This window comes from Geodermatophilus sp. SYSU D00779 (genome assembly GCF_054050595.1).
The window spans coordinates 1-55,817 of the sequence record NZ_JBJGZQ010000020.1; the positions used below are offsets into that span (position 1 = coordinate 1).

Genomic DNA, 55,817 nt, shown 5'->3' on the forward strand with positions numbered 1-55,817 from the left:
CTGACCGGCGGCGCGGGGCGCTGCCGGTCAGGGCGGACGGGTGTGACAGGTGGTGCGGGAGGGGCTCCCCGAGCGGGCGCCCCCGGTGGTCACTGGGTGACGTACTCGGTGAGGTAGACGTGCATGACCATCGGGACGCCGTCCTCGGTGTAGGCCTCGATGATCTTCTGCTCCAGGGCCTCCTTGAGCGCGTCGCGGGCGCCCACGACGTCGGCCGGCTGGGCCTGGGAGTAGGTCGAGATCAGCAGGTCGAGCGCCTTGGACCCGTCGACCCCGCCGCCGCCGTGCCCGCCGGCGGCGGCTTCCGCGGTGTACTCCAGGGTGATGCCGATCTTGAGGTAGCCGCCGCCGGCGAGGTTCACGGCGACCGGCTCCAGCGCGGTGTACCCGCCGTGCACGGGCTCCGCGGCGGCCTCGGCCTCGCCGCTGCCGGCGAACAGGAAGAAGTACGCCGCACCGGCGACCGCGAGCACCGCGACCAGGCCGATGACCAGCAGCTTCTTCCTGCCGCCGCCCGTGGCCTCGCCGTCCTCGGGCGTCTCGTCCTTCTTGCTCTTCTTGTCAGCCATGGGTGTCCTCCTGGGGGGTGCCGGCGTCGGTCGTCCCGGCGTCAGTGGTCCCGGTGTCGAGGCCGGGGAGCAGTTCCTTGGCCTCGGCCGAGGCGTCGGACAGGACCACCACGTCGACGCGGCGGTTCACGGAGACGGAGTTGGGGTCCGTCGGCGGGACGAGGGGCCGGGTGTCGGAGTAGCCGTTGGCGACCATCCGGGCGCCCGGGACTCCGTCGGTCGTCAGGTACCGGACGACGGTGGTGGCGCGGTAGGCCGACAGCTCCCAGTTCGACGGCCACGGCCCGCCCGGGGTGACCGGCAGGTGGTTGGCGTGGCCCTCGACGCCGAGGGAGTTGGGCAGGTCGCGCAGGGTGGGGGCGATCGCGTCGAGCAGCTGCCGGCCCTCGGGTCGCAGCACCGCCTCCTCGGCGTCGAACAGCACCTGGTCGGCCACGATGTGCACGACCAGCCCCCGCTCGTCGATCTCGAAGCGGGCCGCACCGGCGTGGCCGGCGGCGGCCAGCGCGGCCTCGATCCGCTCCCGCACCTCGGACAGGTCCTGGTACTCGGCCTGCGCCTCGGCCGCGACCTGCTGGGCCTCGGCGAGCGCGGCCTGTGCCGCGGCGGCGTCGACCTCCGCCTGCTCGACCGTCTGGTCAGGGGCGATCGCCGAGGCGATGTCGATCGCGCCCGGCAGGCCGTCGAGCACCGAGCCCTCCGGCGTCGCCCCGGGCTGCGCGGTGATGGGGCCGCCGAGGCTCGCGGACAGGCCCTGGGCGAGGGCGGCGAACTTCTCCTTGTCCACCTGGCTCATCGCGAAGAGCACCACGAACAGCACGAAGAGCAGCGTCATCATGTCCGCGTAGGACACCATCCACCGCTCGTGGTTCTCGTGCTCCTCCTCCTCGTGCTTCTTGCCGCGGCGGCGGCCGCCGTGCCCGCCGGAACTCACGCGGCCTCCTTGGCCAGCTCACTGGGCGGGATGAGGGAGTTGAGCTTGAGCCGGACGGCGCGCGGGCTGGTGCCGGCCTGGATCTCGGTGATGCCCTCGACCAGCAGCTCCATCTGCGCGGCCTGCAGCTCGCTGACCCGCAGGATCTTGGCGCCCATCGGCAGGAACCAGAAGTTGGCGGCCATGACACCCCAGAGAGTGGCGACGAACGCGGAGGCGATCATGGGGCCCAGGGACGACGGGTCGTTGAGGTTGGCCATCACGTTCATCAGGCCGACGATGCAGCCGACGATGCCGATGGTCGGGGCGTAGCCGCCCATCGTGTTCATGAACTTGGCGGCGACCTTGTCCTCGGCCTTCTTGGCGGAGATCTCGCTCTCGAGGACGGCGCGCAGCTCCTCCGGGTCGGTGCCGTCGATGCCCATCTGCAGGCCGCGCTTGAGGAACGGGTCCTCGATGGCCTTGACCTGCGCCTCGAGGGCGAGCAGGCCCTCCTTGCGGGCCCTCTCGGCGAGGCTGACCAGGGTCTGGATCTGGTCGGTGGCCGGTGGCACCTTGGCCGGCATCACGGCCAGCTTGAACCAGCCGGGCAGCTTCTTGAGGTCGTCCATCGTCTGGCCGGACATCGCCGCGCCGAAGGTGGCGACGATGACCAGCACGATGGCCGGGAGGAACAGCAGCGACGACGGGTCGGAGCCCTCCATGACCATGAACACCAGGAGGGCGACCAGCGAGACGACGAACCCGATCAGGGTGGCGGGGTCCACGGGTCAGCGCTCCTCGCGGGCCGGGAAGGGGACGACGGCGGCGCGCGCCTCGACCTCCTCCGCGCGGGACGGCGAGCAGTAGGTGCCGCGGTCCATCTCGTAGGCGGTGGCCAGGATGCTGGCGCGGTACTCGCGGATCTCCACGAGGACCTCCTCCACGCTCTCCGAGACGACGTACTTGGTGCCGTCGACCAGGAACAGGACGGTGTCGGGGTGGCCCTCGACCCGCTCGACGAGGTCGGGGTTGAGCGCGAACCGCTCTCCGTTCAGGCGCGTCACACGGATCACGGGAGGTCCTCTTGCTCGATCGGGGAGGGGGAGGCGGCGACCGCTCGGGCAGGCTGCCGGTCTGCAGTTGTCTTCGGCGTGGCGCGGGCGCGCCTTGAGCCGAACGGGGCGCCTCACCCCCGTGGGTGAGGCGGGTGACCTGCGGGGATCCCGGGACGCACGGACGACGGCGGCCCGGCCCCTCGCGGAGGAGGGACCGGGCCACCGGGACGTGCTGGAACGGCCTCTCTGCCCCCGCGCTGAGCTCGCGAAGCGCGGGGGCAGAGAGGTCCTTACCGCTTCAGGTTCACCAGGTCTTGCAGCACCTCGTCGGAGCTGGTGATGACGCGGCTGTTCGCCTGGAAGCCGCGCTGGGCGACGATCAGCCCGGTGAACTCCTCGGCCAGGTCGACGTTGGACATCTCCAGCGCGCCGGCGATGAGGGAACCGCGGCCGCCACCGGCGGGCTCGCCGATGGCCGGCTGCCCGGAGTTGTCGCCGACCCGGAAGGAGCTGTTGCCGGCCTTCGCCAGGCCGGCCGGGTTGGCGAAGGTGGCCAGGGCCAGCTTGCCGATCGGCTCGCGCAGGTTGTTGGAGTAGACGCCCATGATCGTGCCGTCGCCGCTGAGCGAGATCGACTGCAGGCTGCCCATCGCGTTGCCGTCCACCCGCGCCGGCGTCAGCCCGGACGGTCCGCCGAACTGGCGCAGGTCGGCCAGGTCGATGGTGATCTGGCCGGGCCAGCTGCCGGCCATGGAGGCGTGCGGGGTGATCTGGAAGGTCCGCGAGGCGGGCGGCAGGGTGCCCGCGACCGGGTCGAACGCCAGCGGGCCGGCGGTGCTGGCGAGGACGTTGTCGTTCTCGTCCCGGGCGACGACGTTCCAGGCGTTGTCGCCGGTCTTGGTGAACGACAGGCTGATCTGGTGCGCCGTCCCCAGGGCGTCGTACATGGTCATCTGGGTCTGCACGCCGGTGCCGGTGGCCGTCCCGCTGGACAGGTTGCCCACCACCGCGCCGGTGTCGGTCTCGGTGGGCTGCATGACGTCGCCGAACGGGACGGTCAGCTGCCGGATCGGGCCGTTGGTGTCGACCACGCCGTCGGTCGCCATCCAGCCCTGCAGCAGGGCGCCGTCGGGGGTGACCAGGTTGCCTGCGCCGTCGTAGCTGAACGAGCCGGCGCGGGTGTAGAGCTGCTCGTTGCCGGCCTGGGTGATGAAGAAGCCGTCGCCGCTGATCATGAAGTCGGTCGAGCGGCCGGTGTTCTGGGCCGAGCCCTGCTCGAAGTTCGTGGTGATGCCGGCGACCTTCACGCCGAGGCCGACCTGGGCCGGGTTGGTGCCACCGGCCTGCGCCGTCGGCGCCGAGCCGTTGCGGATGACCTGGGACAGCGTGTCCTCGAAGACCGTCGTGCTGCTCTTGTAGCCGACGGTGTTGACGTTGGCGATGTTGTTGCCGGTGACGTCGAGCTTGGTCTGGTGGGCGCGCAGACCGGCGATCGCGGAGTTCATGGAACGCAGCACGGGGTGCTCCTCTCAACAGGGTGATCAGGGGTGGCCCCCTTGCAGGGCCCCGCCGTGAGCGTGCGAACGGTGGGGGGCAAGGGGGTCCTTACTCAGCGCGTACCGGGCAGCGAGACCTCGGTGAGCCGGCCGAGCGGGACGTCGACGCCGTCGACGACCGCGCTGGGCTCGTCGCCGGTGATCTTCACCGAGCCGACGGTGCCGGTGACCGTGGCGCCGTCCTCGCCGGTGTAGCTCACCGTGTGGCCGACGAGGGCGCCGGCGGACAGCGAGCGCTGCAGCGCCACCAGCGAGGCGTTCTGCGCGGCGATCTCCTCGAGCTTCTCCACCTGGGTGAACGTCGCGGTCTGGGACATGAACTCGGTGGTGCTCGCCGGGCTGTTCGGGTCCTGGTAGCGCATCTGGGCGACCAGCAGCTGCAGGAACACGTCCTTGCCCATCTGGTCGGTGCGGGTCACCGTGCTGGTGGCGGGTGTGCCGGCGGCGCCGCCCACCCCACCGAGGGGACTGGTCATCGGTCGGTCGCTCCTCTCAGACCCGGACGTCCAGGCCGGACGACGGGATGGCGGTGGTCCCGGGGGCGGGACGGCCCGGGTCTGCCTCGGCGCCGCGCAGCCACGGCCGGCCGCGGCCGTCGGGCTGCCCCTGCTGGCCGGCCCGGTCACCGGCGGCGTGCTGCTGGGCCGAGGCCCACGACGCCCCGGCGTCCCGGTCGACCGAGGCGTTGGTGCAGGTCAGACCGGCGCCGGCCAGGTCGCGGCGCAGGTCGGGCAGGGCGTCGAGCAGCGCGGCGCGGCCGGCCTCGGTCGCGCTCTTGAGCGCGAGGTCGACCGAGCCCTGGCTCAGGGTCACCTGGACCTCGACCGGCCCGAGGGTCTCGGGGGTGAGCACCAGGGTCATGGTGTGCGTGCCGTCCGGGGCGGAGCGCAGGACGGCGACGTGCTGCGCGACCTGACCGGCGACCGGCGGCGCCGCGGGGGCGGCCGGCTCGGCGGTCGCGACCGGGGTCGCCGCCGGGACGGCGGGAGCGGGCACCGCGGCGGTCGGCGCGGCGGTGGCGGCCGGGGCGGGCGCCGGGGCGTCCTGGTCGGGGGTCGCGCCGGGGTCGGTGCCCGCGCCCTCGGCCGCAGCCGGGGCGGCGGCCGGCTGGGGGAGCGGGACGACGCTGTCCGGGGCCACGAGCTCCGGCGCCGTCGGGGTCCCGGGCACGTCCGCAGCGGCGAGCACGACGGTGACCCCGGGGAGCGGGTCGGCCGTGGCGGTCGCCGGGGTCGGCCCGGGGGTGGCGGGCAGGACGGCGTCGGCTGCCGGCGCGTCCGGGACGGGGACCGCACCCGCCGGGAGGCCGGCCGGGGTGGGCGCGGGGACGTCGGCGGGCGGTGCCGCCGCGGGGACGCCGTCCGGGACGCCGCCGGGGACGACGGGCGGCGGGACCACGGTGCCGACCGCGACGGCGTCGGTCACCGGGACGGCCGCGGAGCCGGCGGTCGCGTGGTCGGCGGCGTCCGCCGGTCCGGAGGCGCCCGGTCCGATGCCGGTGAGCAGCGCCCACAGGCTCGGCGGCATGCCGGCGCCGGCCACGGGCGGCTCGGTGGCGGGCACCTCGCCGTCCGGGATCTCGGCGACCGGGGTCCCGGCGACCGGGGTCTCGGCGACCGGTTCGGCGGCGGTGTCCTCGGCCTCCGCGGCGCGCTCGCGGCCGCGGGGGCCGTCCTGCCCGCGCGACACCGCGTCGTCGAGGGCGGTCGCGAAGCGCTCGGCCCGGCCGGGGGCGTCGGTCGCGGCCGTGGGGTGGGTGGGGGAGGACGGAGCGGCCGACGCGGGCGCCGGTGCGGCCATCACCAGGGGTGTCGTCATCGGAGGGCCTCTGCCTTGCTCATCACGCTGCGCACGTAGTCCTGGGTCTCGGAGTAGGGCGGGATGCCGCCGTGGCGGCGGACGGTGCCGGGCCCGGCGTTGTAGGCGGCCAGGCCCAGCTCGGTGGAGCCGAACTGCCGCGTCAGGTCGGCGAGGTAGCGGGCCGCGCCGTCGACGGCCGAGGCCGGGTCGAACGGGTCGACGCCGAGACCCCGGGCGGTCGCGGGCATGAACTGCATGAGGCCCTGCGCACCGGCGGGGGAGACCGCCGAGGCGTCGAAGCCGGACTCCTGCTGCGCCACCGCGGCGAGCAGCGCCGGGTCGACGCCGTGCCGGCTGCCGGCCCGGGTGAACAGGTCGGCGTACGGCACGCCGGACAGCGACGCGCCGCCCGCCGTCCCGGACACCGCGGACGCCGACTCCGCGGGCAGCACCCGCCGGATGACCGCCGGGTTGCCGACGTCCTGGACCTTGACGACCTCGCCGGCCTGCGGGGCGGCGATCATCTTGCCGTCGCCGACGTAGATGCCGACGTGGTCGATCCCGGGCCTCCCGGGGGAGTGGTCGAAGAACACCAGGTCGCCGGGGCGGGCGTCGGCCAGCGAGGCGACCGCGGTGCCGGCGGTGGCCTGCTGCGAGGACGTGCGCGGCAGGTCGATGCCGAGGTTGCCGTACACGAGCTTGGTGAAGCCGGAGCAGTCCAGGCCCTTGGCCGGGTCGGTGCCACCCCACAGGTAGGGGACGCCGAGGTACCTGCGCGCCTCGGTGACGACCCTGTCCTCGAGGGCACTGCCCGACGAGGCGCTGCCGGCGCCGGCGGTGGCCGTCACCGCGGAGGTCGCGCCGGTGCCGGTGAGCCCGGCGGCGGTGGCGGCCGCGGTCCAGTCGGCGGAGGCCGCCGGGCGGGGCGCGACGAGGAAGCGGGCCTGGATCTCGCTGATCCGGGACTGCACCGCGGTCAGTCCGTCCACGCCGCCTCCCCGTCGGTGCGGGTGCGGCGGCCGGAGCGGCCGGTGACGAGGTCGTCCACGGTCCTCTCCTCGGCAGCCTGCTCGGCCAGTCGCACCGCCTGGAGGTGTCGTTCTCGCAGTCGTTCGAGGCCCTTGGTGCGCTGGGCGGCCGACGTCCAGGCCGCGCGGACCAGCTCGGCCTGCTCGGCGGACGCGGTGGCGAGGGCCCGCGCCGCGGCGGCGTCCTCGGCGGCCAGCCGGCCGAGCACCATGGCGGCGGCGAAGGCGCCGGGGGAGACCGGGCCCGTGGGCAGCACCGCGGCCACCGCGGCCTCGGCCTCGGTGGCGCGGCGGTCGGCGTCGGCGGCGGCACGCGCGGCCTCGGCCGCGGCCAGGGCGGCCGCCCGCTCCTCGGTGCGGCGCAGCTCGAGGACCGGCTGCAGCCGGAAGGCGGCCCGCTTCACGAGCGGACGATGCGGTTCAGCCAGGCCCACGAGTCGCCGGCCGGCGTGAGCTCACCGGTGGGCTGCTGCAGGAACGCCTCGATGGCCGGCGCCAGCTGGCGGGCGCGGTCGACCAGCGGGTCGGACCCGGCCTGGTAGGCGCCGATCTCGATGAGCTCCTTGACGTCGCGCAGCGCGCCCATGAGGCGGCGCACCTCGCGCGCGTCGGCCATCTGCGCCGGCGGGACGACGGCGGTGGCCACGCGGGAGATCGACTCGAGCACGTCGATCGCCGGGAAGTGGCCGGCGGTCGCGAGCTTGCGGGTGAGGACGACGTGCCCGTCGAGGATGGAGCGGGCGGTGTCGGCGATCGGCTCGTTGTGGTCGTCGCCGTCCACGAGCACGGTGTAGAGGCCGGTGATCGAGCCGACCGACGCCGTCCCGGCCTTCTCCAGCAGCTTGGGCATCATCGCGAAGACGCTCGGCGGGTAGCCGCGGGTCGCCGGGGGCTCGCCCGCTGACAGGCCGACCTCGCGCTGGGCCATCGCGGTGCGGGTGATCGAGTCCATCATCAGCAGCACGTCGCGGCCCTGGTCGCGGAAGCCCTCGGCGATGCGGGTGGCGACGAACGCCGCCTTCAGCCGCACCAGCGGCGGCTCGTCGGAGGTCGCGACGACGACGACGGTGCGCGCCATGCCGTCGGCGCCGAGGTTCTCCTCGAGGAACTCGCGCACCTCGCGGCCACGCTCCCCGATCAGGCCGATGACCCGGACGTCGGCGTCGGTGCCGCGGGTGATCTGGGCCAGCAGGGTCGACTTGCCCACGCCGGAGCCGGCGAAGATGCCCAGCCGCTGGCCCTTGCCCAGGGGCACCATCGTGTCCAGCACCCGGACGCCGGAGGTCAGCGGCTCCTCGACGCGGGTGCGCGCCAGCGCGTGCGGGGTCTCGCTGGCCAGGTCGACCCACTCCAGGGACCGGTCCAGCGGCGGGCCGCCGTCCACCGGCCGGCCGAGGCCGTCGAGCACCCGGCCCAGCAGCGCCTCACCGACCGGCACCTGCAGCGGCATGCCCGTGGCGCGCACCCGCGCGCCGGCGTGCACGCCGGAGAGCTCACCGAGCGGCATGCAGGTCAGCCGCTCCCGGGAGACGGCGACCACCTCGGCCAGCAGGCCGCCGCGCGGCGACGGGTTGATCTCCACCAGGTCACCGACGGCGGCGACGACGCCCTCGACGGAGAGGGTCAGGCCCATCGCGCCGACGACCGAGCCGGTCACCTGCGGGCGGGCCGCCGCACGGGCGCGGTCGAGCAGGCCCAGTGTCACGGCGCCAGCACCGCCCGCACCCGCTCCAGCGCGGCGCCCAGCTGGGCGTCGACGCGGGTGGGACCGGTCTCGGCGACGGCGCCCGCCCGCTCGACGGAGAGGTCGCCGACCACCCGCACCGTGTCCGGCAGCTCGGCCAGCGCCTCGGCGGGCAGCTCGGCGAGGTCGTCGGGGTGCAGCCGGACGACGGTGGGCGCGTCGGCCGGGCACAGCGTCAGCGCCCGGCGGACGGCGTCCACCACGGGGGAGTCGGCGAGCGCGAGCTCGCGGCACAGCACGTCCTCGACCAGGGTCAGCACGATGGTGATCACCGAGTCGCGCACGTCCTCGGCGACCGGCACGGCGGCCTGCTCGAGCTGGGTGACCGCCGCGCCGAGCGCCGCGGTGACCGAGACCATCCGCCGCTCCCAGCGGGCCTGGACCTCGGCCAGCCGCGCCTCGGCGGCCCGCTCGGCCTCGACGACCACGGTCTCCGCGGCCGCGCAGCCCTCGGCGTGGCCGGCGGCGTACCCCTCCTGGCGGGCGTGCTCGCGCAGCCGGGCCAGCTCCTCGGCGTAGACGTCGCCGAGCCGGAACGACGTCCGGTCGGGGGTGACCGGCACGTCCGCGGCGCGGCGCACCGAGCCCCGCCGGTCCCCGGTGCGCCGGTCGGTGGTACGCCGCTCGTCGGTGGTCTGTCCCGGCCGGACCCAGGGCGCGGCCCGCTCGGCGGACTCCCCGCGCAGGAGCGCGGACTCAGGCGACGAACTCATCGTCACCGCCGCGCGAGATGGTCAGCACGCCCTGCTCCTCGAGGGTGCGGATGACACCGACGACCTTGGCCTGCGCCTCCTCGACCGTGCGGGTGCGGACCGGGCCGAGCAGCTCGATCTCCTCGGCGAGGTTCTCCGCGGCACGCTCGGAGAGGTTCCGGACGACCTTGTCGCGGACGTCGGGGCGCACGCCCTTGAGCGCGGTGGCCAGGTCGTTGGCCTCCACCTCGCGCAGCACCAGCTGCAGCGAGCGGTCGTCGATGGTGACGATGTCCTCGAAGACGAACATCTGCGCGCGGACCTGCTCGGCCAGCTCCGGGTCGGTGCTGTCGAGCCACTCGAGGATCGAGCGCTCGGTCGGCCGCGGCGAGCGGTTGATGATCTCGACGAGGGTCTCGACGCCGCCGACGGTGCTCATGTCCTGGTGGGCGAGCAGCGACCCCATCCGGCGGCCGAGCTCCTCCTCCACCAGGCGGACCATCTCCGGGGAGGTGCGGTCCATGGTCGCGATCCGGTGCGCGACGGCGGCCTGCTGCTCCGGCGCGAACCCGGAGAGGACCTCGGCCGACTGCGCGGCGGTCAGGTGGGCGAGCACCAGCGCGATGACCTGCGGGTGCTCGTCCTTGAGGAAGGTGACCAGCTGACGGACGTCGGCGTTGCGCAGCGAGGCGAAGGGCACCTCGGTGTAGACGACGTTGAGCCGGGACAGGATGCCGTCGGCCTTGTCCTCGCCGAGGCCGGCCGCGAGGATCTCGCGGGCGAACTCGACGCCGCCGCGCCCCACGAACCGCTGGGCGGTCATGAGGTGGTGGAACTCCTCGAGGACGCCGTCGACGTCGTCCGGCTCGACCGAGCCGAGCTTCATCAGCTCGCGGGTCAGCATCTCGACCTCGCGCGGGCGCATCTTGGCCAGCAGCGCGCCGGCCTCCTCCTTGGACAGCTGGGCGATGAAGACCGCGGCCTTGCGCAGGCCCGGCAGTTCCTTGCGCTCCCGCACCGCGGGGAGGACGGCGGTCTGCGCGGCCGCGGGGGCCATGCCGACCATCTGCTCGACGGACGCCAGGGTCACGACTTCACACCGCTCTCGCTCAGCCAGCCGCGCAGCATGGCGGCCACCTCGTCCGGCTTCTCGCTGACCATCGTGGAGATCTCGCCGCGGACCCGGGCCCGCTCGGCGGCCTCCAGCTCCCGGGTGGCGTCGTCGACGACCGGCACGGCCCGCGTGCTCTCGATGCGGATCCGGTCGAGCTCGGCCATCACGTCGTCGGCGAGCTCCAGCGCCTCGTAGTCCTCCTCCTCGTCGTCGTCCTGCTTGCGCCGCGAGCGCAGCCAGACGACGAGGACGAGCAGGGCGATGCCGAGGGCGATGCCGCCGGTGCGGATCAGCGACCACATCTGGGCCTGCTTCTCGGCCTCCTGGGCGGCCTCGAGCTCGGCTGCCGCGGCGTCGGCGGCGGTCGTGTCGAACTGCATGGCGGCGACGGTGATGTCGTCGCCGCGCGCGACGTCGAGGCCGACGGCGTTGCCGACGAGCTGCTGGATCTGCGCCTGGTTGAGGTTGCCTGCGACGGCGTCGTCCATGACGACGGAGACGGTGAGCCGGTTGATCCGCCCGGGCGCGCCCTCGACGGTCTCGACGGTCGTGCCGACGGCGTTGTTCGCGGTCGTCGACTCCTTGTTGTACGTGGAGTTCCCGGTGCCGGCTCCGGCGTCGGCCTGGTTCTCGGGCCCGAGGATGCCGCCGACGGCGGCGCCGTTGCCGGTGTACTCCTCGGTCGTCGTGCTCTCCGAGATGGGCGGGGTGCCCTGCTCGTAGGTGTGCGTCTCCGAGGTGGTGCTGCGCTGGTCGAGGTCCACGTCGGCCCGGACCGACACCTTGGCGCGGCCGGGGCCGAGGATGGGGTCGAGGACGGCCTGCGCGTTGGCGGCCAGCCGGTCCTCGTAGTCCTGCTCCAGCTGCGAGCGGGCGTCGCCGGCCGCGGTGGTCACGCCCTGGCCGGGCGCCGAGAGCACCGTGCCGGTGGCGTCGGCGACGGTGACCTGGTCGGGGTCCATGCCCTCGATGCTCGAGGAGACCAGGTTGGTCACCGCCTGCACCTGGCCGCTGTCCAGCGTGGTGCCCGGCGCCAGGTCGAGCAGCACCGAGGCGGTGGGCTCGGCCTCGTCGGAGGCGAACACCTCCTCCTCGGGCAGGGCGACGTGGACGACGGCGGTGCGCACGCCCTCCAGCGACTCCAGGGTCGCCGACAGCTCGTCCTGCAGGGCCCGCTGGTAGGTGACCTGCTGCTGGAACTCGCTGGTGGTGATGCCCTGCTCGTCGAGCAGCGCGTACCCGGTGTCGTTGCCCGCGGGCAGGCCCTTGCCGCTCATCGACAGCCGCAGGTCGTAGACCTGCTCGTTCGGGACCATGATCGTCCCGCCGCCGTCGGCCAGCTCGTAGGAGACGCCGGCCGCGTTGAGCTCGTCGACGATCGCCGACGCGTCGGTCGAGGCCAGGTTCGAGAACAGCGGGGCGTAGGTGGGGGCCGTGATCCACCGGTAGAAGAAGAACCCGCCGAGGACCAGCCCGAGACCGAGCAGGCCGATGACGACCTTCTGGCCGAGGCTGATCGTGGAGAGCGCGGAGCGGATCCGCTCCAGCGGCCCGGCGAGGGCAGCAGGCATCAGACCGGCATCCTCATGATCTCGTTGAAGGCCTCGACGGCCTTGTTCTTGATGGTCACGACCATGTCGGTGGCGAGCTTGGACTCGTTGGCCGCGATCATGTAGTCGTGCACGTCACGCAGGTCGCCGGTGGCGGCCTGGACGGCGAGGCCGTCGGAGGTCGACTGCTTGGCCTGCAACTCCTCCAGCGAGGACACCAGGGCCGAGGCGAAGCCGTCGCCGCCGGCCGCGGTGGTCTGCGGAACGTCCGGCGTGGCCACCGCCCCGGTGACCCCGGACAGGCCGGTGATCGCCGTGGGGAACGAGATGCCGCCGATGGGGGACGTCATGGTCAGCCCTTCCCGAGCTGGAGTGCGGCCTGGTAGGCGGTGGTGGCCCGCTCGACGACGGCGAGGTTCGCCTGGTAGCCGCGCTGCGCCATGATCAGCTGGGTCATCTGGTCGCCCAGGTCGATGTCCGGGTACCTCACGTAGCCGTTGGCGTCGGCGAGCGGGTGGTCCGGCTCGTGGACCATCCGGCCCTCCGCGCTGCCGTACTCGGCCCGGGCCACGCGGACGCCGCCCTCGCCGGAGCCGTAGTCGACGGCCTGCGCCACGATCAGCCGCTCCTGGAACGCGTCCTGGTCGGTCGAGGTGACGTTGTTGATGTTGGCGATGTTGTCCGAGACGGCGTCCAGCCACTTGCGGTGGACGAGCAGCCCGGACCCGGAGATGCCCAACGAGTCGAAGGTGCTCATCACGCGGTCCGCAGGGCGGTGCGCAGCACGTCGTACTTGCCGCCGAGGGCGTTGAGCGCCAGCTGGTAGCGCAGCCCCGTCTCGGTGGCGATGACGGTCTCGGCGTCGAGGTTCACGTTGTTCCCGTCCATCCGGGTCGGCTCCAGGGAGCGGCGGACCGTGCCGGTCGTGGCGGTCGGCGTCTGACCGCTCGCGAGAGCGCCGCGCAGGCCGCTCTCGAAGTCGACGCGGCCGGCCAGGAAGCCAGGGGTCTGCAGGTTCGCGATGTTGTCGGCGGTGACCCGCTGCCGCTGGGCGAGCCCGGACAGGGCGGAGTGCAGGGCCGACGAGGTGACGTCGCCGATCACCGGGCGGTTCCTCGGGCAGGGCAGCAGGACACGATCGGCCTCCGGGTACGCAGGAGACACTCGCGAGCGAGTGAGTGGTTCGCCGATCCGTGGCGAGAGGTGCGCTTTCCGTGCTCTGCAGTCATCGGCACGGCCCGGCGGGCCCCTGACCGACGGGGTCCCACGGGAGGGGTGCGAGTACGCCGGTGGGGTGGACGTGCCGACTGTGACTCGCGGTGCGTCACGGGGCGGACGGGTCACGACAGCGCCGTCCCGTCCCAGCAACGACGACGCCCCCCGGAGCGCCGGGTGCCGGCGCCACGGGGGGCGTGGGAAGAGGACCCCGTCCTCCTCACCCCTCGCACGCTCGGGGTGAGCCTCGGGACGGGGCCGGGGGTCAGAGGGCCCGGTCGATGTAGGAGGCGACCGGGCGGGGCGGGCCGTAGGACATCCGGGCGGCGACGTCGCGCTGCCGCCGGGACTGGATGATCCGCTCGACCAGCTCCTCGGCGACGGCCAGCTGGTGCTGCAGCAGCCGCGCCGCGCGCTCGCGGAGGTCCTCGGGCACCGGGCCCAGGGACGACGAGGGCGGGACCCAGTCCGCGGCCCGGCGTCCCCAGGCGGCGATCTCGTCCTCGCGGTCGGCCCTGAGGGTGGACTCGGCGGCCAGCACCTCGCCCTCGAGCTCGTCGAGGACGGTCGCCCAGTCGCGGGACGCGTCCCCGCCGCCGGCCGCCGCGGGGCGACCGGGGGTCATGCGCTGGAGGTGGCGAGGGTGGCGGCGGCCTGCCGCCACGCGTCGCGGAGCGGCTCGGCGATCTGCCGGCAGGCGGCGACCCGGTTGCGGTCGCGCTTGACGCCGGCCTGCACCAGCTCGGTGATCATCCAGCTGTAGAGCGCGGCCAGCCGCGGTCCGCCCTCCCAGGCGTCGACCCGCAGGCTCTCGCGGAGCTCGAAGACGATGTCCTGCGCGTGCTGGATCTGCGCGGCGGCCTCGGTGCGGTCCCCGGTGTCGAGAGCCATCTCGGCGCGCTCCAGGTCGAGCACGAGCCGGTCGTAGAGCATCACGAGGATCCGCTGGGGGGACGCCGTCGCGACCGAGTCGCCGAGGTAGCGGGAACGGAGGGAGGCGGTGCTCATCAGGTGCGTCTCCTGGGGGAAGCGGGGGAGTACTAGGAGGATCGGCCGGGCGGGCCTCGTCTTCAGCCGGACAGCCCACCGAGCTGGCCGGCCAGCCAGCTGGACTGGTTCTTCAGCGAGCTCAGCGCCGTCTCCATGGCGGTGAACTGGCGGGTCAGCGTCTCCCTGCGGGTGGCCAGGCGCAGGTCCCAGTCGGCGATCCGCGTCTTGAAGTCGTTGACCAGGGTGTCCCGGCCCTGCGCGAGCAGGGTCAGCGTGCCGGTGGTCGAGTTCGTCGTCTGCGTGGTCAGCGCCTCCAGGCGCTGGCTGATCCCGTCGACGGCCGCTTGGGCGTCGACGGCCGGGGTGGTGGCGGTGGCCGGCTGGGCGTCGACGGCCGGCGCGCCGGCGAACATCCGTTGCACGGTGTCGGGGTCCGAGGCGAGCTTGGCGAGGAACGTCGCCTCGGTGAACTTCACCGTGCCGTCGCGGGTCAGCTGGATGCCGACGGCTCCGGGGGAGCCCGCCCCGCTCACGGCGTCGGACATGGTCTGCAACAGCTGGCTGGTGAGGGTGCGTAGCGTGAAGTCGCCTTTGAGGGCGGCGGTGCTGCCCTTGTCGGAGTTGCCGTGCTGCTTGATGGTGGCCAGCGCGGTGTTGACCGCGTCGACCAGCGTCTTGACCTTGGCCGCGACGGACTTCGGGTCCTCGCCCACCTCGACGACAGCGGCCCCCTTCTCGGCGACGGTGACCGACACGCCGGTCATCAGGTCAGTGAAGGTGTTGGTGGACGACACGACCTGGACGCCTCCCAGGTCCAGCGCCGCGTTCGTGGCCAGCGAGGTCTGGGTGAAGGCAGCCCCCGCCGTGGTCGCCACCTCGAAGTCGCCGTCCGCGCCGGAGGTGGTGCTGGTCAGCTGGAGGCGGTACCCGTTGCCGGTGTTCACCGCGGTGGCACGGACGCCGGCGTCCGGCAGGCCGTTGATGTACGCGACCGTCTGCGCCAGTGTCGCGCCGGCGGGCGGGGTCAGGTCCGTCTCGGTGCCGTCCGGTCGGCTGATCGTCAGCGGCCACGGCGAGGGCGCGGGGGTGGCGGCGTCGGCGCCGGTCGGCTTGCGGACGTCGGTGTTCGTGGAGGCCCAGCCGGCGCCGCTGAGGTAGCTGGCGGTCGAGGCCAGGGACGTGACCGTGAAGCTCAGCCGGCTGCCGGGAACGGCGGTCGTCGTGGCGCTTGCGGTCACCGACGTGGTGCTGCTGGTCGCGGTCCGGGCCGCAGCGAGGCCCTGGGTGCTGAGGGCCGCGGCGGCGGTGCGCACGGCGTCGACCTTGGTGTTGACCTCGCGGTAGGCATCGGCCGCGTCCTGCGCCGCGGTCATCTGGGTCTTGAGCCGGGTCTGCGGCAGGGCCTCAGCCGCGACGAGCTGGGAGACGAGGGACGTCGTGTCCAGGCCGGAGATCAGGCCGTCGACGCTCAGGCTGACCATGGGTTCCTCCAGGCGGGGTCAGGGGTGGGTACGCCAGTGAGGGGGGAGGCTGAGCCTCCCCCCTCACCGGGTGGTGCTAGACGTCCAGGCGCTCGGGGACCGAGGTCACCGGAGGAGCTGCAGGACGCCCTGCGAGCTCTGGTTGGCCTGGGCCAACATCGCCGTACCGGCCTGCGACAGGATCTGCGACCGGGTGAAGGACACCATCTCCTCGGCCATGTCGGTGTCGCGGATGCGGCTCTCCGACGCGGTGAGGTTCTCGACGGTGGCGTTCAGGTTGTTGATCTTGTGCTCGAGCCGGTTCTGCACCGCACCGAGCTTGGCGCGCTGCTCCGAGACGACGCCAATGGCCGCGTTGACGGAGGAGATCGCCGCCGAGGCGTTGGCGTACGTGTCGATGGTGCTCGAGTTGATGGACAGTGCCGACGTGGCCATGCTCGAGACGCTCAGCGACAGGGTCTCGCCGGCGTTCGACCCCACCTGGAAGAGCTTGCCGCCCGCGGCCGAGCCGTAGGACCCGTCGAGCAGCTTGGTGCCGTTGAAGGTGGTGAGCTTGGCGATGTCGTCCAGCTCGGACTTCAGCGCCTTGAACTCCTCGTTGGCCTTGGCCTTGTCGGTGTCCGTGAGGGCACCGTCGTTGGACGCCTGCACCGCGAGGTCACGCATGCGCTGCAGGATGGAGTGCGTCTCGGTGAGCGCACCCTCAGCGGTCTGGACGACGGAGATGCCGTCCTGCGCGTTGCGGACGGCGACCTTGAGGCCACCGATCTGCGAGCGCAGGCCCTCCGAGATGGCCAGGCCGGCGGCGTCGTCGGCGGCCCGGTTGATGCGCAGACCGCTGGAGAGCTTCTCCAGCGACTTGCCCATCGCGTTGTCCGTCACGTTCAGGTTGCGGTAGGCGTTGAACGCGGCGATGTTGTTGTTGACGCGCAGACCCATGGTGTTCCTCCTTGGAATCGGGTCGTATCCGGGAAACCGCTGCATCCGTGCTGCGGCCTTGCACGAGTGGTTTCGGCGCGGCGGCGGAGGATCTTGAGGCGAACCGGGATTTTTTCGCGCACCGCTCTGCGGTCCGCGGGGCGGGATGGACGGGTGTGGCGTCCGGGGGTGGCGGCGCGGCGTGTCACCGCTGGTCGGCCTGGCGCCGCGGTCAGGGTGGCCCGGCTGAGGAGTCGCCTCCTGCGACGTCCTCGCTCGACCAGATCCCCGTCCGGCGCCTGTGGCCCCGGCGATGTAGCTGGCGCTCGACGCCCGAGCGCCGTGAGGACGTCTGCTGCCATGAACGTGCTCTTGTCCCACACGATGTTCACCGGGTCGCTCTTCCACCGCATGGCCGAGCCGGCGCGGGCGGTCGCCGAGGCCGACCTCGGTATCGAGGTGACCGTCCAGCGGGGTCTCAGGACGGTCATGGGACCCGACCCGGACGACCCCGCGGGTCCGCTCGTCGTCCGCGAGGTCGACGCCCAGGGCGCCGACGTCGTCGTCCTCCAGCTGCCCAAGACCCGGGAGATGCTCGACTGCCTGCGGCTGCTGCAGGCCCAGGGCGTCGCCGTCGTCGTCGAGATGGACGACCACCTGTCCGCCCTGCCACCGGGCCACCAAGCGCACGAACTCCTCATCCGCAGGGGCGTGGGGCGCATCGCCGAGGCCTGCGCCAGGGAGGCCGACTTCGTGACGGTGTCCACCCCCAACCTGCTCAAGGAGTACGGGCACCGCGGGCACGCCATGGTGGTGCCCAATGCGATCCCCCGCAGGCTGGCGGAGCTGCCACCGGCCTATGAGCGCGGGCCCGAGGTCCTGACGATGGGCTGGACCGGGACCGTGGGGACGCACCCCTACGACCTGCAGGAGATGGGATCCGGGCTGCAGCAGGCGCTGGACCGGACCCGCGGCCGGAGCCGGTTCGCGATCATGGGGCAGGCCGGGAACGCGCGCGAGATGCTGCGGCTGTCCGAGGACCCGGTCGAGATCCCGTGGGTCGAGGACGTCGACGACTACGCCGCCGCGGTCGGCGAGCGCTTCGACATCGGTGTCGCACCGCTGCGGATCGACACCTTCAACAACTGCAAGAGCTGGCTCAAGGTCCTGGAGTACTCGGCGCGCGGCGTCTTCGCCGTCCGGGCGCCGAGTGCCGAGTACGAGCGACTGGGTCTGGGTTACCGCGCCAAGCGCCCTCGCGACTGGGCCGCGGGGCTCACCAGGGCGATCGAGGACGCCGACTGGCGCCGGGAGCAGGCCGCGGCCAACCGCGAGCGGGTGCTGGCGTCCCACCTGACCGAGCACACCGCAGAGCTGTGGGCCACCGCCTGGCGCACCGCGCGGGAGAAGCGCTCCCGCGCCGACCGCATCGGGGCGTGACGCAGGGCCCCGCCCGGGGCCACCCCCCCGGACGCAGAGCGCCCCGGGTCCTCGACGAGGACCCGGGGCGCTCCGGCGTTCCGGTGGGACCGGGCTCAGGCGCTCCAGCCGGTCGCCGTCACCCACGGGTTTCGGCGCGGCGGGACGGCCGCGGGACGGGAGGTGGGCAGCGGAGGGGCCGCGGCCGGCGGTGCGTTGCGGCCGGCGACCCGGTCGACGTAGGAGCGCTGCTGGTTGCGGGCGCGCACCCCGCCGTCCGCCGGCACGGCCCTGCCCTCCCACACCTCGCTCATCGCCGCGTGCAGCAGAGTCAGCGCGCGGGCGCGCATCTGCGAGACGCGGGAGAGCGTGACGCCCAGGTCGGCGGCGATGTCAGTGAGCGACTCGCCACCGAAGAAGTTGCGCTCCACGACCTCGTCGAGCCGGTCGGGCAGCTGACGGATCGCCTCGTGCAGGTACCGGGACCGCTCGCTGCGCAGCAGGGCCCGCTCCGGCGACTCCCCGGTGTCGGGGAGGTCCAGGGAGGTGCCGTCCGGGCCGGTCTCCGCGTCGATGCTCACCATGACGGCGCGGTGGACGTCGACCTGCAGCGAGTCCAGCTCGCTGGTGGCCATGCCGAGACTGGCGGCGAGCTCCTCGCGCGTCGGCGGGCGGCCCAGCTGGATGGCCAGCGCGTCGGCCGCCGCGTCGGTGCGCCGGGCGGCGGCCCGCACCGAGCGGCTGGCCCAGTCGCCGGAGCGCAGCTCGTCCAGGACAGCGCCCTGCAGCCGGGCCAGCGCGTAGGTCGCGAACGAGGCGCCCGCGGACGGGTCGAACCGCCGCGCCACCTCGACCAGCGCCACCCGCGCGCAGGACAGCAGGTCCTCGCGGCTGACGTGCGCGGGCAGCGAGATGCGTGAGGCGACCGCGTTGACCGCGAAGGCGGCCAGCGGGAGGTGCTCGGTCACCAGGGAGTCGACGTCCCTCGGGGGGACGGCGCTCGGGGTGGTGTCCCGCGTCGCCACCGGCCGGGCGGGGACGCCGGCGACCGGGGCGACGGGGTGGCGCGAGGCAGAGGCACGGGACCGCACGGTCGCCTGGGCACGCGATGGGCTCACACACCCCTTCTCGGCAGGCCCGGGCCCGGTCGGCACCCCCTGGTCGGCACGGACCCGTCCGGACTCGATCGCTCGGCTCAAGGCGCCCCGGGGGATGCCGAAGGTGCTCCTGAGAACCCGCCGGCAGCACCGACGCCTGCCGCGGGGAGATGCGGAAGGACGGTGGGGGCGTGGACTACCAGCACCTGTCGACGTTGCTGTGGCGCGAGCAGGAGCTGCTGGACCTGCTGCTGTTCAAGGCGGAGGAGAAGCAGTACCTGATCGTCACGGGCAAGACCCGCTGGCTGTCGCGGATCGCGCACGAGATCGAGGTCGTGCTCGACCAGCTGCGCACCCTCGAGGTCGAGCGGGCGGCTGCCACCGAGGTGATGGCCGAGCGGCTGGGCGTGGGCGTCAACCCCTCGCTGCGCAAGCTCGCCGATGTGGCGCCGGCCCCGTGGAACGACCTGTACGCCAAGCACCACGAGACGCTGTTGGTGCTCGTGACGGAACTGCGCGGGCTGGCCGACAGCAACCGCGAGCTGATCGAGGGCGGGCTGTCCGCCATCGGCGACGCCCTGCTGTCGGTCCGGGCGCCGTCGGCCGGCACCTACGGCTCGACCGGCCGCAGCGACGAGCGCGCGCACCGCGCGGTCACCCTGGACGGTGCACTGTGAGCTCCACCTTCGGCGGGCTGAACACGGCCCGGACGGCGCTGTGGGCCTCGCAGCGCGGCCTGGACGTCACCGGACAGAACATCGCCAACGTCAACACCGACGGCTACTCGCGGCAGCGCGTCGAGCTGCGCGCCATGGGCGGCACCGCCGTCCCGGCGATCCACTCGGTGAGCAGCCCGGTCGGCAACGGCGTGGACGCCAGTCAGGTCAACCGCATCCGCGACGTGTTCCTGGAACGGCGCGGCCAGGTCGAGACGGCGCGCGCCGCGCAGCTGACCGTCGCCACCGAGGCGCTGACCCAGGTCGAGGCGGCGTTTCGGGAGCCGGGCGACACCGGGATCCGCAGCATGCTCGACGACGTCTGGAAGAGCTTCAGCGCGCTGGCCAACTCCACGGACCCCACCGAGCCGGCCGCCCGCAGCCAGGTGCTCGAGTCGCTGGACGTCCTGGCCTCAGGGATGCGGACCACCCGCGCCGCCCTCGACGAGCAGTGGCAGCAGACCCGCGACAACGTCGTGGCGCTGGCCACCGAGGTGAACACGACGGCGTCCTCCATCGCCGACCTCAACAACCAGATCCGCCAGGCCACCCGGTCGGGGCTGCCCACGAACGAGCTCTCCGACCGTCGCGACCAGCTGGTGATGCAGCTGGCCGAGAAGGTCGGTGCCACCTCGGTGGCCGCGGACGACGGCACGGTCGACGTCCTCGTGGGGGGCACGACGCTGGTCGCGGGCTCGTCGGCCCTCGGCCTGCGCGTGGCCGGGGTCGACGACCCCGGCACGGTCGGCACCGGGAACGACCCGCGGCTGGTCACGGCCCCGGGGGGCACGACGCTCGCGGTCGGCGGCACCGCCGGCGGTCAGCTGAGCGTGCTGACGACGACCCTCCCGAACTACCGCCGGGCGCTCGACGACCTGGCCCGCGACCTGGTGGGCAAGGTCAACGCCGTCCAGGCCCAGGGCTACGACGTCTCCGGCGCGTCGGGGGCGGCCGAGCCGCTGATGGACGACGGCTCGGGCAACCCCGTCGTCGACCTGACCAACGTCAACGCCGGCACCATCAACCTTCGCGTCACCCGGCCCGAGCTCATCGCCGCGGCCACGACCCCTCCCGGCGCCCTCGGGCAGCCCTCGGCGGACGGCGGGAACGCCGACGCGTTCTTCGACCTGAGCCTGGAGGACGGCGGCGTGGACGCCACCTACCGGGCGCTCGTCGTCACCCTCGGCGTCGAGGCCTCGGTCGCCAGCCGGGACCTGACGGTGCAGAAGGTGATCTCCACCCAGGTGGACGCCGCCCGCGAGTCCGTGTCCGGCGTCAACCTCGACGAGGAGATGACCAACATGCTGTCCTTCCAGCACGCCTACAGTGCGGCCGCCCGCATGGTGACCGCGATCGACGAGGCACTGGACACCCTGATCAACCGCACCGGCGTCGTGGGGCGGTGACCTGATGCGCATCACCCACCGAGCCGTCACCCAGACCGCGCTCCTCGGCCTGAACGACAACCTCTCGTCGGTGGCGAAGCTGCAGCAGCAGCTGACCTCCGGGAAGCTGATCAGCGCCCCGTCGGACTCGCCGACCGGGACGAACAAGGCGCTGCAGATCCGCCAGGACCAGAGGGCCGTCGAGCAGTTCGCCAAGAACATCTCCGACGGGCAGAGCTGGCTCGACGCGACCGACACCGCGCTGAACGAGGCCATCGGCCAGGTGCAGCGGGTCCGGGCGCTGACCGTGCAGGCCATGAACGAGGGCGGGGTGTCGACCAGCTCGCAGAAGGCGATCGCCGTCGAGGTCGGTGCCCTGCGGGAGAGCCTCCTCGGCGTGGCCAACTCCAGCATCAACGACCGCGCCCTCTTCGGTGGTGTGACCCAGGGCTCGACGGCATACGCCGGCGACGGCACCTACGTCGGCGCGCCGCCCGTGGGGGAGGGGATCACCCGGCGGGTGTCCAACGCCGACCGGATCCGCATCGACGTCACCGGGCACGAGGCCTTCGGTGTGCCGAGCGCCGGTGAGCCCGACCTGTTCGGCCTCGTCGGGAAGATCGCCGCCGACGTCCAGAGCGCCCCGGACGCGCTGGCGGCCGACCTCGAGAAGCTCGACGTGGCGCTCGAGCGGCTGCTCGGGGCGGCCGCCTCCGTCGGTGCCCGTTCGGCCCGGATGGAGGCCGCCGGCCAGGTCAACACCGACCTGCAGCTGACCCTGGCCTCGCAGCTCGTGGACGTCGAGGACATCGACCTGGCCAAGACGATCATGGAGCTCAACCAGACCGAGGTCGGGTACAAGGCGGCGCTGCAGGCCACCGCCCAGGTGATCCAGCCGACGCTCGTGGACTTCCTGCGATGACGCTCTCCGCCGTCGCGACCCTGCCCCTGCTGTCGATGACCGAGGCGCTGCCCGGTTTCCCGGGCCACCGCGACTACGTGCTGGTGACCGCCGACGGCGACGGCCGGCTGTTCTGGCTGCAGTCGATGGCACCGGAGGGCCCGCGCTTCCTCGCCGTCGACCCGGGCAGGTACTTCCCGGACTACGCCCCGGCCCTGCCCCCGGCCGTGTGCGCGGACCTGGCGCTCGACGACCCGGCGCAGGCGCGGCTGTACTGCCTGGTGACGGTGCCGGCCGAGGGCCCGGCCGCGGCCACGGCCAACCTGCGGGCCCCGCTGGTGGTCAACCCGGCCACCTGGCGTTCCGCGCAGGTCGTGCTGCTCGACGGATCGCATCCCATCCGGCGTCCCCTGCGCCGATAACCACCCAGGCGGCCCGATCAGGACCGCCCAGCCACGGACGGCCACCACACACCCATGGAGGGGTTCCTCGTGCTCACACTCACCCGCAGCGTCGGCGAGACCATCCGCATCGGCGACGACATCGAGGTCCACGTCGTCGAGGTCCGCGGCGGCACCGTCCGCCTCGGCTTCAAGGCCCCGCGGGAGGTGACCATCCACCGCGAGGAGGTCTACCGGCAGATCGCCGAGGCCAACCTGCTGGCGGCGCAGGTCACCGCCGACACCCTCGGCGCGCTGGCCGCCTTCGCCCACGCGGCGGCTCCCGCCGACACGGCGGAGCCGGTCGCCCAGGACGGTCGCGACGCCGAGCCGACCGCCTCGCCCGCCGCGGCTGCCCCGGCCGGTCACGGGCAGGTCACGGAGGGCTCCGCCGGCTGACAGAACTGGCCGGGGTACGGCCCCTCGCCTTTGTGGACTCCTGCTGACCACTGCATCAGGGAGGTCGGGCGGTCCATCGACACGGGCAAGACCTGCCGAAGAGATGCCCTGACATTGCGTATGGCACAGCGAGAGTTGTGCCGGTCGCCGGCTCGTGGATGCGCGAGAGTTGCCCCAAGCACGTCACAGGGGGCGATCACGATGCAGCACAGCGTTATCACTGAGTCCGGCGACCAGGTCGCCGCGGTCGTCGGCTCCGGCACGGAGTCCGACACCGTCGTCGTGCACGTGCAGCTGCGGCCGCGTCGCGGGTCCGCTCGCCGGTGCCTCGCGGCGCTGGCCGAGCTGGCCGGCGCGCACCCCGAGGTGTCCTTCACGCTGACCGGCCTGAGCAAGGACGACCGCGTCGTGCGCGTGACCGTCGGTGTCGAGCTCGGCCCGCGGGCCGCCGTCGCGCGCTTCTCGCCGCAGGCGCAGGCGGCCTACGCGTTCGTCAGCTCGGTCTTCACCACGCTGTACGACCACATGCCGGTCTACACCGTGGAGCCGGGCGAGGCCGAGCGCGCCGCCGCGGCCGACCTCGTGGCCCGTCTCGCGGCCGGCCCGACGGCCGAGGCCGCCGTCCCCGCGCCCCGTCAGCCCGCCGTCGAGACGATCCCGGCCTAGCGCACTCCCGGGCGCCGTCCTCCGGCGCCTGGAAAAGGACCCCCTGCCCCCACCGCTCCCAGGCTCGCGGCGGGCCCCTGCAGGGCGGCCGCCGTCTTCCCCACAGCGCCGAGGAGTCCCGGTGAACCACCTCCCTGCCAGCCCCGCCGCCGACACCGCCCCCGCCCGCCCGCGCGAGCCGCTGGTCTTCGGCGGCATCCCCGAGGCCGAGGGCTGGGCGCTGGCGCCCATCACGGCCCGCGACCGGGTGCACTTCCGGACCGACCGCGAACTGCCCCTCGAGGAGTTCCGCCGCGAGCTGCCCGACGGCGCAACGGTCAGCTACGACCAGGGCGAGGGGCTGTACCGCGTCGACGGCGCGTGCGGCACCGCCTCCGTGCTCGCCGAGTGGGTCAAGGCCTGGTGCGCCGGGCGGGGGACGGCGACCGTGGGGCTGCGCGCGGAGACCGACGTCCGCCGCCGCGCGCCGCGCGACCTGCCGCCGGCCTTCCTCGACGAGCTGTGCCGGCACTACCTCCCGGTCAGCCTCAAGCGGCTGCAGCGCAACTCCAGCACGCTGCGGCTGCACGTGCCCGACCCCGACGACCTCACCCAGCAGGTGAGCGAGTGGATCCTCAAGGCGGTCGGCCAGTTCGACGAGGGCAAGGGCGTGCCCTTCGGCGCCTTCCTCGCCACCCAGCTGTCGAAGTGGGTGCACGACCTGGGCCGCAACGCCCACGGCCGCACCGCCGCCGACACCGAGAACAAGCAGCAGAAGGCGCTCGCCGCCTTCCTGGCCGAGCACCAGCGGCGGCCCAGCGAGAAGGAGCTGGCCGCGTACATGGGGCAGAGCGTGGCGACGCTGCGCCGCAACTCGCAGACGGTGGCGACCCTCAACGGGCTGCGCAACCTGCAGTCCCTGGACGGCGTCGGCCCGGACGGCACCGAGATCATGCTGCCGGACACGCACGAGGCGCCGGACGAGATCATGGGCGAGGCCGAGCAGACCCTGCTGTCGCACGCGCTGACCGCGGCGTGCGCGCCGGACCCCGACGCGCGGCCCGACCAGCGGGCCGGGCAGCCCAACGTCCTGGGCTGGGCGACGTGGTACCTGACCACCTGGGGCGGCCGGACGAAGACGCAGCTGTCGGCCGACCTCGGGACCTCGGTGCGCAACATGAACGTGCACGCCGACCGCGTCGAGCGGGCGCTCAGGACGCACCTGGCCGAGCTCGCGGACTGATCCGTCCATCCACGGGAAATCAGGTGGATCCGGGTCGAACGCCGCGCCCGCCTGCCGATACCTCCGGTGTGAGAGAGCGCAGGGGAGCCCGCCGCCACCGTGGTGCAGCGCTCGCCCGGGCCGCGGCGGGTACGCGGTGAGCGCGCTCGCCGCGGGCGGCCCCGCGCCCGACGTCCTGGTCCCGCACTGGCTGACCGCCGCCCAGCGCGAGCAGCTGGCCGCCGTCGTGCGCACCGCCCTCGCGGACGAGTCGCTGCACCCGGTGGCCGCCATCCACCTCACCGACGTGCTGACCGAGCTGCACGTGGCCGCGGCGCGCGACGCCGTGTGGCCCGCGTCCGCGGCCCGCGTGCGCCGCGTGACCGGCTGGGGCGCCGACGTCCTGCCGGTGCGGCTGTCCAACCGGGAGCTCTCCAGCGTGCTGACCCTGCCCGAGCTCGCACCGGCGCTGCGCACGGCGCTGTGCCAGGACCGCCCGTGAGCGGGGGCCTGTTCGCCGGCTCCGGGCTCCTGCAGCGGCTGCGCTCGGTCCCGGTGGCGGTCGCCGACCTGCGGCGGACGGCCGACGAGGTGCTGCCCGCACTGGCCACCGGCCGGCTGCGCATCACGCTCACCGACGACCGCGTCGACGGCCCGGTCGTGGTCCTGGAGGAGGACGAGCGCCGGGTGCGCACGCCGCTGCGCGACCTGGCCGAGGACATGACCGACGCCCGCGTCGGCTCGACGCCCGAGGAGCTCGCCGCAGCGCTGACGGCGTGGGTGCACGACCGGCCGGTCCCCGACGCGGTGGCCGCCGAGACCGGCGTCGCGGTGCTCGACTGGACCGACCGCACCGAGACCGCGGTCGGCTGGCGGGTCGTCGTCCGCCGGGGGGACCGCGCACTGCCGTGGACGCCGTCGTCCGGCCTGGACCGGCGCGCCGTCGAGCGGGTGCGCCTCGGCGCCGGTGAGCGCTCCGCCACCGTCGGCGGGCAGCTGCGGGTGGAGGGCCCGGTGGCCCTGTGGTCGCACCCCGAGGTGCCGGCGTTCGCCTCCGCGGTGCTGGCCGCGCCGCAGCTGCTCCTCGACCGGATCGCCGAGGCCGGCCTGGACGTGCACGACCCGCACGTCGTCGTCACGCCGCACTCGCCGCTGGCCTGTGCCGGTGCCCCCGTCGCCGCACGCCTCGCGGGGGAGACCGGCGAGGCCTGCCAGCGCCTGCCCTGGCGGCAGGTCGCCCGCCTGCGCTGGATCTGAGCCGCTCAGCTCGCTCCCGCTGGGCACGTGCCCGGTGTGGCGAGGCGCTCCTGGACCCAGGCGCCAGCCGTCACCGGTCGGTCCTCCACGTGCGCTGCCCGCTCCAGCCGGCGGTGGACGCCCGACTCGCTGGTCCCGGCCTGGAGACCCATCTGGAACAGGGTGAGACCCCTGCTCCGCATCTCGGTCATCTGTTCGGTGGTGAGGGTCGCCTTCGTCCTGCGACCTGGGGGGCGCGTGATGCCCTGCAGCACTCCCAGCACCACCGTCCGGCCCACACCGGGGCCGCCGCCACGGTGTCCACGGACGGGCTCTCGTCACTCGGGTACAGGTGGCGTGCTCCTGCCTTCTCGGGACCACTCGGGCGACTCGGCATCGTGACCGTCCTCCGCTCGGTTCGAGCGGCTGCGGGGTCTCCGGGCCGCTCAGGTCAGGTGGCCGAACTCCCAGTGCCACGGCTCCGGCTTCTCGCCGCCCTGCCGCGCCCAGTCCGGCTGCACGAACCCGAACCTGCCGGCGTTGGCCGCCATCCAGGCCGACTGCGCGGTGCCGGCGACGTTGATCCCGCCGCACAGGTCCACCGCCAGCGCCCAGCCGTGGTTCGACGTCCCGGGCACCGCGGCGAGCCCCGGCTTGGCGCGGAAGGCGGTGACCTGAGCACCCAGCGACCGGTACGAGTCGGTGATGCACAGCGGGCTGCCGAAGGCCGCGCGGTAGGCGTCGGCCAGGGCCGCGTAGCCGGCCGCGGCGTCGCAGCGCAGCGCGTGGCCGCGGGCGATCGGGCACAGGGCGGTGGTCGGGATCCGGCCGTTCGCCCAGCCACCCCAGGCGGGGCTCACCGGACCGACCGGCGCGGGGGGTGCACCGCACGCGCCACGTCCGGCGGTGCCGGCGGGCAGCGCGGCGTTCGGCTGCGCCGGGGCGGGCAGCGTCACCCGCACCGCGGCGACGCCGTCGGCGACCGGGCGGACGCCGACCTGGTAGCCGGCGGCCGACGCGGCCACGACCTGGCCCTCGCCGAGGTAGATGCCCACGTCGCTGCCGCCGTCGGCGAAGACGAGGTCGCCGACCTGCAGGTGCGCGAGCGGGACGGCGGCGCCGTGCGTCCACTGGTCGCCCGAGGCGGTCGGGATCGCGTACCCGGCGAGCAGCCAGGAGGTGGCCGTCAGACCACCGCAGTCGTAGGCGTCCGGGCCGGTGCCACCGGGCACGTAGGGCTTGCCCAGCTGGGCAAGCGCGGAGCTGACCGCGGCCACCGTCTCGGCCGGCAGCACGGTGACCGGGCGGTTGCCGGCCACGGCCCAGGCGACGCCCGGGACGGGCTGCCCGGTGCCGTCGAGCGCGGGTGACAGGCCCGCCGGCAGCGCCGTCGGGTCGGTGAGGGCAGCCGCGGGCGGCGGCACGATGCCGGCCAGCGCCAGCTCGGTGAGGTGGTCCTGCCAGCGGCGCAGCGCGCGCTGGTTGACCTCCTGCTGGGCGGCGGCGGCCCGGCCGGTGCCCAGGGCGGCCAGCTGGGCGGCCACGTCGGTCCGCAGCCCGCCGACCTCCGTGCGCACCTCGTCGAGGACGGCGGCGGCCTGCGCCTGCACGGTCGCCAGGGCGGCCTCGGCCACCGCCACGCGACGGGTGGCCAGCGTCAGGTCGACCACGGCGCGCTCGGCCCGGACGACGTCGGCCTCGAGGTCCTGCGCGGCGCGCTCGGCGATCGCGGTCAGGTGGAGGACGTCGGGGGCGGTGCCGGCCGCGTGGACGTCGAGCGCCACGAGCGGGGTGCGCGCCTCGACCGGCGACCGGTAGAGCGCGGCGGCGCCCGTCCCCACCGTCGTGCGCGTGGCGGCCACCTGCTGCTGCGCGGACTGCTCCGCGGCGCGGGCCGCCGCCAGCTCGGCCTGCCGGGCGGCGAGGGACTGCTCCAGGCCGCGGTAGCGGGTCGCGGCGTCGAGCATCGTGCTCTGGGCGGCGAGGGCCAGGCCCGTGGTGTCGGTCGGCTCGGCGGCGGTGCCGGGCACCTGGGCGCCGGGGGCCACCAGACCGGCGAGCACCGGCAGCACGAGGCCGAGGGCGGCCAGCGAGAGGCGCGCCCGCCAGCGGCGACCGTCGGCTGCGGGCAGCCAGCGCCGGGCGGGCGCCCGGCGGGCCGAGGGCTTGCGCCGCCGCTCACGGCTGTTGCGGCCCCGGGTGCCGGAGGCCGGACGGCGAGCGGCGGAATTGCCGGACAAGGGGGTTCGGCGGGTCGGCGCAGCGCCGTCCGGAGCGGCGGCGGCGCGGGCGGCGAGCACGGCGCGCAGCGCCTGCGCCTCCTGCGGGGTCAGCGGCGGGCGGGCGGTGGTGCTGCGGGGGGCGGCGGTCCGGCTGCCGGGAGGACGGGTGCCCGTGCGGGGGGCGGTGCCCCGGCCGGCGGTGGGACGACCGGCGGTCGGACGGGCGGTGGTGCGAGGGGCCGACGTGCGTGGTGCGGGCACTGCGGGTCCCCCGGGCTGTCTCGTCCTACGTGGCCGGCTCCGCGGGGTTCCGCGGCGCGCTCAGACCTCGTATCGACGGGGCGGGGGAGTCCCCGGAGGCAGGGGGAGGCGGTCTCACCCCTCCGGGGGAGGGTGATCCGCAGGTGGCACCCGATCGGCGTACACGCCCGCCGGCGGGGCGGTGCGCTCGGCCGGCGGCCACCAGGCGCCGTGGTGGTGCTCGAGCGGGATGCGCAGTTCCTCGCCGTCGTCGGTGGAGACGACCAGCTCCACCCGGCTCACCCGGCGGCCGGTGCCGCCCACCTGCACCGCTCCACCCGTCGCCAGCGGCACGGGGGGCAGCACCAGGTCGTCCTCGGGTGGGGGCTCGGCCATGGGACTCCCTCCGGGGCGGTGGTGCGACGGACGTGGCGGCCCCATGCTGCCGGAGACGCCGAGGTCCCGTCGTCCGGGGGCGGACGACGGGACCTCGGGGACAGGATCCCGCTGCCCCCACCGCTCGCAGGCTCGCGGCGGGACCCTGCAGCGGGGCCGGGCTTCAGCGCCGGTCGATCGGCACGAACGCGCGCTCGGTCTCCCCGGTGTAGACCTGCCGGGGACGGCCGATCTTGGTGGCCGGGTCGTTGATCATCTCGCGCCACTGGGCGATCCAGCCGGGCAGCCGGCCGAGGGCGAAGAGGACGGTGAACATCCGCGTCGGGAAGCCCATCGCCCGGTAGATCAGGCCGGTGTAGAAGTCGACGTTCGGGTAGAGCTTGCGCTCGACGAAGTAGTCGTCGGAGAGGGCGATCTCCTCGAGCTGCTGCGCCAGGTCGAGCAGCTCGTTGTTGCCGCCGAGCTTCGCGAGCACCTGGTCCGCGGTCTTCTTCACGATCGCGGCGCGCGGGTCGTAGTTCTTGTAGACCCGGTGCCCGAAGCCCATCAGCTTGACGCCGGGCTCCCGCTTCTTCACCCGTTCGACGAACGCCGGGATGTCCCCACCCTCGCGCTGGATCGACTCGAGCATCTCCAGCACCGACTGGTTGGCCCCACCGTGCAGCGGGCCGAACAGGGCGTTGATGCCGGCCGACACCGAGGCGAACAGGTTGGCCTGCGAGGAGCCGACCAGCCGCACGGTCGACGTCGAGCAGTTCTGCTCGTGGTCGGCGTGCAACACGAACAGCATGTCCAGCGCGGCGGCGAGCTCCGGGTCGACCTCGTAGGGCTCGGCGGGGAAGCCGAAGGTCATCCGCAGGAAGTTCTCCACCAGGCCCAGCGAGTTGTCCGGGTAGAGGAACGGCTGGCCGACCGACTTCTTGTAGGCGTAGGCCGCGATCGTGGGCAGCTTGGCCAGCAGCCGATGCGTGGAGATCTCGACCTGCTGCGGGTCGAACGGGTCCAGGGAGTCCTGGTAGAAGGTCGACAGGGCGCTGACCGCGGAGGAGAGCACCGGCATCGGGTGCGCATCCCGCGGGAAGCCCTTGAAGAACTGCTTGAGGTCCTCGTGCAGCAGCGTGTGCCGCCGCAGCCGGGAGTCGAAGTCGGCCAGCTGCTCGGCCGTCGGCAGCTCGCCGTAGATCAGCAGGTAGCTGACCTCTACGAAGCTGGCGTTCTCGGCGAGCTGGTCGATCGGGTAGCCGCGGTAGCGCAGGATCCCGGCGTCACCGTCGATGTAGGTGATCGCCGAGGTGCATGCCGCGGTGTTGACGAAGCCGATGTCCAGCGCGACCTGCCCGGTCGTCGCCAGCAGCTTGCCTGTGTCCAGTCCGTCCGCACCCTCCGTGGCCGGGACCACGCGTAGGGGCAGTTCTCCACCGGGATAGCGCAGGGACACGTCGGCGTTGCCGGTCGCGGGTGCGCTCGCTGTCTCGCTCATCAGTTAGGACGCTACTCAGCTACTAGCGAGTAGTGCTCGTCACCCCGGCTCTGCGGAGCGTGTGAGGGAAGCGGGGACCACGTCTCCGAGCGAGGACGGGCCACGTCGAAGGTCCAGACCGCGTCCGCAAGGCTCCGGTGCCAGGTGTGTCCACGAGGTGCCACGGCCAACCAGGGCTCGGACAGCAGTACCGCCGGGTCGTCGACCGGGACCAGGTCCAGGTCGATCTCGGGGCCGGTGGACAGGGCATCCTCCACGAGGGGCACGATCCTGGCTGCGTCGGCCGGCCGCACGGCCAGGACCAGACGCTCGGCCGCTCCAGCGGCCGCGACGTCGCGCAACGCCTCCACCGTCGCTGTGACCTCGATGGGGTCCAAGGCGACCGTGGCCAGCGCGAAGGAACGGGTCTGTCCCCAGACGTCGAGCTCTTGCTCGAACCGGCCCAGGACGGCTTGCCCGTGGGCCCGGTCGGTCAGCGGTCGCGTCAGACGCGTGTCATTGGCCGTCTGCAACTCGATCAGCCGGGCTGTCGCGAGGTGGATCGCCTCGAGAGCCCGGGTGCAGTCGGGTGAGTCGAGGAAGGCCGCGTGCACCTGGGCCGCTGTGATGAGGACCTGTGCATGGGCCCTGCGCTGCTGGGTGGGATCGAGAACGAAACCCTGCCGTCGTCCCCAGTCGACGAGAGATGGCCAGTCGCGGATGCCTCCTGCCATGATCCGCGGGTCGTACGAGGTCTGGTTCGGGTGGCGCCGAAACGAGCTGAGGACCTCGGGCGTGTAGAAGGCGTGCCCCCGCGCGAGCAGCCGCAACCACAGCGCGACATCACCGTTGGCAGCCAGTCGGCGCCCGTCGATCTGCCACAGCGTTGCGGCATCAACGTCGACGCGGCGGAAGAGAACGGTGGTCAACTCGCCGATGACGTTGGCGCAGTTCTCGAGGACCAGGTCGCCCAGTGCGCGGCCTTCGATGAGGCCCGGACGGTCGGCCAGTTGTGGGAACTGGTGGCCGGCCACCGGCTGGCCGTCCTCGCCGATCAGCTCACGGCGAGAGAAGGCCATGGACGTGCCGGGCGACGCCTCCATCCCCCGCACCAGGGTACGAACGCAGTTCGGGGCGAGGACGTCGTCGTGCAGGAGGAACTTGATGAATTCGCCACGGGCGGCCTGGAACAGCTGCTTCGGGTTCTCGAAGGCCCCGATGTTGTCCGGATGACGGATGACTCGCACCCGTGGGTCAGCGGCTGCGAAGGCAGCGAGGATCTCGGGCGTGCCATCGGTCGACGCGTCGTCGCCGACGATCACCTCTATGTTCCGGTGTGTCTGTGCCAGGGCGGAGCAGAGAGCGGCATCGATGAAGCGCTCACCGTTGTAGGTGGGTACGAGGATGCTGACGAGAGGCTCACTCACGAGCGGAACTCCCTGATCGCGTCGATGACGATGTCCTGGTCCTGCTCGGACAGGTGCGGTCCCATTGGGAGGCTGAGCACCTCGCGGGCAAGCGCGTCGGCTCCCGGCAGGTGTCGGCCGGCCAGCGGGGTCCCGGCGAAGGCCGGCTGCCGGTGGGGCGGGACGGGGTAGTGAACGCCGGTCTCCACGCCGGCTGCGGTCAGGTGCGCACGCAGTGCCTCCCGGTAGCGAGTGCGCACGACGTAGAGGTGCCACACGGGGCTGCTTCCAGCGGCGGTCGCTGGCAGGACGAGATCGGTATCGGCCAGCGCCTCGTCGTAGCGGCGGGCCAGATGCACCCGGCGGGCGTTGAACTCCTCGAGCCGACGCAATTTCACCGACAGCAGCGCGGCCTGTAGCTCGTCGAGGCGGGAGTTCCACCCGATCTCGTCGTTGACGTACTTCTCAGTCGACCCGTAGTTGCGCAGCGACCGCAGCCGCCGCGCCACGTCCGGTCGCGACGTCGTCACCGCACCACCGTCGCCGACTGCGCCGAGGTTCTTGCCGGGGTAGAAGCTCCAAGCCGTGGCGTCGGTGAGGCCGCCGACCGGTCGGCCGCGGTAGGTGGCGCCGTGGGCCTGCGCGGCATCGTCCAGCACCACGAGTCCGTGCCGACGAGCGAGGTGGAGCAGCGGGTCGAGATCGACCGGGTGCCCGTAGAGGTGGACCGGTAGTAGGGCCCGGGTCTGCGGCCCCACGGCCGCCGCGACGGCATCGACCTCCCAGACCCCGGTGACGGGGGACACGTCGACCGGCACGGGCACCGCGCCGGCGTGCACGACCGCGAGCCAGGTGGCGATGAAGGTGTGCGATGGCACCAGGACTTCGTCGCCGGTGCCGATACCGAGGGCCCGCAGCCCCAGGACGAGCGCGTCCAGGCCGCTGGCCACCCCGACGGCGTGGCCGGCGCCGACGGCCGCCGCCCACCGCTCTTCGAAGGTGGACAGCTCGGGACCCAGCAGGACCCGATCGCTGTGCAGCACGCGCAGCGCGGCGTGGTCCAACTCCTCCTGCAACTCGGCGTGCAGCGCCCGCAAGTTCAGGAACGGGACGACGGTGGTGATGGAGGCGCTCACCGCGGCATCCCTTCGGCGGCGGCCCGGGCGCGCAGGAACTCCGAGTAGTCGCGGTAGTAGTCGTCCTCCTCGTACCGCTGGGAGGCCAGGACCAAGCAGACGCTGCCGCTGGAGAAGTTGCCGAGCTCCCGCCAGGTCAGCCGTGGCATGTAAAGCCCGTAGTAGGAGCGGTTGAGGTGGAAGCGGGCGGTCTCCGTCCCGTCGTCGACGATGACGTCGAAGCTCCCCGCGACAGCGATGAGCACCTGCTCGAGCTCCCGGTGCGCGTGCCCCCCTCGTGACTCACCGCCTGGCACGTCGTAGAGGTAGTACACGCGGGCGATGTCGAAGGGGACCTGGGAGCGCCCCTCGAGGAAGGTCAGGTTGCCTCGCGGGTCGGTGACCCGGGGGAGGTCGACGATCCGGCAGCCGGCCCCGGTGCCCTGGGGCGTTGGGTTCCAGTCGGTCACCCGGCGTCCAGGTGCCGGGGAACGCCGGTCGGTGAGGGTGTCGAACGGGGACGTCACTCCTCGTCCATCGGCAGAGTGGAGGATGGATGGAACGGGCCTCGAGGGACAGGAGCGAGCCAGTGGGGGAGCAGGTGCTGGGGGGCGGACTCCTTTTCTGTGATGCGCGGTTCCACGATCTCAACGAGGTGCCGGCGGACGCCCGCTGGCGCTACGAGCACCGGCGCGAGGGCCGGTTGGTCGGAGTCCTGGACGGAGTTGTGACCGATGGCGTCCTCCTCTGTGGGCACAGGGCGCCCTTCGGGGGACCCGACCTGGTCCGCGACGACCCGACGGTGGAGGACCTGCTGGGTCTCGTGGACGGCGCGCTGGCCGCCATGCGGGCCGACGACGTCCACTCGGTGCGTCTCCGTGCACGGCCCCCGGTGTACTCGGCTGCCGAACCCCTGCTGGAGTACGTCCTGCTGTACCGCGGCTTCGCGGTCGAGCACTGCGACGTGAATCAGCACCTGGACCTGCGGCCGCTGCAGGCTGGTGTGGACCCGCTGTCGCTGTTCAAGCGCAAGCGGTCTTACGTCCGCGCTGCCCTCGCCGGCGACTACGAGCTCGTGGAGGTGACCGGCGGCGAGGACCTCACGACGCTGCACCGCATCCTGGCCGCCAATCGAGCAGCTCACGGGCGACCACCGGGGCTGCCGCGGGACTACCTCGAGCGGGTGCGGCAGGCCTTCCCCGACAGGGTGCGGCTGTTGCTGCTGCGCCAGGGGGCTCGGCCGGTCGCCTCCGCCGTCGTCTATCGGGTGCTCTCCGACATCGACCTGCTGGTGGCCTGGGGCGACGCCGAGCACGACCTCGAGCGCTCGCCGATGGACCTGCTGGCACACCTGCTGACGACCGCCTCGCTGGAGCGCGGGGCACGCCTGTTCGACCTCGGACCCTCGAGCGAGAAGGACGGCACGCCCAACGTCGGCCTGATCAACTTCAAGCGCAGCGTCGGCGCGGTGCCCGGCACCCGCAAGGTGTTCAGTCGGTCACTGGACTGAGCGCGTCCGGCCGGTCAACGGAACTCGTCCGGGACCTTGAAGGAGTCGAACGCATCCCCACCTGTGGGTTTGGCGGGGTTGCCGACGTACACGCCACGAGGCGGGAGGTCCTTGACGACGACGGCCCCCGCGCCGACCACCGAGTCCGCGCCGATCGACAGCCCGTCGCCGACCGAGGCGTTCACACCCATGAACGTCGAGGAACCAACCCGGCAGAAGCCGGATATCACCACGTGCGAGGCGATGAACACGTGGTCCTCAATCACCGTCTGGTGACCGACGTGGTTACCGCTCCACAGGATCACGTCGTCGCCAACTCGAACCCGGTGCTGGAGGACGTTGTTCTCGAAGATGAACGAATTCTCCCCGACGGTCACGTTCCGCCAGACGAAGGCATGGGGGCTGATGAATGAGGCGCAGGTGTAGCCCTGGTCCTTCACCGAGCGGAACAGCCGCGCCCGTGCCCGGTTGAGCCAGGTCGAAGTGAGGGCGACGAAGGTCTCCACATGTGTCGGCGGATGGGTCTCGAGCAGATGCTCGAACGGCACCACCGGGACACCGTCTTCCCGTTGGGCGACCTTCGGGGTCAGGTAGCGCTGCTCGACGGCGAAGGCGACCACCTCGCGGTCGGAGTCCACGGTGAAGTACTCGTATGCGATGTCGGCAGTCTCGCCTGCGCCGACGATGACGATCGGCTTGCGCTGAGCCACGGCGTCCCTTCCGGTCAGGGCAACAGCGGCAGCTGCCGGCGCAGGACGGCCACGCCGAACCCGTCGCGGCCGTAGCCGTTGCCGTTGTAGAAGAGGAAGGTCCCGGCCGGGGTGGTGACCACCGCCGGGTAGGCCATCATCTCCGAGTCCCAGCCGGTGGGACCCACGTCGAGGCCGAGGCGGCCGTCGTGGCGCCGCCAGCGTCGGCCGTCCCTCGAGTCGGCGAAGGTCAGCCGGTAGATGGTCTCCTCAGTGCCAGCGCCGAAGAACATGCGGTAGCCGCCCTCGAGGGGGACGACGTAGGGCCGGCCGACGCGGTGCTCGTCCGGGGCGCCCAGCGGCACGGCGACGTCACCGGATGAGGGGAACTGCAGGCCGTCGGGGGAGTCCATCTGCCGGATGTCGTAGACCGGCAGTAGCTTGGTGCGGCCCTGCCGGAAGAAGTGTCCCGCGCCATACCAGGCCCGCCAGCCGGTGTGGCCGGAGGGCAGGATCGAGTGCACGACCCGGAACAGTCGCTCGTCCGCGCTGGTCCGCAGCAGCGGGGTGTCTCGCAGCCGAGTGAACTGCTCGGTGCTGTCGCCACGGGACGCGGCCACGCCGGAGAAGACCCGGAACCGCTCGCCTGGACCGGCGGGAGGCTGGTAGCCGGCGTAGTAGAGGCGTACCTGGTCGCCGACGCGGGCGAGCGCAGCGGGCACGACGCCAGCGGCGTCGAAGCTGCCGGAGGGGCCAGCCCTGAGCGCCGGCGCGCCGGCCTCAGCGAGCACTCTGCGCGGGTCGTCCAGGGCCAGGTCCACCCACCAGACACTGCTGGCCCCTTCGGCGTCCCGGCAGCCGGCGAACACGCGGATCCGGTCGTCGAGGACGAGAGGAGTGGGCTGGAGCGCGCCGTTCAGGCCGCTCGCCTCTGGGGCGGTCCAAACAAGCCCCAGCTTCTCCCACTGCATGGACTCCGACTCGGGGCTCGGAGGTAACGCCACGGGACGAACCTACTACGGGGCGTCCTCACCGACCCGCCCGTGCGGTGCATGGGCGAGTCGGCCGGCGCTGCCCGGGGCGATCAGGGGTGGGTCATCGAGAGGACGTCGAGGGCCTCGTCGAGCTGCTGCTCGGTGAGCTTGCCCTGCTCGACGTAGCCGCGCTCCACCACGACCTGACGGATCGTCTTCTGCTCGGCCAGCGACTGCTTGGCGACCTTCGCCGCCTCCTCGTAGCCGATGTACTTGTTCAGCGGTGTCACGATCGACGGCGAGGACTCCGCGTACTCCCGGCAGCGGTCGACGTTGGCGACGATCCCGTCGACGCAGCGGTCGGCCAGGATCCGGCTCACGTTGGCCAGGAGCCGGATCGACTCCAGCACGTTGCGCGCCATCAGCGGCAGCGTGACGTTGAGCTCGAAGACGCCCGTGGTGCCGGCGAACGTGACGGCGGCGTCGTTGCCGATCACCTGGGCGGCCACCTGGATGACCGCCTCCGGGATCACCGGGTTCACCTTGCCGGGCATGATCGAGCTGCCCGGCTGCAGGTCCGGCAGCTGGATCTCGCCGAGGCCGGTGCGCGGGCCGGAGCCCATCCACCGCAGGTCGTTGGCGATCTTCACCAGGCCGACGGCGATGGTCTTGAGCTGCCCGGAGCCCTCGACCAGCGCGTCGCGCGAGCTCTGCGCCTCGAAGTGGTTGCGCGCCTCGGTCAGCGGCAGGTCCAGCTCGCCGGCGAGCCGCTCGATGATGGCGGCGGCGAAGCCGGGCGGGGTGTTGATGCCCGTGCCGACGGCGGTGCCGCCCAGCGGCAGCTCGCCGATCCGCGGCAGGGAGGCCTGCAGCCGCTCGATGCCGTAGCGCACCGCCGCGGCGTACCCGCCGAACTCCTGACCGAGGGTGACCGGGGTGGCGTCCATCAGGTGGGTGCGCCCGCTCTTCACCACCTCGGCGAACTCCTCGGCCTTGCGCTCCAGCGATCCGGCCAGGTGCTCCAGTGCGGGGACGAGGTCGCGCACGATGGCCTTCGTCGCCGCGACGTGGATCGCCGACGGGAAGACGTCGTTGGACGACTGCGAGGCGTTGACGTGGTCGTTGGGGTGCACCGGTGAGCCGAGCGCCTCGGTGGCGAGGGTCGCGACGACCTCGTTGGTGTTCATGTTGCTCGACGTCCCCGAGCCGGTCTGGAAGACGTCGATGGGGAAGTGCTCGTCCCACTCGCCGCGGGCGACGGAGGCGGCGGCGGTGCCGATGGCGTCGGCGGTCTCCTGCGGCAGGACGCCGAGGGAGGCGTTGACGGCGGCGGCCGCGCCCTTGATGGCGGCCAGCGCGGCGATCAGCTCCCGCTCGATGGGCGTGCCGGAGATCGGGAAGTTCTCGACGGCGCGCTGCGTCTGCGCCCGCCACTTCGCCCACGCGGGGACCCGGACCTCGCCCATGGAGTCGTGCTCGATGCGGTAGTCGGCGCCGTCCTGCGCGGCGACCTGGGTCTCAGCGGGCATTGCAGCGGCTCCCGGTGTTCGTTGGTGACAGTGCTCCGACCCAGGACCCTAGATGCCCGCGAGGTCACGGTCCGGACCGCTCCGACGGGGGAGCGGCCGGGGCGGCGAGGGCGCACCCGGCATGGGAGGTCCGTCCTGGTCGGAGGAGAGCGCACGTCCCGGCCGCAGCAGCCGTCCGACGCCGTCCCGCTCGGGGTGGGGACGCCGACCCCGGCCTGGACGCCGCCGGCCCCCGAGTGGCCGGCGCAGGCGCCGGCCCGGCCCAGGCCCGCCCCCCGGCCCCCGGGACGGTGCCCGCCGTTCCACCCCGGCCGCACGGGCAGCCCGGTCGCGGCGGCCGCGGTGCTCTCCGTCGGGGTCCTCCTCGCCGCGCGGGTCTCGGCGCTGCTGCTCTCCTCCGTGCTCGCCGGCCGGGCGGAGGAGGTCGCCCGCGGCATCGGCAGCGGGCTGGGCGAGTCGATGACCGAGCAGACCGGGGTACTGCTGGGCGACGGCAGCACCTGCGGGGGCCGGGTCGAGCCGCTCACCGTCGCCTACTCCACCGAGCTGGACCGAGGGAGGACCCCCTGCCCCCACCGCTCGCAGGCTCGCGGCGGGTCCCTGCAGGGGGCCGCCGCCGTCCTCCGCCCTGTGCGGCTCAGGACGGGATCGGCGGGCGGCGGCTCGGCTACGGTCGGTCGCGTGGAGCCCGACGCCGTCCCCGCCCGGCCCGTCGTCCGCGCCTCGGACGCCGACCGCGAGGCCACGGTGACGCGCCTGCAGGGGGCGGTCGCCGAGGGGCGGATCGACCTGACCGAGTTCGGCGAGCGGGTCGAGGCCGCCTATGCCGCAGCTACGCACGACGACCTCGCCGCGCTCGTCGCCGACCTGCCGCCGGACGCCCCACCCCCGGTCGAGATCGTCGGCACGCGCGTCCCCGAGGAGCTCAACACCGTCTTCGGCGACGTGGAGCTGGCCGGCCCGAACCCGCCTCGGCGGGTGAGCACCGTCTTCGGTGACGTCCGGCTGGACCTGCGCGGCCTGCGCACCGACGTCGACCGCCTCGAGATCAGCCTGGGCACGGTGTTCGGCGACGTCGACGTGGTCGTCGCCGAGGGGGTGGCCGCCGAGCTGCAGGGCCGCACTGTCTTCGGCGACCGCAGGACGCAGCTGGCCCCGGTGCCGCGGCTGGCCGGCACACCGCGGATCGTCGTCCGCGCCCGCAGCGTGTTCGGCGACCTGCGGCTGCGCAGCCTGGCACCGGGGGAGTCGGCGAGCCGGTGGCGGGCCGTGGTCGACCGCCTCGCCGCCCGCCACCTGACGCCGCCGCCACCTCCACCGCCCCTGCCGCCGATCCCCCCGCCGCCGACCCCGCCACCCCTGCCCCCTCGCTGACGCGCCGGCCCGTCGTCCCGAGTGGTCCGCGCAGGGACGACGCTGCGGCTCCGCTCGGCCGGGGGGCGGCACTGGCCGCGGTGCGGTCCGGACGACCGCGGGAACTCAGCCCTCGGAGCGGTCGAAGGGCACCGCGGAGTAGGCGCGCAGCTTCTCCAGCGAGTGCAGGCTGTCGATCAGCCGGATCGTGCCGGACTTCGAGCGCATGACCAGCGACTGCGTCGTGCACCCGCCGGACCGGTACTGGACGCCGCGCAGCAGCTCGCCGTCGGTGATGCCGGTGGCCACGAAGAAGACGTCGCCGCGCACCAGGTCGTCGATCTGCAGCACCCGGTCGAGGTCGTGGCCGGCGTCGAGGGCCTTCTGCCGCTCGTCGTCGTCCTTGGGCCACAGCTTGCCCTGCAGCGCACCGCCCATGCACTTCAGGGCGCAGGCGGCGATGATGCCCTCCGGCGTGCCACCGATGCCCATGAGCAGGTCGACGCCGGTGCCCTCGCGCGCGGCGGCGATCGCGCCGGCGACGTCGCCGTCGGTGATGAACTTGATCCGGGCGCCGGCCTCCCGCACCTCGTGGACAAGCTGGTCGTGGCGGGGGCGGTCGAGGATGCAGACCGTGACGTCGCCAACGGAGCTGTGCTTGGCCTTGGCGACCCGGCGGATGTTCTCGGCGACCGGCGCGGTGATGTCGACGACGTCGGCCGCGGCCGGGCCGACCGCGATCTTCTCCATGTAGAAGACCGCCGACGGGTCGTACATCGCACCGCGGTCGGCGACCGCCATGACCGCGATGGCGTTGGGCATGCCCTTGGCCATGAGGGTGGTGCCGTCCACCGGGTCGACCGCGACGTCGCACTCGGGGCCGTTGCCGTCACCGACCTGCTCGCCGTTGAAGAGCATCGGGGCCTGGTCCTTCTCGCCCTCCCCGATGACGACGACGCCCTTCATGCTCACCGTGCCGATGAGGGCGCGCATCGCGTCGACCGCTGCGCCGTCGCCGCCGTTCTTGTCCCCGCGGCCCACCCAGCGGCCGGCGGCCATCGCACCGGCCTCGGTGACCCGCACCAGTTCCAGGGCGAGGTTGCGGTCGGGGGCCGGGCGGTCGGCGCGGAAGTCGCTTCCACCGTGGGTCGCTCGGCCGTCGGGCAGGGGCAGGGACACGGGGACCTCCTGTGGCAGGGCCCCCTCCTCCCCACCCGTCGCTAGCTCGGGGCGGTGCCCGGGAGGGGGCCGCGGGCGTTGGTAGGCGGCGGGGTGGGGCGATGAGTCCTGTCATCCTAGGGGGGTGAGCTCAGCCGGTCCGACCAGTCAGCCTCCCGCGCAGGCGCCCTCGCCGGCGATCGAGCGGGCCAACCGCCTGAGCGCGGCCAACATGCTGCGCTCGCTCGGCCCGCTGGTGCTGATCTGCCTGGCGCTGGTGGGCTGGATGTCGTTCAAGCAGTCCGACGTCGACCCCGTCCGCGAGGTCGACCCGGCCAGCACGGTGCAGCTGGCCGCCGCCCGCGCGGGCTACCCCGTGGTCGCCCCGGAGGGCCTGCCCGACGGTTACCGCCCGACCAGCGCCCGCACCGACGCCGGTGACGCGGACGCCGGCGACCCGGTGACCCTGGAGATCGGCTACCTCACCCCGTCGGCGGAGTACGCCGGCTTCGTGGTCAGCGACGACGCGCGGGTGAGCGCGGTGGACGACGTCCTGGGCGGCGCGCAGGAGCAGGGCACCGTCGACCTCGACGGCCAGACCTGGACCCGGGGGACGACGGAGCGCGGCGAGACGGTGCTGTCCCGCACCGACGGCGACGTCACCGTGCTGGTCACCGGGTCGGCTCCCGACGACGAGCTGGAGGTCGTCGCCGGGGCGGTGCGGCCCTACTCGGGCTGATCCCCAGGGGTCGCGGCGGCGAGGCGCTCGCGGGCCCGGTCCAGCCAGTGCTGGCACAGCTCGGCCAGCTGCTCGCCGCGCTCCCACAGGGCGAGCGACTCCTCGAGGGTGAGCCCGCCGGCCTCCAGCCGCCGGACGACGTCGGCGAGTTCCTCGCGGGCCTGCTCGTAGGTGGTCGTCGGCTGCTCGTCCGGCTTCGCGCTCACGGTCACCCATCCTCCCTGGCCACGCGCACCGGCAGCCGGCCGCCCGCCACCCGCACCGACAGCCGCTCGTCGTCGGCCACCTCGCCCGGCTCCCGGACGAGGGAGCCGTCGGCCCGCTGGACGACGGCGTAGCCGCGCTGCAGCGTCGCGGCGGGGGAGAGCGCGGCGACCCGGGCGCGGGCGTGCTCGAGGTCGCGCTCGGCGCCCTCCAGCCGGTGCACCAGGGTCCGGCGGGCACGGGTGCGCAGCTGCTCGACGTCGTCGGCCCGGCCGTGCAGCAGCCGCTGCGGGTCGGCCAGCACCGGGCGGCTACGGACGCTCTCCAGCCACCGTTCCTGCTGCTCCAGCCGGGTGCCCAACAGGTGCCGGGCCCGGGCGCGCAGCCCGTCGACCAGCCGGCGCTGCTCCCCGATCTCGGGCACCACGCGGTGCGCGGCGTCGGTGGGCGTGGCGGCCCGGACGTCGGCGGCGTGGTCGACCAGCGTCGTGTCGGTCTCGTGGCCGACGGCGGTCACCACCGGTGTCCGGCAGGCGGCGATGGCGCGGACCAGGCCCTCGTCGGAGAAGGGCAGCAGGTCCTCGACCGAGCCGCCGCCGCGGGCGACGACGATGACCTCGACCTCGGGGTCCCGGTCGAGCCGCTGCAGCCCCTCGATGACCGACGCGGCGGCCGACGGCCCCTGCACCAGGCTGTGGTGGACGGCGAACCGGATGGCGGGCCAGCGCCGGCGCGCGGTGACCAGGACGTCGCGCTCGGCGGCGCTGTCCCGCCCGGTGACCACCCCGACGACGGCGGGGGCGAACGGCAGCGGCCGCTTGCGGGCGGCGTCGAAGAGTCCCTCGGCGGCCAGCAGCCGGCGGATCCGCTCGATGCGGGCCAGCAGCTCGCCGAGGCCGACAGCGCGGATCTCGGTCGCGCGCAGCGAGAAGGACCCGCGGGCGATGTAGTAGTCCGGCCGCGCCCGCACGATGACGCGGGCGCCCTCGGTCAGCTCCAGGCCGGGACGGTCGGCGACGTCCCGGCTGCAGGTGACCGGCACCGACAGGTCGGCGGCCGGGTCGCGCAGGGTCAGGAACACCGTCGCCGCGCCGCGCCGGGACAGCTGGGCGATCTGCCCCTCGACCCAGACCTCACCCAGCCGGCCGATCCACTCGGCGACCTTGCGGGCCACCGTGCGGACCGGCCAGGGGGCTTCCGGCGTGGAGGGGGAGGTCACCCCCCGAGCGTGCCAAACGGCTCCGACGCCCCGGAGAGCTGCCCGGGCGGTCCCGTCCTGATCGTGCGGGAGGGCGGGGAGGAGGGGGCCCTCCCTCAGGCGCCGCGGGGGGCCAGCGGGCTGTCCTCGACGGCCTGGCGCTCCAGCTTCTCCAGCCGGTTGCGCAGCATCCGCAGGTAGGGCTCGCGGGCCCGGGTGGCCTCCTCGTAGGCGACCAGGTCCGCCACGGTGGCCAGCTGGTAGCCGCGCAGCCGGCCGCGCAGCTGGGCGATGGTGAAGCTGTCGTAGCCCTCGACCGGGGCGGTGCCTGCGGCCGCGGCACCGGCGGTGTCCTCGGCCTCGTCAGCGGTCGCCGACTCGTCGACGTCGGTGCGGACGCCGGTCGCCGCCGCCACCTCGCCGCCGCCCTCGTCGGTGGCGACGACCTCGTCGGAGGTCTGGTCGGTGGCGGCCTCGTCGGTGGCGGCCTCGTCGGTCGTGGCCTCGTCGGTCGTGGCCTCGTCGGTCGTGGCCTCGTCGGTCGTGGCTTCGTCGGTCGTGGCGGAGGCGCTCGTGTCCTCGCCCCCGCCGACCTGGTCGTCGACCTGCGCGCCCGCGGCGGTGACGACCTCGTCGCCGCGGCCGGTCGCCTCGTGGTCGGCACCGGCCGGGGCGCCCTCGGTGGAGGGGCGGGTGTCCGCGTCGCTGACCTCGCTGCCGAGCGCCTCGTCGACACCGGTCTCCTGCCGGTCGGCCTGGGCGGGTGCGCCGGGGGTGTCGTCGGCCGGCGCCTCGGTCGCGGCGGGCGTCTGGTCGGTGGCCGTCTCGGTCGCGGTGGGGGTCTCGGGCGCGGCGGTGCTCTCGGTGGGCCCCTCGGGCGCGGCCACGCCCTCGTCGGTCACCGTGCCCTCGACGGTCGCGACACCGCCGTCCGGGGTGAGGACGTCGACCTCGGTGGTGACGTCGGGCGCGCCGGCCGCCTCGCCGACGGGCGAGCCGCCCGGGTCGCTCGGCGCCGGGGCCTCGGTGGGTGCCGACGGGTGGACGTCGAACTCGGTGGCCTCGGCGTCCAGCAGGGACGCCGGCGGGGTCGTGGGGCTCTCGGCGATCTCGTCGGTGTCGACGGTCCCGGTGTCCCCCGAGCCGCCGTCGACCAGCGCGCTGTCGGGTGCGCCGTCGGCCTCCAGCAGCGCGGTCTCCAGCGCGTCCTCTGTCGTGAGGCCGGGCTCGGCGCGGTCGACGTCGAGGTCGGCGGCGGCCACCTCGTCGGTGATGTCGGCCAGGGCTTCGACGACCTCCTCGGGCGCCGGCTCGGCGGGCAGCCCCGAGACCTCGTCGTCGATCAGCGCGGCGACCTCCTCGGCGACCTCCTCGTCGTCCACCGGCGCGGAGGCGCGGTCGAAGGACGTCGGCTCGTCGAACCCGGGCGCGCGGTCGAAGGCGGAGGTGCGCCCGGGGGTCTGCTCGGGGAGGTCCTCGTCGAACGTGGCCAGGCCGGGCTCGGACTCGCCGCGCAACCCGGTGAAGACCTCGTCCCCGCGGGCCACCAGGCCGGAGTAGTGCTGCTGCACCTTCATCGTGGCCTGCATGGCCAGCCCGATCACGCGCACGGGGAGGCTCGGCAGCGCCCGGGGCAGGTGGAGGGCGTCGTCGAGGACGGTGGCGGCCAGCCCGACCACCGCACGGACGACCTGTGGGATCTCACGCGACATGGCCCCACCCTGCCCCGAATCGCCGCGCCCGACACCCCGCTCTGGCGCGGACCACACCGATGGTGGTACGCGTCTCGTTCCTGGCGGCGGTCCCCGCAGGGTCCCGCTGCGAGTTCGCCCGTAGCAGGAGGCCGGGCTCCTGCAGGGGCCCGGTGTGAGCCTGCGAACACCGGGGGCAGGGGGGCCTGTAACTACCATGGGGCCATGGCTGATCAGCGCGGACGTGTCCTGCTGGCCGATCCCCGGGGCTACTGCGCCGGCGTGGACCGGGCGGTGGTCGCCGTCGAGCGCGCCCTGGAGATCCACGGCGCCCCGGTCTACGTCCGCAAGCAGATCGTCCACAACAAGCACGTGGTGGCGACGCTCGAGCGGCGTGGGGCGGTCTTCGTCGACGAGACCGACGAGGTGCCCGAGGGCTCGGTCGTCGTCTTCAGTGCGCACGGCGTCTCCCCGGCGGTGCACGAGGAGGCCGCGGCCCGGCAGCTGAGGACGATCGACGCGACCTGCCCGCTGGTGACCAAGGTGCACCAGGAGGCCAAGCGGTTCGCCCGCGACGACTACGACATCCTGCTGATCGGCCACCGCGGGCACGAGGAGGTCGAGGGCACCTCCGGCGAGGCGCCCGGGCACATCCAGCTCGTGGACGGCGACGAGGACGTGGCCAACGTCCAGGTGCGCGACCCGGAGAAGGTCGTCTGGCTGTCGCAGACGACGCTGTCGGTCGACGAGACGCTGGCGACGGTCGACCAGCTCAGGACCCGCTTCCCCGGCCTGCAGTCGCCGCCCAGCGACGACATCTGCTACGCCACGCAGAACCGGCAGCAGGCCGTCAAGCAGATGGCCGGCGAGTGCGACCTGGTCGTCGTCGTCGGGTCGACCAACTCGTCGAACTCCGTCCGGTTGGTCGAGGTGGCGCTGGAGGCCGGCGCCCGGGCCGCGCACCTGGTGGACTTCGCCTCCGAGATCGACCCGGCCTGGCTCGAGGGCGTCGGCACCGTCGGTGTGACCAGCGGCGCCTCGGTGCCCGAGGTGCTGGTCAGCGAGGTGCTCGACTGGCTGGCCGAGCGCGGCTACCCCGACGTCGAGACGGTGAAGGCCGCCGAGGAGCGCCTGGTGTTCGCGCTGCCGCACGAGCTGCGCGCGAAGCGCGCCCCGAGGCCCGCCTCCGACCCGGCCTGAGCGAGAGAGCTCCACCCGCCTGACAGGAGGGCCCCCTCCCGAATGGGAGGGGGCCCTTTCTGCCGGGATGGCGGCCCCGTCCAGAGGCTCGCCCGGCCCCGTCCAGGGCACCGCCCTGAGCTCGCGGAGGGCAGGTGGGCGGGGTCCTTCCCGGTGAGGAGGACGGGCCTCTGTTCAGCGGCGGGCGGCCCAGCGGATCAGCCCGACGACCGCGGCGGCGGCGGTGGCGACCGCCATGGCCGGGAAGCCGCGGATGAGCAGGGTGGCCACCGACGCGAGGTTCAGCGAGGCCGACGGCGCGAGCGCGGTGTTCAGCGCGGCCACGGCCACGTAGACCAGCGGCGGAGCGGTCACCGCGGTCAGCAGGTCGCTGCGGCGGACCACCAGGGTGGCCACGACGCTGGCCGCGGTCAGGGTCCCGAGCGTGGCCAGGCCCAGGCCGGTGCCGATCCAGGACTCGAGGGCCGCAGCGGCCAGGGTGACCAGGAAGACGGCGAGGACGGCGAACGCGCCCCGCACCCGGCCGCCGCTCTCCGGCGCCTGCGCCTTCGCCCCACGACCGCTCGGACGGCGGCCCGCGGGCCGGGGCTCGGGCGAGCGGGGAGCGGGGCGACGGTCGTCGGCGTCGAGGTCGGGCAGGTCGCGCGGGCGGTCCTCACGGCCCCGCGGCCGGTCGGCGTCGCGGGGAGCGGGACGGCTGCGCTCGGAGTCCCGGGCTGCGGGCCGCGCGCTGCGGTCGGCCGACGGGCGGGGCGGCGGCGGAGCGGGACGGTCGTCGCGGCGGCGCCCGGTGCGCGCCCTGTCCTCGGGGAACGGCGGCAGGTCGGTCGACCGCATCCGCGGGGGCGGCGGCGGGACCGGCGGGCGGCCGATGCGCGAGACGTAGTCCGCCCCCTCGGGACGGGCGGCGACGCGCCGGTCGGCACGCCCCCCGGACTCGCGCCAGGTGTCGGCGGTTCGCACCGAGGCCATGGCGGACCTCCCGTCCCCTCGTGGCGGACCTCCGAACGGGGGTCCCTGTCACGGGCAACGGTAACGACGGCCGGGGCGGGCACGACGCAGGACGGCACCGGTGCACGCTGTGCACAAGTGCCAAAACCGCAGGCCCGGATGCACATCCGCTGAGGACCGCGGGGTCCCTGTGACGCAGCGGTGCGGACGTGACGACGGTGGCACCTCAGGTCGTGCCCGGGTCTCAGCCGGTCGTGCCGTCGCGCTCCGCGGGACGGGACCCGTCGCCCCGCGGCGACAGCTCCGTCGGCCGGGGCAGCTCCCCGGGCAGCGGCAGCTCGGTGGGCCGCAGCGTGCGGACCGTGGCCTCGACCGGCGGCGGCGTGGGCACCGGCGACTCGGCGACCCCCAGGTCGTCGAAGCGGCGGGCGGCCACGAGCACCGACCCTTCGTAGGAGCCGACCGTCTCGTTGTAGCGGGTCAGCGTGGAGGACAGCGCCGAACCCAGCCGGGTGAGGTGACCGGAGAGGGTGGACAGGCGGGCGTGCAGCCGGCGGCCGACCTCGAGCACCTGGTCGGCGTCGCGGGCCAGCCGCTCCTGCCGCCACGAGTAGGCGACGGTGCGCAGCAGCGCCAGCAGCGTGCTGGGGGTGGCCAGCACGACGTCGCGGGCGAAGCCGTACTCCAGCAGCCCGGGCTCGGCCTCGAGGGCGGTGGTGAGGAACCCGTCGGAGGGCACGAAGAGGACGGTGAACGGCGCGGCCGGCCGGAACGCCGTGGGATAGCGGCGGGCGGCGAGGGCGTCGACGTGGGCGCGCAGCTGCCGGGCGTGCGCGGCGACCCGCTCCGCGCGCACCGCGACGTCCTCGGCCTGCACCGCCTCGATGTAGCCGGTGAACGGCACCTTGGCGTCGACCACCACCTGCCGGCCGTCGGAGAGGGTGACCACGAGGTCGGGGCGCACGCCGGCGCCGGCGTCGTTGGTGCTGGAGGGCTGCTCGACGAAGTCGCAGTGCTCGAGCAGGCCGGCGACCTCGACCACCCGGCGCAGCTGCACCTCGCCCCACCGGCCGCGCACGTGGGGGGTGCGCAGCGCGGTCACCAGCGCGGCGGTCTCCTGCCGGAGCAGCGCCGAGGTCTGCCCGACGGTGCCCATCTGCTCGCGCAGCTCGCCGTGCGCGGTGGCGCGGTCGCGCTCGATACCGGCCAGCAGCCGGTGCAGGTGGTCGAGCGACTCGTGCACCGGCTCCAGGACGTCGTCGGCCGGGCGGCGCCGGGACACCAGCGCGACGGCGCCGAGGGTGATCGCGGTGGCCAGCAGCGCGCCGACGAACAGACCGGTGAGCAGCGAGGCGGCGTCCACACCGAGAGGGTGCCGGACGTGACCGACACTTCCCGGCAGACACACGGCCGCCCTCCAGGGGCCCGCGCCGAGCCCGGTGAGGTGCTGGAACGGCCACCCTCCAGGGGCCCGCGCCGAGCGTGCGGACCGTGCGGGGAGGGGGGGTCCTGCTTCAGGCGGGGACGGGCGCGTGGGCCGCCTCGTGGTCGAGCAGCCACCGCTTGACCGGTGTCCCCCAGCGGAAGCCGCCCAGCCCGCCGTCCGAGCCGAGCACCCGGTGGCAGGGGATGAACAGCGCCGCGGCGTTGCGGGCGCAGGCGTTGGCCGCCGCGCGGATCGCCGCCGGCCGCCCGCAGCGCGCGGCGAAGGCGGCGTAGGTGTCCGGCTCCCCGGGCGGGACGGTGCGCAGCACCTCCCAGGCGTCCTCGAGGAAGGGGCCGGAGCGCTGGCGCACCGGGACCTCGTCGATGGCGGTGACGTCGCCGGCGACGAAGGCCTCGACCGCGTCGAGCACCGGGAGGTGCTCGACGGGCTCGACCCAGGCCGGCCGCAGCGCGCGGTGGACGACGGGGAGGAGGTCGGCGACGTCGGCGGTCCAGCCGCTGGCGAGGACGGCGCCGTCGCGGGCCACGACCACGGTGAACGGCCCGGGCGGGGTCTCGACGGTGGCGGAGCGGGCGGGGAGCGGGGTCATGAGGCGCTCCGTTCGAGGGGGAGTGGTCGGGTCGAGAGCGCGGGCACGGCGAGCGCCCACAGGTGCATCACGGCGTAGGACCGCCACGGCCGCCAGCGGGTGGCGGCGTCGCCGTCGGAGCTGCCGAGGGTGGCCAGCGAGCGCCGCAACGCCAGGTCGCCGGGCAGCCACACGTCGGGGTCGCCCAGGCCGCGCAGCGCGACCAGCGCGGCGGTCCAGGGGCCGATCCCGGGGACGGCGCGCAGCGCGCGGCCGGCCTGCTCGCGGTCGGCACCGGGGTCCAGCGTCACCGCCCCGGCCGTCAGCGCGCCGGCGAGCGCGTGCACGGTGCGCCGGCGCGCGCCGGTCAGCCCGACGGCGGTGAGGTCGGCGTCGACCAGGGCGGCCGGGCGCGGGAAGGCGTGGGTCAGCGTGCCCACCGGCTCGGGCAGCGGCGTGCCCGCGGCCCGCAGCACCCGGGCGGTGAGCGTGCGGGCGCCGGCGAGGGACACCTGCTGGCCGAGGACGGCGCGCACGGCCAGCTCGTCGGCGTCGGGGGAGGCGGGCACCCGGCGGCCGGGCGCGGTGGCGACGAGCCCGGCCAGCGCCGGGTCGGCGCCGAGGACGCCGTCGACCGCGGCCGGGTCGGCGTCGAGGTCGAGCATGCGGCGGCAGCGGGCCACCGCCGTCCCCAGGTCGCGCAGCGCGGGCAGCTCCAGCCGGGCGGTCACCGCGGCGCCGCCGTCCGGGGCGGGGGAGAGGTGCACGACCCCGGGCCCGTGCGGCAGGTCGAGCACGCGGGAGAACGTCGTCCCGTCCCACTCCTCCAGGCCGGGGACGGCGTGCACGCCGAGGAACAGCAGCACCTCGGCGGCCTCGTACGGGGCGCGCGCGGCCAGCCGGAGCGTCAGCCGGCCGGGAGTGCTGGGCGGGCCGGCCGGCGCGGTCCGCCGCAGCTCGGTCGGGGTGGCGGCGAAGACCTCGCGGACGGTGTCGTTGAACTGCCGGATGCTGGCGAACCCGGCGGCGAAGGCGACGTCGGCCATGGGCAGGTCGGTGGTCTCGACGAGCAGCCGGGCGGTCTGCGCGCGCTGCGCCCGGGCCAGCGCCAGGGGGCCGACGCCCAGCTCGCCGACGAGCAGCCGGTGCAGCTGGCGCTCGGAGTAGCCCAGCCGGGCGGCCAGGCCGGGGACGCCGGAGCGCTCGACCTCGCCGTCGCCGATGAGCCGGACGGCGCGGGCGACGACGTCGGCGCGGGTGTCCCACTCCGGCGAACCGGGGACGGCGTCGGGGCGGCAGCGGCGGCAGGCCCGGTACCCGGCGCCCTGGGCGGCAGCCGCGGTCGAGAAGAAGGTGACGTTGTGCGGCAGTGGCGTGCGGGCCGGGCAGGACGGGCGGCAGTAGATGCCGGTGGTGGCGACCGCGGTGAAGAACCAGCCGTCGAACCGGGCGTCCCGGCTGGCGACAGCGCGGTAGCAGCGTTCGGCGTCCAGGGGCGGTGTCACGCGACGAGCATGACAGCGCGGGGGCCGGGGGACTGGCGGTTTCCGGACGCGGCCGTGGGTCCGGGTGGGCCGGGACGGGAGGGAGCCCGGCTAGGCGAGCCGGCCGTCGTCGCGGACGACGCGCAGGTGCGGGCCGGTGCAGACGTCGGCGCGGGGGTCCTCGACGAGCGGCAGGCCGACCACGCGGCGGACCCGGTTCTCCGGGACGTCGAGGGCGCGGGCCAGCGCCGCAGCCAGGCGCTCGCTCACCATCCCCGAGTGCCGGCCGGCCGCGATGCGCGCGATGGTCTCGGGCGCGATCGCCCACTGGGCCCTCCGCGATGCCGCCTGGGCGCTCGAGGACAGCTCGAGCAGGCGTCGCTGCACCAGGCGCTGCAGGTCGTCGTCCGCCACCCGGAACAGGCTAGGCCGACGCGGCCCCCCGGGGCACTCCGACGGCGCCGAAGGCGTCCACGACGTCCCGGCTGCTGCAGCGGTAGGTGAGCAGGCTGTAGTCGAGGCTCGCCAGCGAGCGCTGCGCCGCCTCCGGGTCGACCACCCCGCAGGCGTCCTCCACCACGACCGGCAGGAGGCCGAGGTCGGCGGCGTGCCGGGCGGTCGGCTCGATCCCGATCTCGAGGACGGCGCCGACCAGGACCAGCGTGGTCACACCTCGGTCGCGCAGCACCTGCTCGACCGGGGTGCCGACGAACGCCGACATGCCGAGCTTGTCGAGCACCGGTTCGCCGTCCACCGGCGCCAGCTCGCCGGCGACCTGGGTGTGCGGCGCGTCCGGCGGGAAGGCCGCGGTCACCGCGGCCGCCTCGCCCAGCCGCTGCCACGCCATGGCGGTGCGCAGCGCCGCCACGCCCATGTGCGTCGGCGGGAGCGACACGTGCCGCACGTACAGCACCGGGACACCCGACGCCCGGGCCGCCTGCAGGACCGCGCCGATCCGCTCGACCACCCGGTCCCTGTCCTGGACGTGGGCCAGGATGCCCACCTGCGCGTCGTAGACGAGCACCGCCGACGTCGTCGGACGGCACATCTCGCCCACCGTCTCGGGGACGGCCATGCCGAAGGCCTGCTGCATGCGCGGCAGCCTGGCAGCCCCCGGCAGCTCCGCGAGCGGTCGAGCACGCGGCGGGTGGGGACGGCGCCGGGTCCGGCAGGACGCCGGCGGCTCAGCCGGCCGGGACGGCGGCGGTCGCGAGCACCTCCCGCGCCCGGTCGCCGGCCAGCAGCACCTCGGGCAGGCCGGCCAGCGCGGTGCGCATCTGCTCCACGCCGCCGAACTGGAAGCCCAGCTGGGTGGGGTAGCAGGCGCAGGCGTCGGCGCGCCGGTCGAGGTCCTGCGGCAGGTGCACCTCGGCCAGCCCGCCGGGCAGCGCCGGGCCGGGGACGGCGGCCGGGTCGCGCAGCACGTAGGGGCTGTCGCGCCACCACAGCACCGGCCGGTCCAGGCCCGCCACGGCCCGCAGCACCTGCAGGTGGTCGACGTGCCCGCCGAGCGCCTGCGGGGCCAGCCACAGGTCCGCCTCGTGCTCCGCCAGCGCCGCGGCCAGCGACCGCCACACCTGGTCGTCCTCGTGCACGCCGGCGAAGAGGTCGGCGGCGCTGGTGTACCCGCGGTGCGGCGCCTCGGGCAGTCCCAGGTAGACCGGGCTGGCGCCCAGCACGGCCATCGCCGCGGCGTCCTCGTCGCGGCGCAGGGCCAGGTAGTCGACGTCGGCCGGCAGCCCCTTGTCCAGCTGGCAGGCCAGCGCGAAGCCGGCCGGGTCGGGCACGCTCGCGGTGAAGCAGGTGACCACGGTGACCTCGTGGCCGGCCGAGGCCAGCGCCGCGAGCGTGCCGCCGACGGAGAAGGCGGCGTCGTCGAGGTGCGGGCTGACCGCGAGCACCCTCACAGGAGGTGCGCCGCGGAGCGGAACCGGCAGGACAGGTCGACGTCCGAGGGCATCGACCAGTCGGCGGACGGCGTCGTCCCCACCACCGAGCGGTGGACGGCGTCGATCGAGGCCGCCAGCACCGGCCAGGAGTAGAGCCGCCGCACCTCCTCGAGCGCCGTCGTCGCCAGCCGGGTGCGCAGCGCGCCGTCGTCCAGCAGGCGGGTCAGCGCGGCCCGCAGCCCGGCGACGTCCCCGGGCGCGTGCAGCAGCCCGTTCTCCTCGTGGCGCAGGCAGTCGACGACGCCGACGCTGTCGGTGCTCACCGTCGGCAGCCCGCTGGCCATCGCCTCGAGCAGCGTGTTGCTGAACCCCTCGCTGTAGGTGGGGCTGACGAAGACGTCGGCCGAGCGGTAGACCTCCGGCGCCCGGTCGGGCGGGACGTAGCCGAGGAACGTCGTCCGCTCGTCGGCGCGGGCCCTGGCCTCGTCGAGGTCCGGGCCGATGCCCGACACGACCAGGCGGACGCCGTCGGGCAGCGCCTCGAGCAGGTCGAGCACGCCCTTGCGCCGGTCCACCCGGCCGTGGAACAGCAGCACCGGCGGCTCGCGCAGCGCGCCCAGCGGCCGCTCGGCCGGCGTGAACCGCCGGGTGTCGGTGGCGCCGGGGACGATCGTGAACCGCGCCGGGTCGCTGCCGAGGTTGCCGACCACCTCGTCGCGGAAGCTGGCGCTGCCGATCAGCACCGCGCTCGAGCAGTCCACCACCGTGCGCATCGCCTCGGCGTGGGTGGTGCAGCAGGTGCCCACCCAGTGGCCGTCGCCGCCCTGGATGCTCACCACGGCCGGCAGCCCGGTCTCGCGGGCGGCGGCCAGCACCGCCAGGCCCGGCGGGTAGCCGTACTGGGCGTGCAGGACGTCGAAGGGGCGCTCGGCGTGCAGCCCGACGACGGTGCGCACGATCTCGTCGATGTCGCCCTCCCAGTCGGCGGGGACGACGGTCTCGCCGCGGCTGGGCAGCGCGACCACCTCGACGCCGGCCGGGACCCGGTCGGGCGGGGGCGGGCCGCCGCCGTAGACGCGGGTGCCGGCCTCGTCGTCGCGGTACTGGCTGACCAGCGTGACGTCGTGGCCGAGGGCGACCAGCTCGCGCAGCAGGTTCTCCGCGTACACGCTCATGCCGCTGACCGCCGGCCAGTAGCGGCGGCTGACGAAGCAGGTCCTCATGCCCGTTCGGCCTCCCTCAGCGTCGCGATCGCGCGCGGCACCATCTCGTGCGCGCGGTGCCCGTCGCGGGAGAGCTCGAGGGTGACCAGCCGCTCGTAGCCCACCTCCCGCAGCGCCCGCAGCACGGCGGGCAGGTCCACGTCCCCCTCGTCGAGGGGCAGGTGGTCGTGCACGCCGCGGCGCATGCCCTCGACGGCGACCGTGCCCAGGTGCGGGGCGAACGCGGCGACCGCCTCCTGCGGCTCGTACGCCCCGGCGACGACGCAGTGGCCGGTGTCGAGCGCCAGCGTGATGCCCGGCGCCTCCTCGGCCAGCCGGGCCCAGCCGTCGCAGTCCTCGACCAGCATCCCGGGCTCGGGCTCGACGGCCAGGGCGTAGGAGCGCCCGCCGTGGCTGTCGACCAGCGCGCGCACGCCGTCGACCACCCAGCCCCACGCCTCGTCGCGGTCCACCCCCGGCCGCGGCACGCCGGCCCAGAAGCTGACCGCCTCGGCACCCAGCACCTCGGCCAGGTCGCAGGCCAGCCGCAGGTAGGCCAGCCGCCGCGCCCGGCCCTCGGCGTCCGGGGTGACCAGCGTCGGCTCGTGCTTCACCCGGGGGTCGAGCAGGTAGCGGGCGCCGGTCTCGACGACGACGTCCAGCCCCAGCTCGTCGCAGCGCGCCCGTGTCTTCTCGGCCTGCGCGAGGGCGTCGGGCGCGAACGGGTCGAGGTGGACGACGTCCAGCGTGAGCGCGACCCCCGCGTAGCCGGTGTCGGCGAGGAAGGGCAGCGCGTCGGACAGCCGGTGCGAGGTCAGCCCGTTGGTGTTGTAGGCGTACCTCAGGTCCCTCGGCGGCCTCGCCAGCTCGGTCACCGCGCCAGCACCTCCGCGACCGTGTGCCGGCCGGGCTCCCGGTAGAGGGCGTACAGCGCGCCCACCCGCCGGTCGGCGCCCGCCCGGTCGAACCAGGCCGGCCCGCCGAGCCGGTCCTCGGCCTCCGCGGCCAGGTGCACCCGTGCCCAGCCACCGGGGTCGGCGCCGACGGCCACCAGCGGGTCGCCGCGCTCGACCAGCCGGCGCACGCCGCGCTCGCCGATCCGCCCGTACGACATCGTCTCGACCTCCAGGCCCGGCACCAGGACCTTGGCCGCGACCGCGTCGCCCACGGAGGGCTGCAGCTCCACCAGGACGTCGTGCCCGGCGGCGTGCAGGGCGTCGACGACGGTTCCGTGCAGGTCGTCCCCGGACCAGGTCGGCAGATCGGCCAGCGCGACGACCTCCCGGCGCGACAGGACCGAGTCCTGCAGCAGGCCGACCAGCGCGCCGGTGCCCATCCGGGTCCAGGCCAGCATCGCCTCCAGCGCGCGGTCCTCCTCGACCAGCCGCTCCGGCGGGTGCCCGCCGCGCCAGGAGTCCAGGTAGCCCGGCGGGGTCGCCGGCAGGACGACGTCGAACGGGCCGTGCATGAACGCCTTGCGGCTGCGCGCCGACGCGAACTCGTGCAGCGCCTTGCGGACGGCGGTGTCCCGGTCGGGGTGCGCCGCCTCGCCGCACGCCGTCGCCATGACCGGCACCGGCTCGGACAGGTCGCGCGAGCAGCCGACCGCGTAGACGTCGACCACGCCGAAGTCCGTCGCCGCCAGCTTCACCACCACGTCGATGCCCGCGGCGTCGAGCCGGTCGAGCAGCGCCAGCGCGTCGGGGTCGCGGAGACCGGCGAGGTCCACCACGACGCCGCGGTCCATCGCGCGGAAGGAGGTGGCGTTGCCGTCGCGCTGCAGCACCTCGAGCAGCGCGTGCGCGACCGCCCGGTCGGCGTCGAACGCCGCGCCCTGCCCGTTGGTGACCACCGTGGTCAGCCAGCCGCCGGGGGGCGGGGCGCCGGGCAGGTCGTCGGGCGCGGAGGCGACCAGCTCGGCGGGCACCAGCACCGTCTCGCCGTCCCGCTGCCGGGTCGTCGGCAGCCACTGCAGCGGCCGGTCGTCGTCGTAGGCGCTGCCGGCCTCCAGGCACAGGGTGCGCGGGTCGGCCACCCGGTCGCGGCCGTGCCGCCGGGTCATCTCCGCGTAGGAGCCCTGCTCCCGCTCGACGCCCTGGTGCGCGCGCAGCGACAGCGCCATCTCGGCCATCTCGCCCAGCGCCCCGGTGCGCGCCTCCTCGCGGGTGGCGCCGTAGCCCAGTCCGCTGCCGCCCGGGTGCTGCGGGCCGGGCGGCAGGACCGCGCTGTGCAGTGGCACGTCGAGGACGTCGAGGCCCTCGATGGCGAACTCCTCGACGGTTCCCGGGAACGAGTCGAGGTACCGCTGCGAGGCGGTGAGCTCGGTCGTCGTCACAGTTCCTCCAGCGCGACGGGGGCGGCGTCCGGCGGGCCGGAGAGCAGCCGCTGCACCAGGTGGACGACGTGGTCGGTGGTCACCCCGCGGACCAGCTCGAACGGCGTCGCGACCGCCTCGAAGTCCAGCGCGCCCACCACGGTCAGGTACTCGCGCAGCTCGCCGTGGGAGAGCGGGATCTGCGCGTGGAAGGCCTTGTGCGCGCTCAGCGCGACCGGGGCGCCGGCCTCGTCGAGGTCGACCTTGAGCGAGTCGCCGCAGAAGAGGACGCCGCGGCGGCGGTCGTGCAGCACCGAGTGCCCGGGGAAGTGGCCGCCGGTGCGGTGCAGCGTGAGGTCCGGGGCCAGCTCCAGCTCGTCGTCCGCCGGCCAGGTGACCCGGAAGGCCTTGGTCCACTCCAGGTCCCGGACGCCGACGCACACCACCCGCGGCTCGAGCTCCTGCTGCAGCTGCCACAGCGCGCCGTAGCCGTGCACGTGGCTGGAGGCCAGCACGTCGAACCCGCCTCCCGCCTCGGCCATCCGCCGCAGCCGGTCGAGCATGTCGGCGGTGTACCAGGGAGCGCACTCGAAGCCGACCAGGCCGGCGTCGCTCTCGATCACCCAGCCGCGGCTGTCCAGGCCGAAGCGCGGGTGCGTCCCGAACTCGGTGACGCCCTCGACGGCGGTCGGCCGGCAGAAGCCCTCGACCAGCGCCTCGACCTGCGCGGGCGTCACGAACTCGAAGCCGTTCTCGGGCAGCGCGTTGCGGACGTCGGCGCAGACCGGGCA

Annotated in this window: 59 protein-coding genes (1 of these 59 running past the window's edge); 14 read left to right on the forward strand and 45 right to left on the reverse strand. The window is 74.3% G+C overall.

All coding sequences use genetic code 11. The annotated features are described in order from the left end of the window. Positions 1–89 precede the first annotated feature (89 nt). From ACI79G_RS16260 to ACI79G_RS16355, 20 genes are all read right to left on the reverse strand, one after another. Positions 90–569 carry a flagellar basal body-associated FliL family protein gene (locus tag ACI79G_RS16260; protein WP_456882155.1) on the reverse strand — a complete coding sequence of 160 codons (480 nt, stop codon included), beginning with the start codon at positions 567–569 and terminating at the stop codon, positions 90–92. Further along, positions 562–1,503: a flagellar motor protein MotB gene (locus tag ACI79G_RS16265; RefSeq protein ID WP_456882156.1), complete on the reverse strand. Its 942-nt coding sequence runs from the start codon at positions 1,501–1,503 to the stop codon at positions 562–564. The genes ACI79G_RS16260 and ACI79G_RS16265 overlap by 8 nt, the downstream gene beginning before the upstream one ends. Further along, entirely contained in the window at positions 1,500–2,270 is a 771-nt protein-coding gene (locus ACI79G_RS16270; protein ID WP_091223351.1) for a flagellar motor protein, read from the reverse strand. The genes ACI79G_RS16265 and ACI79G_RS16270 overlap by 4 nt, the downstream gene beginning before the upstream one ends. Before the next feature lie 3 nt (positions 2,271–2,273). After that, positions 2,274–2,558, reverse strand: a complete 285-nt coding sequence (locus ACI79G_RS16275; protein ID WP_456882157.1) for a flagellar FlbD family protein — start codon at positions 2,556–2,558, stop codon at positions 2,274–2,276. Between the two features lie 272 nt (positions 2,559–2,830). After that, complete coding sequence (locus ACI79G_RS16280) at positions 2,831–4,057, reverse strand: flagellar hook protein FlgE (RefSeq protein WP_456882158.1); 1,227 nt, start codon at positions 4,055–4,057, stop codon at positions 2,831–2,833. A 92-nt stretch (positions 4,058–4,149) separates the two neighbouring features. Continuing rightward, positions 4,150–4,572, reverse strand: a complete 423-nt coding sequence (locus tag ACI79G_RS16285) for a flagellar hook capping FlgD N-terminal domain-containing protein (protein WP_456882159.1) — start codon at positions 4,570–4,572, stop codon at positions 4,150–4,152. A 16-nt stretch (positions 4,573–4,588) separates the two neighbouring features. Next, on the reverse strand, positions 4,589–5,914 hold the full coding sequence (locus ACI79G_RS16290) for a flagellar hook-length control protein FliK (RefSeq protein ID WP_456882160.1): 1,326 nt from the start codon (positions 5,912–5,914) through the stop codon (positions 4,589–4,591). After that, entirely contained in the window at positions 5,911–6,885 is a 975-nt protein-coding gene (locus tag ACI79G_RS16295; protein ID WP_456882161.1) for a transglycosylase SLT domain-containing protein, read from the reverse strand. The genes ACI79G_RS16290 and ACI79G_RS16295 overlap by 4 nt, the downstream gene beginning before the upstream one ends. Next, positions 6,873–7,328 carry a flagellar export protein FliJ gene (locus ACI79G_RS16300; protein ID WP_456882162.1) on the reverse strand — a complete coding sequence of 152 codons (456 nt, stop codon included), beginning with the start codon at positions 7,326–7,328 and terminating at the stop codon, positions 6,873–6,875. The genes ACI79G_RS16295 and ACI79G_RS16300 overlap by 13 nt, the downstream gene beginning before the upstream one ends. Further along, on the reverse strand, positions 7,325–8,629 hold the full coding sequence (locus tag ACI79G_RS16305; RefSeq protein ID WP_456882163.1) for a FliI/YscN family ATPase: 1,305 nt from the start codon (positions 8,627–8,629) through the stop codon (positions 7,325–7,327). The genes ACI79G_RS16300 and ACI79G_RS16305 overlap by 4 nt, the downstream gene beginning before the upstream one ends. Next, positions 8,626–9,381, reverse strand: a complete 756-nt coding sequence (locus ACI79G_RS16310; RefSeq protein ID WP_456882164.1) for a FliH/SctL family protein — start codon at positions 9,379–9,381, stop codon at positions 8,626–8,628. The genes ACI79G_RS16305 and ACI79G_RS16310 overlap by 4 nt, the downstream gene beginning before the upstream one ends. After that, positions 9,365–10,450, reverse strand: coding sequence for a flagellar motor switch protein FliG (gene fliG, locus ACI79G_RS16315; protein ID WP_456882165.1), 1,086 nt, complete (start codon positions 10,448–10,450; stop codon positions 9,365–9,367). The genes ACI79G_RS16310 and fliG overlap by 17 nt, the downstream gene beginning before the upstream one ends. Next, the gene (gene fliF / locus ACI79G_RS16320) at positions 10,447–12,045 is read right to left on the reverse strand and encodes a flagellar basal-body MS-ring/collar protein FliF (protein WP_456882166.1); all 1,599 of its coding nucleotides are present in this window, start codon (positions 12,043–12,045) and stop codon (positions 10,447–10,449) included. Before fliF ends, fliG begins: the two co-directional genes overlap by 4 nt. Beyond that, complete coding sequence (fliE, locus tag ACI79G_RS16325) at positions 12,045–12,374, reverse strand: flagellar hook-basal body complex protein FliE (protein WP_456882167.1); 330 nt, start codon at positions 12,372–12,374, stop codon at positions 12,045–12,047. Before fliE ends, fliF begins: the two co-directional genes overlap by 1 nt. Before the next feature lie 2 nt (positions 12,375–12,376). Beyond that, positions 12,377–12,781, reverse strand: a complete 405-nt coding sequence (locus ACI79G_RS16330; protein ID WP_012947182.1) for a flagellar basal body rod protein FlgC — start codon at positions 12,779–12,781, stop codon at positions 12,377–12,379. Next, on the reverse strand, positions 12,781–13,128 hold the full coding sequence (locus ACI79G_RS16335; protein WP_456882168.1) for a flagellar basal body rod protein FlgB: 348 nt from the start codon (positions 13,126–13,128) through the stop codon (positions 12,781–12,783). The genes ACI79G_RS16330 and ACI79G_RS16335 overlap by 1 nt, the downstream gene beginning before the upstream one ends. Positions 13,129–13,504: 376 nt before the next feature. Continuing rightward, the gene (locus tag ACI79G_RS16340; RefSeq protein WP_456882169.1) at positions 13,505–13,864 is read right to left on the reverse strand and encodes a hypothetical protein; all 360 of its coding nucleotides are present in this window, start codon (positions 13,862–13,864) and stop codon (positions 13,505–13,507) included. After that, positions 13,861–14,247, reverse strand: a complete 387-nt coding sequence (gene fliS, locus ACI79G_RS16345) for a flagellar export chaperone FliS (protein WP_456882170.1) — start codon at positions 14,245–14,247, stop codon at positions 13,861–13,863. Before fliS ends, ACI79G_RS16340 begins: the two co-directional genes overlap by 4 nt. A 62-nt stretch (positions 14,248–14,309) precedes the next feature. Continuing rightward, positions 14,310–15,710: a flagellar filament capping protein FliD gene (fliD, locus tag ACI79G_RS16350; protein WP_456882171.1), complete on the reverse strand. Its 1,401-nt coding sequence runs from the start codon at positions 15,708–15,710 to the stop codon at positions 14,310–14,312. Between the two features lie 105 nt (positions 15,711–15,815). Beyond that, positions 15,816–16,649, reverse strand: a complete 834-nt coding sequence (locus ACI79G_RS16355; protein WP_456882172.1) for a flagellin N-terminal helical domain-containing protein — start codon at positions 16,647–16,649, stop codon at positions 15,816–15,818. 339 nt (positions 16,650–16,988) lie between these two features. Between ACI79G_RS16355 and ACI79G_RS16360 the strand changes: the two genes are divergently transcribed. After that, positions 16,989–18,068 carry a glycosyltransferase family protein gene (locus ACI79G_RS16360; RefSeq protein WP_456882173.1) on the forward strand — a complete coding sequence of 360 codons (1,080 nt, stop codon included), beginning with the start codon at positions 16,989–16,991 and terminating at the stop codon, positions 18,066–18,068. Between the two features lie 95 nt (positions 18,069–18,163). On the opposite strand, the gene ACI79G_RS16365 is transcribed toward ACI79G_RS16360, so the two are convergent. After that, positions 18,164–19,015: a sigma-70 family RNA polymerase sigma factor gene (locus tag ACI79G_RS16365; RefSeq protein WP_456882174.1), complete on the reverse strand. Its 852-nt coding sequence runs from the start codon at positions 19,013–19,015 to the stop codon at positions 18,164–18,166. A gap of 320 nt (positions 19,016–19,335) precedes the next feature. Here ACI79G_RS16365 and ACI79G_RS16370 point away from each other — a divergent pair, with 320 nt between their 5' ends. The 9 genes from ACI79G_RS16370 (at position 19,336) to ACI79G_RS16410 (ending at position 26,109) form a co-directional block, all read left to right on the forward strand. Continuing rightward, positions 19,336–19,821 (forward strand): flagellar protein FlgN, encoded by a 486-nt coding sequence (locus ACI79G_RS16370; protein WP_456882175.1) that lies wholly within the window; start codon positions 19,336–19,338, stop codon positions 19,819–19,821. Next, positions 19,818–21,266 carry a flagellar hook-associated protein FlgK gene (gene flgK, locus ACI79G_RS16375; protein ID WP_456882176.1) on the forward strand — a complete coding sequence of 483 codons (1,449 nt, stop codon included), beginning with the start codon at positions 19,818–19,820 and terminating at the stop codon, positions 21,264–21,266. The genes ACI79G_RS16370 and flgK overlap by 4 nt, the downstream gene beginning before the upstream one ends. Before the next feature lie 4 nt (positions 21,267–21,270). Beyond that, positions 21,271–22,167 (forward strand): flagellar hook-associated protein FlgL, encoded by an 897-nt coding sequence (flgL, locus tag ACI79G_RS16380; protein WP_456882177.1) that lies wholly within the window; start codon positions 21,271–21,273, stop codon positions 22,165–22,167. Then, positions 22,164–22,568: a flagellar assembly protein FliW gene (gene fliW, locus ACI79G_RS16385; RefSeq protein WP_456882178.1), complete on the forward strand. Its 405-nt coding sequence runs from the start codon at positions 22,164–22,166 to the stop codon at positions 22,566–22,568. The genes flgL and fliW overlap by 4 nt, the downstream gene beginning before the upstream one ends. A 54-nt stretch (positions 22,569–22,622) precedes the next feature. Further along, positions 22,623–22,985 carry a carbon storage regulator CsrA gene (gene csrA, locus ACI79G_RS16390; protein WP_456882179.1) on the forward strand — a complete coding sequence of 121 codons (363 nt, stop codon included), beginning with the start codon at positions 22,623–22,625 and terminating at the stop codon, positions 22,983–22,985. Positions 22,986–23,186: 201 nt separating this feature from the next. Next, a complete protein-coding gene (locus ACI79G_RS16395) occupies positions 23,187–23,651 on the forward strand; it encodes a hypothetical protein (protein ID WP_456882180.1) in 465 nt (154 codons plus the stop codon). A gap of 121 nt (positions 23,652–23,772) precedes the next feature. Beyond that, on the forward strand, positions 23,773–24,873 hold the full coding sequence (locus tag ACI79G_RS16400) for a flagellar biosynthesis protein FliA (RefSeq protein ID WP_456882181.1): 1,101 nt from the start codon (positions 23,773–23,775) through the stop codon (positions 24,871–24,873). Between the two features lie 136 nt (positions 24,874–25,009). Beyond that, positions 25,010–25,354 carry a hypothetical protein gene (locus ACI79G_RS16405; protein ID WP_456882182.1) on the forward strand — a complete coding sequence of 115 codons (345 nt, stop codon included), beginning with the start codon at positions 25,010–25,012 and terminating at the stop codon, positions 25,352–25,354. Beyond that, complete coding sequence (locus ACI79G_RS16410) at positions 25,351–26,109, forward strand: hypothetical protein (RefSeq protein WP_456882183.1); 759 nt, start codon at positions 25,351–25,353, stop codon at positions 26,107–26,109. Before ACI79G_RS16405 ends, ACI79G_RS16410 begins: the two co-directional genes overlap by 4 nt. Positions 26,110–26,534: 425 nt before the next feature. Here the strand turns inward: ACI79G_RS16410 and ACI79G_RS16415 are convergent, their stop codons facing one another. The 6 genes from ACI79G_RS16415 to ACI79G_RS16440 all read right to left on the reverse strand — a co-directional run bounded on the left by ACI79G_RS16415 (position 26,535) and on the right by ACI79G_RS16440 (position 33,396). Further along, positions 26,535–28,571, reverse strand: coding sequence for an NlpC/P60 family protein (locus ACI79G_RS16415; protein WP_456882184.1), 2,037 nt, complete (start codon positions 28,569–28,571; stop codon positions 26,535–26,537). Positions 28,572–28,685: 114 nt separating this feature from the next. Continuing rightward, entirely contained in the window at positions 28,686–28,946 is a 261-nt protein-coding gene (locus ACI79G_RS16420) for a hypothetical protein (RefSeq protein ID WP_456882185.1), read from the reverse strand. 163 nt (positions 28,947–29,109) lie between these two features. Next, a complete protein-coding gene (locus ACI79G_RS16425; RefSeq protein ID WP_456882186.1) occupies positions 29,110–30,426 on the reverse strand; it encodes a citrate synthase in 1,317 nt (438 codons plus the stop codon). Between the two features lie 11 nt (positions 30,427–30,437). After that, positions 30,438–31,832: a glycosyltransferase gene (locus ACI79G_RS16430; protein ID WP_456882187.1), complete on the reverse strand. Its 1,395-nt coding sequence runs from the start codon at positions 31,830–31,832 to the stop codon at positions 30,438–30,440. After that, positions 31,829–32,947, reverse strand: coding sequence for a DegT/DnrJ/EryC1/StrS family aminotransferase (locus ACI79G_RS16435; RefSeq protein WP_456882188.1), 1,119 nt, complete (start codon positions 32,945–32,947; stop codon positions 31,829–31,831). Before ACI79G_RS16435 ends, ACI79G_RS16430 begins: the two co-directional genes overlap by 4 nt. After that, positions 32,944–33,396 (reverse strand): sugar 3,4-ketoisomerase, encoded by a 453-nt coding sequence (locus ACI79G_RS16440; protein WP_456882189.1) that lies wholly within the window; start codon positions 33,394–33,396, stop codon positions 32,944–32,946. The genes ACI79G_RS16435 and ACI79G_RS16440 overlap by 4 nt, the downstream gene beginning before the upstream one ends. Before the next feature lie 185 nt (positions 33,397–33,581). Here ACI79G_RS16440 and ACI79G_RS16445 point away from each other — a divergent pair, with 185 nt between their 5' ends. Next, on the forward strand, positions 33,582–34,436 hold the full coding sequence (locus tag ACI79G_RS16445; RefSeq protein ID WP_456882190.1) for a GNAT family N-acetyltransferase: 855 nt from the start codon (positions 33,582–33,584) through the stop codon (positions 34,434–34,436). Positions 34,437–34,450: 14 nt separating this feature from the next. Here ACI79G_RS16445 and ACI79G_RS16450 read toward each other — a convergent pair whose 3' ends face one another. The 3 genes from ACI79G_RS16450 to ACI79G_RS16460 all read right to left on the reverse strand — a co-directional run bounded on the left by ACI79G_RS16450 (position 34,451) and on the right by ACI79G_RS16460 (position 37,628). Further along, entirely contained in the window at positions 34,451–35,146 is a 696-nt protein-coding gene (locus tag ACI79G_RS16450; protein WP_456882191.1) for an acetyltransferase, read from the reverse strand. 14 nt (positions 35,147–35,160) lie between these two features. Further along, the gene (locus tag ACI79G_RS16455) at positions 35,161–36,129 is read right to left on the reverse strand and encodes a hypothetical protein (protein WP_456882192.1); all 969 of its coding nucleotides are present in this window, start codon (positions 36,127–36,129) and stop codon (positions 35,161–35,163) included. A gap of 80 nt (positions 36,130–36,209) precedes the next feature. Then, on the reverse strand, positions 36,210–37,628 hold the full coding sequence (locus ACI79G_RS16460) for a class II fumarate hydratase (RefSeq protein WP_456882193.1): 1,419 nt from the start codon (positions 37,626–37,628) through the stop codon (positions 36,210–36,212). A 342-nt stretch (positions 37,629–37,970) separates the two neighbouring features. Here ACI79G_RS16460 and ACI79G_RS16465 point away from each other — a divergent pair, with 342 nt between their 5' ends. Then, on the forward strand, positions 37,971–39,002 hold the full coding sequence (locus ACI79G_RS16465; RefSeq protein ID WP_456882194.1) for a DUF1707 domain-containing protein: 1,032 nt from the start codon (positions 37,971–37,973) through the stop codon (positions 39,000–39,002). A 105-nt stretch (positions 39,003–39,107) separates the two neighbouring features. Here the strand turns inward: ACI79G_RS16465 and glpX are convergent, their stop codons facing one another. Then, positions 39,108–40,160, reverse strand: a complete 1,053-nt coding sequence (gene glpX / locus ACI79G_RS16470) for a class II fructose-bisphosphatase (RefSeq protein ID WP_456882195.1) — start codon at positions 40,158–40,160, stop codon at positions 39,108–39,110. A gap of 124 nt (positions 40,161–40,284) precedes the next feature. Between glpX and ACI79G_RS16475 the strand changes: the two genes are divergently transcribed. Further along, positions 40,285–40,878, forward strand: a complete 594-nt coding sequence (locus ACI79G_RS16475) for a DUF4245 domain-containing protein (RefSeq protein ID WP_456882196.1) — start codon at positions 40,285–40,287, stop codon at positions 40,876–40,878. On the opposite strand, the gene ACI79G_RS16480 is transcribed toward ACI79G_RS16475, so the two are convergent. The 3 genes from ACI79G_RS16480 to ACI79G_RS16490 form a co-directional block, all read right to left on the reverse strand. After that, a complete protein-coding gene (locus tag ACI79G_RS16480; RefSeq protein ID WP_456882197.1) occupies positions 40,866–41,084 on the reverse strand; it encodes an exodeoxyribonuclease VII small subunit in 219 nt (72 codons plus the stop codon). The genes ACI79G_RS16475 and ACI79G_RS16480 overlap by 13 nt on opposite strands. Before the next feature lie 2 nt (positions 41,085–41,086). Then, a complete protein-coding gene (xseA, locus tag ACI79G_RS16485; RefSeq protein WP_456882198.1) occupies positions 41,087–42,301 on the reverse strand; it encodes an exodeoxyribonuclease VII large subunit in 1,215 nt (404 codons plus the stop codon). Positions 42,302–42,396: 95 nt separating this feature from the next. Continuing rightward, positions 42,397–43,992, reverse strand: a complete 1,596-nt coding sequence (locus tag ACI79G_RS16490) for a hypothetical protein (RefSeq protein ID WP_456882199.1) — start codon at positions 43,990–43,992, stop codon at positions 42,397–42,399. A 204-nt stretch (positions 43,993–44,196) separates the two neighbouring features. Here ACI79G_RS16490 and ACI79G_RS16495 point away from each other — a divergent pair, with 204 nt between their 5' ends. Next, entirely contained in the window at positions 44,197–45,171 is a 975-nt protein-coding gene (locus ACI79G_RS16495) for a 4-hydroxy-3-methylbut-2-enyl diphosphate reductase (RefSeq protein WP_456882200.1), read from the forward strand. 174 nt (positions 45,172–45,345) lie between these two features. On the opposite strand, the gene ACI79G_RS16500 is transcribed toward ACI79G_RS16495, so the two are convergent. From ACI79G_RS16500 to ACI79G_RS16550, 11 genes are all read right to left on the reverse strand, one after another. Continuing rightward, the gene (locus tag ACI79G_RS16500) at positions 45,346–46,143 is read right to left on the reverse strand and encodes a DUF6542 domain-containing protein (protein WP_456882201.1); all 798 of its coding nucleotides are present in this window, start codon (positions 46,141–46,143) and stop codon (positions 45,346–45,348) included. A gap of 223 nt (positions 46,144–46,366) precedes the next feature. Further along, positions 46,367–47,485 carry a DNA recombination protein RmuC gene (locus ACI79G_RS16505; RefSeq protein ID WP_456882202.1) on the reverse strand — a complete coding sequence of 373 codons (1,119 nt, stop codon included), beginning with the start codon at positions 47,483–47,485 and terminating at the stop codon, positions 46,367–46,369. A 151-nt stretch (positions 47,486–47,636) separates the two neighbouring features. Further along, a complete protein-coding gene (locus tag ACI79G_RS16510) occupies positions 47,637–48,158 on the reverse strand; it encodes a methylated-DNA--[protein]-cysteine S-methyltransferase (protein WP_456882203.1) in 522 nt (173 codons plus the stop codon). Further along, entirely contained in the window at positions 48,155–49,642 is a 1,488-nt protein-coding gene (locus tag ACI79G_RS16515) for an AlkA N-terminal domain-containing protein (protein ID WP_456882204.1), read from the reverse strand. The genes ACI79G_RS16510 and ACI79G_RS16515 overlap by 4 nt, the downstream gene beginning before the upstream one ends. Positions 49,643–49,732: 90 nt before the next feature. Beyond that, positions 49,733–50,035: a hypothetical protein gene (locus ACI79G_RS16520; protein WP_456882205.1), complete on the reverse strand. Its 303-nt coding sequence runs from the start codon at positions 50,033–50,035 to the stop codon at positions 49,733–49,735. 10 nt (positions 50,036–50,045) lie between these two features. Next, the gene (locus ACI79G_RS16525; RefSeq protein WP_456882206.1) at positions 50,046–50,714 is read right to left on the reverse strand and encodes a cysteine hydrolase family protein; all 669 of its coding nucleotides are present in this window, start codon (positions 50,712–50,714) and stop codon (positions 50,046–50,048) included. A 91-nt stretch (positions 50,715–50,805) separates the two neighbouring features. Beyond that, complete coding sequence (locus tag ACI79G_RS16530) at positions 50,806–51,522, reverse strand: PIG-L deacetylase family protein (RefSeq protein WP_456882207.1); 717 nt, start codon at positions 51,520–51,522, stop codon at positions 50,806–50,808. 2 nt (positions 51,523–51,524) lie between these two features. After that, entirely contained in the window at positions 51,525–52,733 is a 1,209-nt protein-coding gene (locus tag ACI79G_RS16535) for a glycosyltransferase family 4 protein (RefSeq protein WP_456882208.1), read from the reverse strand. After that, the gene (locus ACI79G_RS16540) at positions 52,730–53,587 is read right to left on the reverse strand and encodes a sugar phosphate isomerase/epimerase family protein (protein ID WP_456882209.1); all 858 of its coding nucleotides are present in this window, start codon (positions 53,585–53,587) and stop codon (positions 52,730–52,732) included. The genes ACI79G_RS16535 and ACI79G_RS16540 overlap by 4 nt, the downstream gene beginning before the upstream one ends. After that, complete coding sequence (locus ACI79G_RS16545) at positions 53,584–55,047, reverse strand: YcaO-like family protein (RefSeq protein ID WP_456882210.1); 1,464 nt, start codon at positions 55,045–55,047, stop codon at positions 53,584–53,586. Before ACI79G_RS16545 ends, ACI79G_RS16540 begins: the two co-directional genes overlap by 4 nt. Continuing rightward, positions 55,044–55,817: the 3' portion of an MBL fold metallo-hydrolase gene (locus ACI79G_RS16550; RefSeq protein WP_456882211.1), read on the reverse strand. It continues 99 nt past the right edge of the window; the window shows 774 of its 873 coding nt (coding positions 100–873); the start codon falls outside the window, past its right edge; it ends in the stop codon at positions 55,044–55,046. Before ACI79G_RS16550 ends, ACI79G_RS16545 begins: the two co-directional genes overlap by 4 nt.

What these genes read in the sequence shown, in the direction of transcription:
- ACI79G_RS16260 (WP_456882155.1), bottom strand. Translation starts at nt 569, where the DNA reads ATGGCTGACAAGAAGAGCAAGAAGGACGAGACGCCCGAGGACGGCGAG.
- ACI79G_RS16285 (WP_456882159.1), bottom strand. Translation starts at nt 4,572, where the DNA reads ATGACCAGTCCCCTCGGTGGGGTGGGCGGCGCCGCCGGCACACCCGCC.
- ACI79G_RS16290 (WP_456882160.1), bottom strand. Translation starts at nt 5,914, where the DNA reads ATGACGACACCCCTGGTGATGGCCGCACCGGCGCCCGCGTCGGCCGCT.
- ACI79G_RS16310 (WP_456882164.1), bottom strand. Translation starts at nt 9,381, where the DNA reads ATGAGTTCGTCGCCTGAGTCCGCGCTCCTGCGCGGGGAGTCCGCCGAG.
- fliF (WP_456882166.1), bottom strand. Translation starts at nt 12,045, where the DNA reads ATGCCTGCTGCCCTCGCCGGGCCGCTGGAGCGGATCCGCTCCGCGCTC.
- fliE (WP_456882167.1), bottom strand. Translation starts at nt 12,374, where the DNA reads ATGACGTCCCCCATCGGCGGCATCTCGTTCCCCACGGCGATCACCGGC.
- ACI79G_RS16330 (WP_012947182.1), bottom strand. Translation starts at nt 12,781, where the DNA reads ATGAGCACCTTCGACTCGTTGGGCATCTCCGGGTCCGGGCTGCTCGTC.
- ACI79G_RS16340 (WP_456882169.1), bottom strand. Translation starts at nt 13,864, where the DNA reads ATGACCCCCGGTCGCCCCGCGGCGGCCGGCGGCGGGGACGCGTCCCGC.
- fliS (WP_456882170.1), bottom strand. Translation starts at nt 14,247, where the DNA reads ATGAGCACCGCCTCCCTCCGTTCCCGCTACCTCGGCGACTCGGTCGCG.
- fliD (WP_456882171.1), bottom strand. Translation starts at nt 15,710, where the DNA reads ATGGTCAGCCTGAGCGTCGACGGCCTGATCTCCGGCCTGGACACGACG.
- ACI79G_RS16355 (WP_456882172.1), bottom strand. Translation starts at nt 16,649, where the DNA reads ATGGGTCTGCGCGTCAACAACAACATCGCCGCGTTCAACGCCTACCGC.
- ACI79G_RS16360 (WP_456882173.1), top strand. Translation starts at nt 16,989, where the DNA reads ATGAACGTGCTCTTGTCCCACACGATGTTCACCGGGTCGCTCTTCCAC.
- flgL (WP_456882177.1), top strand. Translation starts at nt 21,271, where the DNA reads ATGCGCATCACCCACCGAGCCGTCACCCAGACCGCGCTCCTCGGCCTG.
- fliW (WP_456882178.1), top strand. Translation starts at nt 22,164, where the DNA reads ATGACGCTCTCCGCCGTCGCGACCCTGCCCCTGCTGTCGATGACCGAG.
- csrA (WP_456882179.1), top strand. Translation starts at nt 22,623, where the DNA reads ATGGAGGGGTTCCTCGTGCTCACACTCACCCGCAGCGTCGGCGAGACC.
- ACI79G_RS16395 (WP_456882180.1), top strand. Translation starts at nt 23,187, where the DNA reads ATGCAGCACAGCGTTATCACTGAGTCCGGCGACCAGGTCGCCGCGGTC.
- ACI79G_RS16420 (WP_456882185.1), bottom strand. Translation starts at nt 28,946, where the DNA reads ATGGCCGAGCCCCCACCCGAGGACGACCTGGTGCTGCCCCCCGTGCCG.
- ACI79G_RS16425 (WP_456882186.1), bottom strand. Translation starts at nt 30,426, where the DNA reads ATGAGCGAGACAGCGAGCGCACCCGCGACCGGCAACGCCGACGTGTCC.
- ACI79G_RS16460 (WP_456882193.1), bottom strand. Translation starts at nt 37,628, where the DNA reads ATGCCCGCTGAGACCCAGGTCGCCGCGCAGGACGGCGCCGACTACCGC.
- ACI79G_RS16490 (WP_456882199.1), bottom strand. Translation starts at nt 43,992, where the DNA reads ATGTCGCGTGAGATCCCACAGGTCGTCCGTGCGGTGGTCGGGCTGGCC.
- ACI79G_RS16495 (WP_456882200.1), top strand. Translation starts at nt 44,197, where the DNA reads ATGGCTGATCAGCGCGGACGTGTCCTGCTGGCCGATCCCCGGGGCTAC.
- ACI79G_RS16500 (WP_456882201.1), bottom strand. Translation starts at nt 46,143, where the DNA reads ATGGCCTCGGTGCGAACCGCCGACACCTGGCGCGAGTCCGGGGGGCGT.
- ACI79G_RS16510 (WP_456882203.1), bottom strand. Translation starts at nt 48,158, where the DNA reads ATGACCCCGCTCCCCGCCCGCTCCGCCACCGTCGAGACCCCGCCCGGG.
- ACI79G_RS16525 (WP_456882206.1), bottom strand. Translation starts at nt 50,714, where the DNA reads ATGCAGCAGGCCTTCGGCATGGCCGTCCCCGAGACGGTGGGCGAGATG.
- ACI79G_RS16535 (WP_456882208.1), bottom strand. Translation starts at nt 52,733, where the DNA reads ATGAGGACCTGCTTCGTCAGCCGCCGCTACTGGCCGGCGGTCAGCGGC.